This is a genomic window from Pseudomonas sp. S10E 269 (assembly GCF_002798465.1).
In the GTDB taxonomy this organism is placed as follows: Bacteria; Pseudomonadota; Gammaproteobacteria; order Pseudomonadales; family Pseudomonadaceae; genus Aquipseudomonas; species Aquipseudomonas pergaminensis.
In genome coordinates this window covers 202,758-258,658 of record NZ_PHIJ01000001.1, presented here as the reverse complement: position 1 = coordinate 258,658, position 55,901 = coordinate 202,758, and the positions used below count along the sequence as shown (strand labels likewise).

Sequence of the window (55,901 nt, the reverse complement as noted above, 5' to 3'; positions counted from 1 at the left end):
TTCGCGGGTGCTCTGGTCGATGTCACCGCACACGCTCTGGCTGGCACCGTCGCGCCATTGCTGCAGCACTTGGTTGGCCAGCGCTTGCTCGGCGGCGCTGCCGGGTGGTGCGCTGCCCTGGCTGTAGGTGTCCATATGCCGGGCGAGCAGTTCGGCGTAGTTGGGGTTCATCTGCCACAGCTGGGTCAACTCGGGGCTGAACGACACCTTGGCGTCACAGGCCTTCCAGATTTGCCGGCGGTCCCACTGTTGCGCCGAGCCTTGGATATACAGGCTGTGGTCTGGGTTGAAGTCGAAGTTCCAGCGCAGGGAGCCGGCGTAGTCCTTGGCCGTGACGTCGGAATTGTTGCCGCCTTCGGTAATCCCGGCAAATACCGGGCTGTAGGTATAAGGACGCTGGTTGGTGCCTTCCTTTGCATCCAGCTGCAAGTCGATGCTTTGTTGCGTGTTCAGCGTCTGGCTGATCGCCAGGCTGAAGCGGTTCAGACGCCGGCTGTCACGGCGGTCGGCGCCTGCGGCATCGCTGTCGAAGCCGTCGTCCTGTTGCCCGGAGAGGGACAGGCGCAAGTCACCGGTTTCCCAGCCCGCGCCCTGGCTGGCATAGAAGTCATTGATGCCGCGCTCGCCGCGCACCACCTTGACCCGCGTGCCGTGGCTGTTGGCCGGTGAGCGCGTAAGAATGTTGACCACTGCCATCAAGGCATTGGCGCCATAGCTGACGGTGTTGGGGCCGCGGAACACTTCGATGCGCTCGATATCTTCCATGGCCACCGGAATGTCACTCCAGTCCACAGTGGCCAGGCCGGCGCGGTACACCGAGCGGCCATCGATCAACACCTGCATGCGCCGCGCATCGCTGGCACTGGTGCCGTGGTAGTTCACTGCCGCCTGGTTGCCGGTGGTGTAGCCGACCATCATCCCCGGCACCAGGCGCAGCAGCTCACTGATGTCCCGTGCACCGCTGGCCTTGATCAGCTCGCTGTCGATCACGGTCATGCTGCCGGGCACGGCGGCGGCCGATTGCTTGAGGCGCGTGGCAGTCAGCACCTGGGGCAGCGGCTGGCTGTCGAGGAACAGGTCGTCGGCCAGCGCCGGTGCGCTGCACAACAACATCAACCAGAGGGATGAGCGAGGAGGAGGGCCCAAATACACGGCACGGCCTTGATAATTGCGGATAGCCGCCCATGTTAACTGAGGTGGGGCCTTTTGCCAGTCGCCGGACTTGCAATTACTTCATGTAAACCTGGCATTTTCCGACAAACGCACGAATTGATACGGGGGCTGGCCGCAAGCGGGTCGGCCCGTATAATGCCGGCATCGCCACTGGTATGGATTAACGGATTGCATATGACTGAACAGCGCCCTATCGCGGTCCTGGGAGGCGGAAGTTTTGGTACCGCCGTGGCAAACCTGCTGGCCGAGAACGGCCACGCTGTGCGCCAGTGGATGCGCGATCCCGAACAGGCCGAGGCCATCCGGGTGCACCGGGAAAATCCGCGTTACCTCAAAGGCATCAAGATTCATCCGGCCGTCGAGCCTGTTACCGACCTGCTGGAAACCCTCACCGCCTGCGACCTGTGCTTCGTCGCGCTGCCCTCCAGCGCCTTGCGCTCGGTGCTGGCGCCCCACGCCGAACGCCTGGCGGGCAAGCTGCTGGTCAGCCTGACCAAGGGCATCGAAGCGCAAACCTTCAAGCTGATGAGCGAGATCCTGGAAGAGATCGCGCCCCAGGCGCGCATTGGCGTACTGTCCGGGCCGAACCTGGCGCGGGAAGTCGCCGAGCACGCGCTGACCGCCACAGTGGTGGCCAGTGAAGACGAGGAACTGTGCGAGCGCGTCCAGGCGGTGCTGCATGGCCGTACCTTCCGGGTCTACGCCAGCAGCGACCGCTTTGGCGTCGAGCTGGGCGGTGCACTGAAAAACGTCTACGCGATCATCGCCGGCATGGCCGTGGCGCTGGGCATGGGCGAAAACACCAAAAGCATGCTGATCACCCGTGCCTTGGCCGAGATGACCCGCTTTGCAGTGAACCAGGGCGCCAACCCGATGACGTTCCTGGGGCTGGCCGGCGTCGGCGACCTGATCGTCACCTGCTCCTCGCCGAAAAGCCGCAACTACCAGGTGGGGTTCGCCCTCGGCCAGGGCTTGAGCCTGGAAGACGCGGTCACGCGCCTGGGCGAAGTGGCCGAAGGCGTCAACACCCTCAAGGTGCTCAAGGCCAAGGCCCAGGAAGTCGGTGTGTATATGCCGCTGGTCGCCGGGTTGCACGCGATCCTGTTTGAAGGGCGCACCTTGAACCAAGTCATCGAGTTGCTGATGCGCGCCGAGCCGAAAACCGATGTCGACTTTATTTCCACCAGTGGTTTCAACTGAGGAACGCGTCATGAACGATCCGAAAGCAGCCCCCAAGTACGAATCCATTGCCTTGCGCATCCTCTGGATGCTGGTGTTTGCCCTGGTGTGGCAGGTGGCGCAGTTCCTGCTCGGTGCACTGGTGGTGGTGCAGTTGATCTATCGCCTCGTCTACAGCGCGCCGAACCTGGGCCTGATGAACTTCGGCGACAGCCTCAGCCAGTTCCTTGCACAGATCGGCCGTTTCGGCAGCTTCCACACCGAACAGAAGCCCTGGCCGTTCGCCGACTGGCCCACCCCCCGCGCGCCCGAGGGCGAAACCGCCCACAGCGTGCCGCCCGCGCCACACCCGGTGCGTGACGAGGAGCCGAAGCTGTGAAGCTGTGGATACTGCGCCACGGTGAGGCCGAAGGGCATGCGCGCACCGATGCCGAGCGCAACCTCACCGAGCATGGCCGCGCCGAAGTGTTGCGCAGTGCTGCGCAACTGATCGGCCAGCCCCTCAGCGCGATCATCGCCAGCCCTTATGTGCGGGCGCAGCAGACCGCACACCTGGTGCGTGAGGCGTTGGGTTTTGAGCCGCAGATTCGCACGGTGCCGTGGCTGACACCGGAGGGCAACCCGCAGTTGGTGCTGCAAAACCTCGACAGCGATGACAACGTGCTGCTGGTCAGCCATCAACCGTTGGTGGGCAGCCTGATCAGCTTCCTGCAGCATGGCCATCAGCGCCAGCCGCAGCCGATGCACACCGCCAGCCTGGCGGAACTGGAGGGAGATTTCCCGCTGGCAGGGCTGATGAACCTGGTCAGTGTGAAGAATCCGTAGGCGTTATCGCTGCTTTGTGTGTGCTATATAGTCAACCGAGCAAGTGCTTGGTTGGCTATCATCGGACCACAAAGGAGCGCGTCCCATGCCCGTCGCTTTTCGTTTGCCGTTGCAGGTCTTCTTTGAACGTCAAGCGCGACATCCGCGCCAGACTTTTCTGGTCCAGCCCGTCGGCGGCGGCCAGGTCCAACGCCTCACCTGGAGCGAGGCCGGCCACCAGGCCCGCTGCGCCGCGCACTGGCTGCGCGCCCGGGAGTTGCCCCAGGGCTCGCACATTGCCCTGATCTCGAAAAACTGCGCCCACTGGATCATCGCCGACCTGGCGATCTGGATGGCCGGGCATGTCTCGGTGCCGCTGTACCCCAACCTCACCGCCGACTCCGTTGCCCATGTGCTCACCCATTCCGAGGCGGCGCTGGTGTTTATCGGCAAGCTTGACGACTGGCCAGCCATGGCGCCCGGCGTGCCGTCCGATGTCCCGACCATCAGCTTGCCGTTATGCCCGCCGGGCGCGTTCGATTTTACCTGGGCCGACCTGCAAGCCAGCTCGCCGATCCAGGACAATCCTCAGCCGGCCGCCGCAGAGCTGGCCACCATCATCTATACCTCCGGCACCACCGGCTTGCCCAAAGGCGTGATGCACAGCTTCGGCGCGCTGGGGTTTGCCGCCACCCGTGGCACCGAGTTGTTCGGGTTGGGGGAGGGCGACCGGCTGCTGTCGTACCTGCCGTTGTGTCACGTGGCAGAACGGATGTTTGTGGAAATGGCGGCGATCTACACCGGGCAGACGGTGTTTTTCGCCGAAAGCCTGGATACCTTTCTGACTGATCTGCGTAGGGCGCGTCCGACCGCACTGTTTGGTGTGCCGCGCATTTGGACCAAATTCCAGATGGGCGTCTACGCCAGGATCCCGGAAAAGCGCCTGGACTTCCTGCTGCGCCTGCCCTTTATCGGCAAGCGCGTGGGCCACAAGGTGCTCGCCGGCCTGGGCCTGGATGCGTTGCGCATCGCGCTGTCCGGGGCGGCGCCGGTGCCCGAGGCGCTGCTGCGCTGGTATCAGCGCCTGGGCCTGGATGTGCTGGAGGTGTATGGCATGACCGAGAGCTGTGGCTACTCCCACGTGTGTCGGCCCGGCCAGCAGACCCTCGGCTGGATCGGCCTGCCGTGCCCCGGTGTGGACGTGCGCATCGACCCCTCGGGCGAAGTCCAGGTGCGCAGCGGCGCGACCATGCTCGGCTATTACAAGGACCCGCAGAAAACCGCCGAGACGATCACCGCCGACGGCTTCCTGCGCACCGGTGACAAGGGCGAGCAGGATGCCGATGGCCGGCTGCGCCTGACCGGGCGGCTCAAGGAAATCTTCAAGACCAGCAAAGGCAAATACGTCGCTCCCGCGCCGATTGAAAACCGCCTGGCCGAACATGCGCGCATCGAGCAGGTGTGCGTGGTGGGCGATGGCCTCACCGCGCCGATTGGGCTGTGCGTGTTATCGGCGGTAAACGAAGACCCGCACGCACTGCGCAGCAGCCTTGAACGCTGGCTGGAACAGGTCAACCAGGCGCTGGATAAACATGAACGCCTGCGCCAGTTAGTGGTGGTGAAAGACAACTGGGCGGTGGAAAACGGCTTCCTGACCCCGACCCTGAAGATCAAGCGCAACGTGATCGAATCGACTTACGGTGCACATTTCCAAGCCTGGAGCGAGCGCTCCGAATCCGTTCTGTGGCAGGATTAGGCTCATCATAAAACCAAAAAGGACAACGGCATGAGCCTGTGGCGCACTCAACCGAATATCGATCAACTCAATGCGATCCAGAAAAACACCATCGGTGAACTGCTGGACATTCGCTTTGAAAGCTTTGACGACGACTCCCTGACAGCCAGCATGGTGGTTGATCATCGCACCCATCAGCCCTACGGCTTGTTGCATGGCGGTGCGTCGGTGGTGTTGGCCGAAAGCGTGGGTTCCATGGCCGCCTACCTGTGCATCGATGCCAGCAAGTTCTATTGCGTGGGGCTGGAGGTCAACGCCAACCACCTGCGCGGTGTGCGCAGCGGGCGCGTGACGGCGGTGGCCAAGGCGATCCACATCGGCCGCACCACCCAGGTCTGGGACATCCGCCTGACCAGCGACGATGGCAAGGCCAGTTGCGTCTCGCGGCTGACCATGGCTGTGGTGCCGCTGGGCGAGAACCCGCCGGCGCGATAGGCGTGGCGTGAGTGTCATCATTCCTGGCAGTTACAGTCATTGCTGTGCCGGCCGGGCATGGTGACAATCAATCTCTGTTTTTGTAGATGGATCTGGTATGTCGCAGCACGTGTTTTTTGCCCACGCCAATGGCTTTCCCTCGGCCACCTACGGCAAGTTGTTCGCCGCGCTGGCCCCGGAGTACGCGGTGGCTCATCTGCCACAGCACGGTCACGACCCCCGGTTTCCGGTGGACGATAACTGGCAGAACCTGGTGGACGAGTTGATCCATCACCTGGAGCAGCAACCTGAACCGGTGTGGGGCGTGGGCCATTCCCTTGGGGGCGTATTGCACCTGCACGCGGCCATGCGCTGCCCGCAGCTGTATCGCGGGGTGGTCATGCTCGATTCGCCGGTGCTGACCCGTGCTGACCGCTGGGTGATCCGCGCGGCCAAGCGCTTCGGCTTTATCGACCGCCTGACCCCTGCCGGGCGCACCCTGGGACGCCGCGAAGAGTTCAGCGACCTGGACGCCGCGCGCAGCTATTTCGCCGGCAAGACCTTGTTCCGTGGCTTTGACCCGGAATGCTTTGACGCTTACCTGCAACACGGCCTGCACCAGGTCGGTGACCGCCTGCGCCTGCGTTTCGACCCGGCCACCGAAATCAGCATCTACCGGGGCGTGCCCCACACCAGCCCCGGTCAGGTGCGCCAGTTGAAAGTGCCGCTGGCGGTGGTGCGCGGCCGGCAGAGCCGGGTGGTGATGCGTCACCACGCCAGCGGCGTCGGGCGCCTGCCCATGGGCGAAATGCTCACCATGCCCGGCGGCCACATGTTCCCCCTTGAACGCCCCCAGGACACCGCGGCCTTGATCAAAAACCTGTTTTCCCGCTGGCAAGCCCGCGAGCGCAGTTGCGCATGAGCACACCGGTCGAAGAAGTGCGCCTGAGCCTGCCGCATATCGAACTGGCGGCCCATCTGTTCGGTCCCGAGGACGGTTTGCCGGTGATCGCCCTGCATGGCTGGCTGGACAACGCCAACAGCTTTGCGCGACTGGCGCCGAAACTCCAAGGCTTGCGCATCGTTGCACTGGACATGGCCGGGCATGGGCATTCGGCGCATCGTCCTACGGGTGCCGGTTATGCCTTGTGGGATTACGTTTTCGATGTGCTGCAAGTCGCCGAGCAACTGGGCTGGAAACGTTTTGCATTACTTGGCCACTCCCTCGGCGCCATTGTGTCGCTGGTGCTGGCCGGTGCATTGCCGGAGCGCGTGACGCACCTGGGATTGATCGACGGTGTGATCCCACCGACGGCCAGCGGTGAGAACGCCGCCGAGCGCCTGGGCATGGCGTTGCAGGCGCAATTGAACCTGCAGGACAAGCGCAAGCCGGTCTATAACACCCTGGACCGAGCGGTGGAGGCGCGCATGAAAGGCGTGGTGGCGGTCAGCCGTGAAGCCGCAGAACTGCTGGCCCAGCGCGGTTTGATGCCGGTGCCGGGCGGCTACACTTGGCGTTCCGACAGCCGCTTGACCCTGGCGTCGCCGGTGCGTCTGACCGATGAGCAAGCGATGGCCTTCGTGCGGCGGGTAAGTTGCCCTACGCAGTTGGTGGTGGCCGCCGACGGCATGCTGGCGAAACATTCCGAATTGCTTTCTCAGCTACCTTTTACGGTAACCACGCTGCCGGGTGGCCATCATTTACACCTGAATGACGAACCCGGCGCGGTCCTTGTTGCAGACTGTTTCAATCGGTTCTTCTCCACGCCTTGACTTGGCGCGGTCAACTGCCGAGGCTGGGCGGATTGAAAGGGAGTCAACCATGAACCATCTCAACACCGCTGTGCGCTCCGATGGCCAGGGCACATTGATCCGATGAGCCTTCGTAAAGGATGTATCCGTGCCCTCGGGCTGTGCTGTTTCAGCCCCCTGGTGTTCGCCGCCGATGTGCCGGGAAGCCAGGATTTACCGGCAGTGTCCCGACAGGTCGACTCACAGATCGTCGACTACCGCCCGGCCGAAGAGAAGGAGCGCATCTACCCTATGGGCGCGATCCGCAAGATCAGCGGCCAACTGCGTTACGAAGGCCAGGCCACCGCCCGTGGGCAAGCCACGGCGATTACCTACGAATTGCCCGCCGAACACACCTCCAGTGCAGCCTTTACCGCAACGCGCGAAGCGTTGCAGGCGAAGGGCGCGCAGTTACTGTTCTGGTGCCAGGCCCGCGATTGCGGCGAAAGCAGCCTGTGGGCCAATGAAGTGTTCGGCAACGCCAAGCTGGTCGGCGCCGACGGCCAGCAGGAATACCTGCTGCTGCGCCTGGCAGCCCCCCAGGACAATTCCCTGGTGGCGCTGTACGGCATTACCCGCGGCAATCGCCGCGCCTACCTGCATGTGGAGCAACTGGATGCCAACGCGCCGCTGGGTGACCTGTTGCCCACGTCGGCCACGCTGTTGCGTGAGTTGAAAAGCACCGGCGAGCTGGACTTCCCCGCGCTCGGCGGCGACCCTGACGACACCTGGTTGACCCTGATTTCCCGTGGGTTGAACCTCGATACCACCTTGCGCGTCAGCCTTACCGGCCCGAACGCCGAAGCCTGGCGCCAAGCCCTGGTCGACAAAGGTGTGCGCGCTGCGCGCATGGAAACCGGCGCCGCTGAAACCAAAGGCCTGCACCTGCATCTGATACGCTGACCGTCACAAGGCGAGCGGACCCGCGCCGTTCGCCTAAGCTCTCTTCCTACAGCCTTCTTCTAGAGATACTCCATGCCCAATAACGATCGCCTACTGGTGCAAATCCTGCTGCTGGTGCTGTTCGGTGCCAGCTTCTGGGTGATGGCGCCGTTTTGGTCGGCGCTGTTCTGGGGCGCGGTGCTGGCATTTGCCAGTTGGCCGCTGATGGTCCTGCTCACGCGCTGGCTGGGCGGTCGCGAATCCTTGGCCGCCGGCATCCTCACGTTGTGCTGGATGTTGCTGGTGGCGCTGCCGCTGGTGTGGCTGGGTTTCAATCTCGCAGACCACGTGCGCGATGCGACGGCGTTGATCAAGGATATCCAGGTCGATGGCCTGCCGGAGGCGCCCACCTGGCTAGGCTCGATCCCCTTTGTCGGCGAACGGTTGGTGGCGATGTGGGACAGCATCGACCAGCAGGGCGCAGCCTTGATGGTCAGCATCAAGCCGTACCTGGGGCAAGTCGGCAATTGGCTGCTGGCGCGCAGTGCGCAGATCGGCGGTGGAATCCTGGAGCTGACCCTGAGCCTGGTCTTCGTATTCTTTTTCTACCGGGACGGGCCGCGCCTGGCAATGTTCGTCCACCGTCTGCTGGAGCGCTTGATCGGCGACCGTGCCGGCTACTACATCGAACTGGTGGCGGGGACGGTCCAGCGGGTGGTCAACGGCGTGATCGGCACCGCCGCCGCCCAGGCCGTGCTGGCGCTGATCGGTTTCCTGATCGCCGGCGTGCCGGGTGCGCTGGTGCTGGGTATCGTCACCTTCCTGCTCAGCCTGATCCCCATGGGCCCGCCGCTGGTGTGGATCCCGGCCACGGCCTGGCTGGCCTGGAAAGGCGACTACACCTACGCGGTGTTCCTCGGTGTGTGGGGCACGTTCATCATCAGCGGCGTGGACAACGTGCTCAAACCCTACCTCATCAGCCGTGGCGGCAACCTGCCGCTGGTGATTGTGCTGCTTGGGGTGTTCGGCGGCTTGATAGCCTTCGGTTTCATCGGCCTGTTTATCGGCCCGACCCTGCTGGCGGTGGCCTACAGCCTGTTGATGGATTGGAGTGCGACCCAGGCCCAGGGGCGCCGAGAAGACAAACCGCTGTGATCCATGGGAACCGGGGTCAGGTCCTGGGCAACCACATCACCGCAGTCAAGCCACCGCCTGGGGTTTCTTCGAGTTCCAGTCGACCGCCGAGGCGCTCCGCAGCCTCCTTGGAAATCGTCATGCCCAGGCCGACCCCGCCGGAGTTGCGGTTGCGTGAGCCCTCAAGCCGATAGAACGGCTCGAACACCGCCTCGCGCTTGTCCGCCGCGATGCCGGGGCCGTGGTCGATCACGCGGATGACCAGGGCTTCGCGGCTGTCCGTCAGTTCGATGCGCGCCGTGCCGGCATAGCGCAAAGCGTTGTCGATTAGGTTGTTGAGGCACGAACGCAAGGCCATCGGCTGCACCTGCAGCGGCGCGCAGGTGCCGGCGAATTGCACATCAGAGCCTTGGTCCTGGGCGTTTTCGCTCATCGACTCCACCAACGCCTGCACGTCCAGCCAATGCCGGGTTTCGCTGGTGCGTTGCTCGTGCAGGTAGCTCAACGTGGCGTCGAGCATGCCGATCATGTCGTCGAGGTCCTGGCGCATCTGGCCCTGCAGCTTGGTGTCTTCGATCTGTTCCAGGCGCAGCTTGAGGCGTGACAGCGGGGTGCGCAGGTCATGGGACACCGCGCCGAGCATGCGCGCACGCTGGCTGACCTGTTCGCGGATACGTCGTTGCATCAGGTTGAAGGTCGACGCTGCCTGCCGTGCCTCCCGTGGCCCCGACTCGTCGAGAGGTGGGCTGTCGAGGTCCAGGCTCAAGCGCTCGGCGGCTTCACTCAGGCGCTGGATCGGCCGGCTCAGCAGCTTGGCGCCGTACCAGGCAGCAATGATCAGCGAGATGAACTGGAACGTCAGCGGCACCACCGGGCCACCGAACCAGGGGCGGCGATGCTCCTTGTGCAGCGGCTTCATGGATCCGTCCGGCTGCTCCACGAAGACTTCCCGGGGCGGTGGCGGCGGGGGCGGGCCGTAGTAGCGAAACCAGGAGATTGCCAGCACGTGGGCCAGCACAATGGCCACCAACAACACGCCAAACAGCCGACCGAACAGCGTGTTGAAGGCGTTGCGCATCAGCCGATATCCCGGGCGTCGAACAGGTAGCCTTCGCCGCGTACGGTCTTGATCAGTTGCGGCGCCTTGGGGTCATCCCCGAGTTTCTGCCGCAGGCGCGACACCAGCAAGTCAATGCTGCGATCAAAGGCTTCGATCGAGCGGCCACGGGCGGCATCCAACAATTGCTCGCGGCTCAGCACCCGACGCGGACGCTCGATAAACACCCAGAGCAGGCGGAATTCGGCGTTGGACAGCGGCACCACCAGGCCATCGTCGGCCACCAGCTGGCGCAGCACACTATTAAGGCGCCAATTGTCGAAGCGGATATTGGCGCGCTGTTCGGTGCGGTCATCGCGCACGCGACGCAGGATGGTCTGGATGCGTGCCACCAGCTCACGCGGCTCGAAGGGCTTGGACATATAGTCGTCGGCGCCCAGCTCCAGGCCGATGATGCGGTCGGTGGGTTCACAGCGGGCGGTGAGCATCAGGATCGGGATGTCCGATTCCGCGCGCAGCCAGCGGCACAGCGACAAGCCGTCCTCGCCTGGCAGCATCAGGTCGAGCACGACCACGTCAAAGGTTTCGGCCTGCATGGCCTGGCGCATGGCGGTGCCGTCGGTGACACCGGTGGCCAGGATGCCGAAGCGGGCGAGGTAGTCGATCAGCAGTTCGCGGATCGGCACATCATCATCAACGATCAGCGCGCGGGTGTTCCACCGCTTGTCATCGGCGATCACCGCGCCTTTTTGCTCGTCGGTCATGGAGACGGAAGGGGTATGCATAATGCGATCATCTGCCCTGTTGTTGCGGTCAGCATAGGCGCCCAGCCCCATGGCTGGAAGTGCTGGTCGGTGGGTCGTGCGAGCGAGGCTAGCCGTGGGGCGTGTTGGGGGCATGTCGTGAATGTATCAGCTTTGAAATAATTGCCCTTAAATGCCTGCCCAATGGCGGTTGGTCAGTATTTACCGATCATCGGATCCCGCAACGGCGCTGCTTGCGCTACAATCCGCGCCGATTTCGACTTGCCTGAGAGCCCATTCCAATGTCCGTCTGCCAGACTCCTATCATCGTCGCCCTGGATTACCCCACTCGTGACGCCGCACTGAAGCTGGCTGACCAGTTGGACCCGAAGCTGTGTCGGGTCAAGGTCGGCAAGGAACTGTTCACCAGTTGCGCCGCAGAAATCGTCGGCACCCTGCGTGACAAAGGTTTCGAGGTGTTCCTCGACCTGAAATTCCACGATATCCCGAACACTACTGCCATGGCGGTCAAGGCTGCCGCCGAGATGGGCGTGTGGATGGTCAACGTGCATTGCTCCGGTGGCCTGCGCATGATGAGTGCCTGCCGTGAAGTGCTGGAACAGCGTAGCGGGCCTAAGCCGTTGCTGATCGGTGTGACTGTGCTGACCAGCATGGAGCGTGAGGACCTGGCCGGTATTGGCTTGGACATTGAGCCTCAGGAGCAGGTGTTGCGCCTGGCAGCGCTGGCACAGAAAGCTGGCCTTGATGGCCTGGTGTGTTCGGCGCTGGAAGCCCAGGCGTTGAAAACTGCGCACCCGTCGCTGCAACTGGTGACCCCGGGGATTCGTCCGGCGGGCAGTGCCCAGGATGATCAGCGGCGCATTTTGACGCCGCGGCAGGCGTTGGATGCGGGCTCCGATTACTTGGTGATCGGCCGGCCGATCAGCCAGGCGGCTGATCCGGCCAAGGCGTTGGCAGCGGTTGTTGCCGAAATCGCCTGACCGAGACGTCCTGTTGGAGGCGGCCTGACCGATGGCCGCTGTCTGACTGAAGCCCCGCGATCCAAGTGAGGGAGCGGGCTTGCCAGCGACGGTGGCCTAACTGCCGACCACTCTTCAACTGCTGCCCTGCGATCCAAATGTGGGAGCTGGCTTGCCTGCGAAGACGGCCCGACAGCCGACCACTCTCCAACTGTCACCCCGCGATCCAAAACTGTGGGAGCTGGCTTGCCTGCGAAAGCGGCCCGACAGCCGACCACGCTCTGACTGTTGCCCCGCAATCCAAATGTGGGAGCTGGCTTGCCTGCGAAGGCGGCCTGACAGCCGACCTGGATGTTGGATCTGATCGGGTACATATCCGTTATTTGGGTAACGGCTGGTATGGGTTCCGCCCTTACGGCGGCTCACTTTTGAAAAGCGCAAAAGTAAGCAAAACGCTCTTGCCCCAACACTCGGCACCTCGCCTAGGCTCGGTGTGCCCGTAATCCGACAGGTATTTGGGGGGCCGCCGCCACGCGCCATCCATGGCGCGGGGCGGCTAAACCGGCATCCCTGCCGGTTTACCCCCCAAATCCCTGTCGAATTCCGGCCAGCGTGTTTGACGGGGCGCCTTAGATCAAAAGCGGATCAAGGGCAGGATCAAGAGCAACATCAACAGCGGCTCGCTTCGCATCGTGGTTACGTTGGGGCAGCTTTTTCAGATGACTTTGAGTACGAGTTTCCCAAAGTTTTCGCCGTTGAATAGCTTCATCAGCGTCTCGGGGAAGGTTTCCAGCCCTTCTACGATGTCTTCTTTGCTCTTGAGTTTGCCCTGAGCCATCCAGCCGGCCATTTCTTGGCCGGCGGCAGCGAAGTGGGCGGCGTGATCCATGACGACAAAGCCTTCCATGCGTGCGCGGTTGACCAGCAGTGACAGGTAGTTGGCCGGGCCTTTCACGGCTTCCTTGTTGTTGTATTGGCTGATGGCACCGCAAATCACCACGCGGGCTTTTAATGCCAGGCGGCTGAGCACTGCGTCGAGAATGTCGCCGCCGACGTTATCGAAATACACGTCTACGCCTTTGGGGCACTCGCGCTTGAGTGCGGCGGGTACGTCTTCGCTTTTGTAGTCGATAGCCGCATCGAAGCCGAGTTCGTCCACCAGGAACTTGCATTTGTCTGCGCCGCCGGCGATACCCACCACGCGGCAGCCTTTGATTTTGGCGATTTGCCCGGCAATGCTGCCCACGGCACCGGCCGCACCGGAGATCACCACGGTTTCGCCGGCCTTGGGCGCACCGGTGTCCAGTAGGGCGAAGTAAGCCGTCATGCCGGTCATGCCCAGGGCCGACAGGTAACGGGGCAGCGGGGCCAGTGTCGGGTCAACCTTGTAGAAACCCCGAGGCTCGCCCAGGAAGTAGTCCTGTACGCCCAAGGCGCCGTTGACGTAGTCGCCGACCGCAAACTTTGGGTTGTTCGAGGCAATCACTTTGCCCACGCCGAGGGCGCGCATTACTTCACCGATGCCGACCGGCGGGATGTAGGACTTGCCTTCATTCATCCACCCACGCATGGCGGGGTCGAGGGACAGGTATTCATTGCGCACCAGCACCTGGCCGTCCTGGGGCGTGCCCACGGGCACTTCCTGGTAGGTGAAGGTTTCCCGGGTGGCCGCGCCGACCGGGCGCTTGGCGAGCAGGAATTGGCGATTGGTCTGGGCGGTCATGGCAGCGACTCTTCTGGAAATGAACCTGAAGTGATAGACCTTGAACGGTCTGGGAGCAAGGTTCACCGAGGGCGCGAATGCCGCTCGATAGGCACTGCTGATAGTCGGGCGGTGGCTCTTATCACTGCGATTCATGCAGCCTCAACTGGCCTTCTGATAGTGCTGACGCGCTCGGCGCGGCGTTGGCTAGACTCGACCCACAGTTATTTTTCCCACGGGACATCTTCCATGAGCATGACGTTTTCCGGCCAGGTTGCCCTGGTGACTGGCGCCGCCGCCGGTATTGGCCGCGCTACCGCGCTGGCGTTCGCCGCCGAAGGCTTGAAGGTAGTGGTTGCCGACCTGGATGCAGCGGGCGGTGAAGGCACCGTCGCCCTGATCCACCAGGCCGGTGGCGAAGCGCTGTTTGTGCGCTGCAACGTCACGCAGGAAGCCGAAGTACAGCAATTGATGGCCCAGACCCTCGCCGCCTATGGCCGCCTGGACTACGCCTTCAATAATGCCGGCATCGAGATTGAGAAAGGCAAGCTGGCTGACGGCAGCCTGGATGAGTTCGACGCGATCATGGGGGTCAACGTCAAGGGCGTGTGGCTGTGCATGAAGCACCAATTGCCGCTGCTGCTGGCCCAGGGCGGCGGGGCGATCGTCAACACTGCATCGGTCGCGGGGCTGGGCGCGGCGCCTAAGATGAGCATTTATGCCGCGTCCAAGCATGCCGTGATCGGCCTGACCAAATCGGCGGCCATCGAGTATGCGAAGAAGAAAATCCGCGTCAATGCGGTGTGCCCGGCCGTGATCGATACCGATATGTTCCGGCGTGCCTACGAAGCCGACCCACGCAAGGCCGAATTTGCCGCCGCCATGCACCCGGTGGGACGCATTGGCAAGGTCGAGGAAATCGCCAGCGCGGTGCTGTACCTGTGCAGCGACGGTGCGGCCTTTACCACCGGCCAAGCCTTGGCGGTGGACGGTGGCGCGACGGCTATCTAGGACCTCGGGTCGCCCTTCATTCGAAAACGGTGTGGGGGGCGTGAGGTATTTCCATAGCTGGCACCGTGCCTTGTCAGATTGTGTATCAACAGGTAAATAACTCAATAAAATCAATACTTTAATAAAACTTGGCGAGCGGCCGGGGTGGGCTTCTGTGCTTAACTGTCCTGGGTTGAATAACAGACAGTGAAGTGAGTGGCGCATGGATTTAGGGATCGATCGACAAGCCCTTGTACCGGTGGTGCAGCAAATCATCAGCGCGGTGGCGCAATGGATTCGCACGAGTGGGGCGAGCCCTGGCACACGCTTACCGTCCGTTCGCCAGGTGGCCCTTGATAACCTGCTCAGCCAGTCCAGCGTGATCGAGGCGTTTGATCGATTGGTCGCGCAGGGAGTGCTGGTTTCAAAACAGGGTTCGGGTTTCAGCGTTGCCCAACCGCCGACGTCGCACGAAGGCCAGTGGTACGAAGGGGCCGAGCAAGACTGGGGAGCCTTCGCCGATAACCCGTTGGGTGAGCTGAAACTGGGCTGCGGCTGGTTGCCGGATACCTGGCGTGAAAGCGATGACATCAGTTACGCGGTCCGCGAAGTGACCCGTACCGACACCGCTGGCCTGTTCAACTACAGCACGCCCTTGGGGCTGCCCGCATTGCGCGAGCAATTGCTCAAGCGCCTGGGCCAGGTCCACATCGCTACCCATCTCGACCACATCCTCACCACGGCCGGCGCCAGCCATGCCCAGGACCTGCTGATCCGCACGTTGCTCAAGGCCGGCGATTGCGTGGTGGTCGAAACGCCGGGGTACGGCAACCTTTATCGGCAATTGGCGTTCCACGGCGTGCAACTGCTGCAGGTGCCACGCACTCGCGGTGGCCCGGACATCCCGGCGCTGGAAACGCTGTTGCAGCAGCATCGGCCCAAGTGCCTGTTCATCAACAGCCTGTACCACAACCCCACCGGCTCCAGCCTGAGCCGCACGGTGGCCGAGCGTTTGCTGGAGCTGGCGCGCCGCGAAGATTTCCTGATCATCGAAGAAGATGTCTTCGGCGACCTGCAGCACGCCAGTTGCACACGGCTTTCGGCGTTGCCCCATGATGACCGGGTGATCTACGTATCGAGTTTTTCCAAGACCCTGAGCAGCGCCTTGCGCGTGGGTTACCTGAGTGCCAGCGCGGCGATCATCGGGCAATTGGCCAGCCTCAAGACCTTGACCGGCTTCGGTACCTCGCGATTTGCCGAGGCGGTGGTGGCCACGCTGCTGGCCAACGGCACCTACCGCAAGTGGGTGCAGCGTTTGCGCAAGCGCCTGAATGCGCAAATGGCTGCCACGTTGCAGGTGCTGGAAGACGAGGAGTGGGAGGTGTTTACTGCTCCGGCCGGCGGGATGTTTGTGTGGGCGCGGCCGGGGGCGGGGGATCGGTCGCGGTTGCAGGCTTGTGCGCGGCGGCTCGGGGTTTTGTTATCACCGGGGGCGCTGTTCAGTCCAACCCATGAGCCCTGCGACTGGCTGCGCATTAATGTGGCCTATGCGGCGGATCAACGCGCCTTGGCGTTGTTCCGGGCCATGGGCCCCGCCAGATCGACCTCGACCATTCTGAAAACGACGAGCGTGTAGCTTTTTGCCATTATTGTGGCGCCAACGACTTGTGCTCAGTGCCTTGTGGTTGCGAATCTCGCCTGTGTAAACCGGGCTCGATGGCAATTGCCATTGCAAGAGGATTCAAGTGCAATGATTTCGGCCGTGCAACGACAATTCGCCAACCTCGGTATGGCAAAAAAACTGGGCTTGGGCTTCACCCTGGTGCTGCTATTGACGGCGGTGGTCGCGGCGATCGGCGTGTGGTCCCTGCAAACCGTTGGCCAGCGTTTCGAAGGCCTCAAGGCCATGTCCTCGCTCAACAGCGGCTTGCTCAAAGTGCGCCTGATCGAGCAGGACTACGCGCTGCATGCCGACCCCAAGGCCGTCGACGCGCTGCATGAAAGTGTCGACGCGTTGGCGGCCCTTGCCGCGAACCTCAAGGCCCAGTCGGCGACCAATGTGCCGGTCATGACCGACGTCGAGCAGGCCCTGGCCGCGTACCGCAAGGCGTTCGATGAGTTTGTCGAACTGACCCAGACCAAGGACCTGGCGTTGGAAATGGCCAGTTGGTCGGTGTCCAGCGTGGCCAATAACCTCGATGTGCTGCAAGCCGGGCTGGCAGATGACGGTGCCTATGGCCTCAAGGAAAGCCAGGGCAAGGAGGGTGCCGAATTCATCGAGCAGGCCGGGCAAGTCAGCCAGGTGTCGCGCCTGATGCTGCAAGCCATGAACGAAGCGCGGGTGCGCCTGGACCAGAGCCGCAAGGTGAGCGAGGAAGAAACCGAACAGGGCAAGATCGAGCAGGCCGACCAGGCTTTGGCCCAGGTCGAGCAACTGAAGACCTCGGTCAAGGACCCCGGCTACCAGACTGTGCTCAACGAAGTGTCCGGGCATATTGCCGCCTTCAGTGAAAAACTCGGTGAGTACACCGGCTTGCTGGCCCAGGAGAAGGTGGTTTACAAACAGCTGCATGACCGGGCGGGTGAGGTAGTCAGCCGGGTCAACCAGGCGTATGACGCTGAAGACCAGTCCATGCAGGGGCAGTTGAAGAAAAGCGCGATGCTGATCATCGGCTCGTCGGCCCTGGCCTTGCTGGTGGGGTTGATTGCGGCGTGGGTGATTACCCGGTTGATCGTCGCCCCGCTGCGCAGTGTGATCGCGGTAGCCCAACAGATTGCCGCCGGCGACTTGAGCGGGCGCATGGAGGTCAGCCGTCGCGATGAAATCGGCCAACTGATGCAGGCCATGCAACAGATGGGCAACGGCCTCAGCCAGATGGTCAGCGGCCTGCAAGCCGGTATAGAGCAACTGGCGAGCTCGGCGCATTCGCTGTCCAGCGTCACCGAGCAGACCAACGTCGAGGTCAGCAGCCAGAAAGAAGAAACCGAGCAGGTCGCCACGGCGATGAACCAGATGACCGCCACGGTACACGACGTGGCACGCAACGCTGAAGAGGCCGCGCAAGCTGCACAGACCGCAGACGACAAAGTCGACAGTGGCCAGCAGGTGGTGCGCCAAAGTCTGCAGCGCATTGAATTGCTCGCCACCTCCAGCACCAGTGCCAGCGCCAGCATCGAGAGCCTGAGCGTCGAGATCCAGAATATCGGCACGGTGTTGAGTGTGATCAAGAGCGTGGCCGAACAGACCAACCTGCTGGCCCTCAACGCCGCCATCGAAGCCGCCCGTGCCGGCGAGCAAGGGCGTGGCTTTGCGGTGGTGGCGGATGAAGTACGGGCCCTGGCCAAGCGTACCCAGCAATCCACCGAAGAAATCGAGCGCCTGATCAGTAGCTTGCGCAGCGCGGCCCAGTCGTCGGTGCAGCAGATCCAGCAAAGCGGGGAGCTAGTAAAGCTGGCGGTGAGCGACGCCCTGGAAGCCGAGAGTGCCCTGGGCAGCATCGCCGTGGCGGTGTCGTTGATCCAGCAGATGAACCAGCAGATCGCCGCGGCCGCCGAGGAGCAAAGCTCAGTGGCCGAAGAGATCAACCGCAGTGTCACCAGTATCCGCGCCAGTGCCGATCAGTCGGCGCTGAGCATGCAGGGCAACGCCGCGTCGAGCATCCAGCTGGCGCAGTTGGGGGCGGAGCTCAAAGGGATGGTGGGGCATTTCCGCCTGTGATCGCCGCGTTGGCGCAGCGATCACAGGGAAGGGGGGTCAGGCGTTGTTGGCGAGGAAGGTCAGCAGCGCTTCGTTGACGAAGTCCGGATTTTCCCGGGCGCTGATATGGCCCGCCTCTGGAATCAGGATCAGGCTGCAGCCAATCAGGCCGGCCATTTCCTCGGACTCGGCGGGTGGGCGTGGTTTGTCCTGCTCGCCACACATCACCAGGGTGGTGTCGGCGTCCAGGCGTGGCAACTGCTCCAGCACAGCCTCGCGACTGAAGATCAAGCGGCCCAGGGGCACGATGCTCTGCAGCAGGCGCTCTTTGGAGTAGCCCTGCAATTGCCTGCGAAAATCCTGGTACAGCGCTGATTCGCGGTCGATACCCGGGCGGAAAAAGATCGGCGCGACCACGTCCAGCAAGGGCTCAGGGATGGCACCGGCATCTTCGATCATCTTGAACAGCGAGAAATAGTACTGGCGCGTGGCTTCGGGCTCGGCGCCCAGGTACGTGTCCATCAGCACCAGACTGTTGATGCGCTGCGGCGCCAGCAACGCCAGGCGTGCGCCCCACATGCCTCCGACGGAGAGCCCCACGAGGTTGATCTGGGGGATATCCAGTTGGTCCAGCAAGGCCAGGGCCTGGCGCGCGAGGTCATCAAGAGAGCGGGTGTGCGCCGGCAGTGGGCCGGATTCGCCATGGCCCCACAGCTCGGGCACGATCACGCGGTATTGTTGCGACAGGGCTTCGATCTGCGGCGCCCACATGTCGGCGCCCCATAGGTAGCTTGAGCCCAGCAGGACGACGGGGCCTGAGCCCTGGTCGACGTAGTGCAGTGGTTGTCCATCAATGACGGCGACAGGCATAGCAGGCCTCTGACTTCGTGGAGTAAGGGGCACTTTTGTACGCTAGTCGGAGGCGGGGGGATAGATGCAAAGTGATGGCATGTGGCGAACTGGGTTTGCCACAGGGGGCGTCTGGGGATGGTGCTGGACCACAAGCCACAGCTATCTAACTGTCACCCCGAGATCCAAACTGTAGGAGCTGGCTTGCCTGCGAAGGCGGCCCGACAGCCGACCACAATCTAACTGTCACCCCGCGATTCAAAAATGTGGGAGCTGGCTTGCCTGCGAAGGCGGCCCGACAGCCGACCACAATCTAACTGTCACCCCGCGATTCAAAAATGTGGGAGCTGGCTTGCCTGCGAAGGCGGCCTGACAGCCGACCACAATCTAACTGTCACCCCGCGATTCAAAAATGTGGGAGCTGGCTTGCCTGCGCAGGCGGCCCGACAGCCGACCACAATCTAACTGTCACCCCGCGATTCAAAAATGTGGGAGCTGGCTTGCCTGCGAAGACGGCCTGACAGCCGACCACAATCTAACTGTCACCCCGCGATTCAAAAATGTGGGAGCTGGCTTGCCTGCGATGGCGGCCTGACAGCCGGCCTGGATGTTGGATCAGATTGAGTACATATCCGTTATTTGGGTAACGGCTGCTATGGGTTCCGCCCTTACGGCGGCTCACTTTTGAACAGCGCAAAAGTAAGCAAAACGCTCTTGCCCCAACACTCGGCACCTCGCCTAGGCTCGGTGTGCCCGTAATCCGACAGGTATTTGGGGGGCCGCCGCCACGCGCCATCCATGGCGCGGGGCGGCTAAACCGGCATCCCTGCCGGTTTCCCCCCCAAATCCCTGTCGAATTTCGGCCAGCGTGTTTGACGGGGCGCCTAAGATCAAAAGCGAGATCAAGATCAAGATCAAGATCAAGATCACGATCAAGATCACGATCAAGATCACGATCAACAGCGACTCGCTTCGCATCGTGGTTTGGGGGGGGTGGTTACAGCGTTGTTAGGCACCTATGCACTGAGAGGGCATCATTAGTCGTAAATAACTTTTTTCTTCCACTCGGCGTCGGCGTCGACCACCTTGAGGCCTTCGGTCAGTTCGTTGACTTCGTCTTCGGCCGGTTTGCTGTTGGTCAGCACGGTGGAGTTGGCGCGGGCCAGTTGGGCTTCCAGTTGTTGCAGTTGTGCGCTGTAGATCACCGGCTCCGGCTGTTTGCGCAGGTACTGCACGCCACGTTCGAAGGCCAGGCGTGCCTGACCCGGTTGGCCTTGTTGCAGGGCGTGCTGGCCGAGGTTGTTGAAGAATTCGATGTGCAGCAACACCAGGATATGGCGGATTTCCCTGATCCAGTGCTTGGCTTCGTTGGCCGGCAGGAAACCGTCCTGGGCCGCGCGGGTGACTTGGCCATGCAGGGCTTCGAGCAGGAAGCGCACGTCCTTGGCCTTGGCTTCGGTCTGGATCGGCGCGGGTGGGTTGTTCACCGGGATGGATTCACCCTGGGCCACCAGCGTATTCAGCTCGGCAATGCGGGCCTTGATCGGTGCGCTGCCTTTGTTGAGGTTCAACAGGCGCTGGTTGACGTTGAGTTCCAGACGAGTCAGCAACAGCTTGAGCGCCGGGGTCATCAACTGGCCGGGGAAGGTCTCGGTGATTTCACCGCAGCGGCGCAGGCGATCGTTGAGTTCGATCTCGGTGCGCTTCTTTTCCAGCTTGTTGTTTTCCACCACGTGGTTCATGTAGCCAATGGCGATCAGTATTGCGATCCCGGCTATTACCAGCAGGGTGATCATGAGTGGTGTCACCGGTGTGACCTCTTTATAGGGTTTACAGTGGAGTGTAGTGACTGGGCCATCCGGCGGATAGGACTGATCGACCAGTTGCCCGGGTACTTTGCTTCTATATAGAAAGGCGTTCCCTGCATGGATGCACATTGCCATCATTTGCTGGAACGAACTATAGCGTCTTGTCGGGCGCCAGAATATAGGCGTCAAGGGCCGGACGGGCAGAATGCCCGCCAGGGCCCGGAAAGCAGGGCGAAGTCATTGATTTAAATAAATTTATCCTTGGGGGTTGACGACCTTTCAATCCATCCATAGAATGCGCGCCACTTACAGCGTAAAGCACACAGCGAAACGCGGTAGGGAGTGAATGTTGTACGTGTGTCCCCTTCGTCTAGTGGCCTAGGACACCGCCCTTTCACGGCGGTAACAGGGGTTCGAGTCCCCTAGGGGACGCCAATATGCGGGAATAGCTCAGTTGGTAGAGCACGACCTTGCCAAGGTCGGGGTCGCGAGTTCGAGTCTCGTTTCCCGCTCCAAATTTAAGCAGTATTGCCTTCGGGCGGTACTGAGTGAAACCAGGGCATAATCTTCGGATTTAATCTCTGGACACTGAAATACACACCATGTGTTTCAGTTGTGTGTCCCCTTCGTCTAGTGGCCTAGGACACCGCCCTTTCACGGCGGTAACAGGGGTTCGAGTCCCCTAGGGGACGCCATTTGCGGGAATAGCTCAGTTGGTAGAGCACGACCTTGCCAAGGTCGGGGTCGCGAGTTCGAGTCTCGTTTCCCGCTCCATATTCAATGAAAACGCCGATCAGCGATGATCGGCGTTTTTGTGTGTGCGTGATTTGTGCGCAAACGCCGCAGGCCTGCTGCGGCGCCGTTCAGTGCGCGGTGAGGGCTTCCTGCCCGGGCATGAAAAAACGCGCAAACAGCTCGGATTGAGACTTGATGTTCAGTTTGTTGTAGAGGTTGCGACGGTGGACTTTGATGGTCTCCGTCGACAGGTTCAGCTTGCCGGCGATTTCTTTGTTGGAAAAACCACTCAACAGCAACCTGAGCACATCTTTTTCCCGCACAGTGATTTGTGCGCCCAATTGCACGATGGCCTCTGACCAGGGCGGCGGCTCGGCCTGGCTTTTTTCTGCATCGCTCTCAAAGCACATGCGTTGATGCATCAATGCCATCACCCAGGGCTTGATGATGTCCAGCGTGGTGATCTGCTGTGGGCTGTAGCGCACGTTGCTGCCCAATGAAATGCACAACGTTCTGTCGGCATCAAGCTGGACGTTGTATTGCACCTCATCCACGCTGACGTACTGGGCAAAATATTGGTGGTAGTACTCGGTGGTCAGGAAGTGCTCCGGCGCAATGTCGGACAGGTGAAAAAAACCACTCTGCGGCTGCTCTCGGTTGGCGATGTAAAACGGGTCCAGTAGGTACAGCCCCTTTACATAGCGCTGGGTCAGCGCGTCCACTTCATCCGCATCGGCGACTTCGGTCATGCTGATGACCCGCACGTGTTGGTCGCTGAAGATCAGCACCACCCAGTTGTCGATCTGCACGTATTCCTTTAACACGCGAACCAGCGAGCTCCAGAAGGCCGGGCGGTTGAGCTGCATGATCAGCGTCCCGGCCGACCGATGCCAGGCCAGGTTGTGAAGGTCGAGCGACATTTACTACCCCTTTAGGGTTAGTGATGCGTTGAACGGGGCTAAGTACTTATAGGTATTTACTAATCGGACGTGCCGAGTATATTCACCCCCCAATGGATGAAGGCCATGATGGCCTGTCGTTTTTGACAAGGATAGCTATATGAGTCAACCCCATTTGCGCGGCATTTTTATGTCTGTGTTGGTCTGCCTATGTGTCAGTGCGCCGGTTTCGGCGGCCGAATCACGGGTCAACCTGTATAACTGGTTCGGGCTGATCGCGCCGGAAACGCCGAAGGAATTCGAGCAGAAAACCGGTACCCGGATGCACCTGGATGCCTTCGACAGCGCCGAGATCATGCAGAGCAAGGTCATGGCCGGACGCACCGGGTATGACGTCGTCGTCGCCACCTCGAATGTCTTGCCCAGCCTGATCCAGGCCGGCGTGCTTGCACCGTTGGACCGCTCCCAACTGAGTAATTTCTCGCACATCGATCCCGAAATGCTGGCGCTGCTGTCCGCCAACGATCCGGGTAACCGGTATGCCGTGCCGTATTTGTGGGGCACCACCGGCATTGGTTATGACGTGGACAAGGTCAAGGCCGCCCTGGGCGACGATGCCCCGGTGGACAGCTGGGACCTGATCTTCAAGGAAGAGAACATCAGCAAGCTCAAGTCGTGTGGCGTGGCGATGCTCGACTCCCCGAGTGAAATCATTTCGATCGCCTTGCATTACCTCGGGCTGCCGAGCAACAGCCAGAACCCTGAGGACTACCAGAAAGCCCAGGCGTTGTTGCTGAAGATCCGCCCTTACGTGCTCTATTTCGATTCATCCAGAACGGATGCTGACTTTGCCGACGGCAATATTTGTGTGGTGGTGGGCTGGGCGAGCGGGGCGCTGACGGCGCAGGCCATCAATGAGAAAAACAAAACCGGCCGCAAGATCGCCTACAGCCTGCCGCGTGAAGGTGGGCTGGTGTGGTCGGAAAACTTCGTGCTGCTCAAGGATGCGCCCCATGCCCGGCAAGGCCTGGCGTTTATCAACTACATGCTCGACCCGCACGTCATAGCCAAGAGCTCCAACCACACGCTGTACCCCAACGCCAACAAGGATGCCACCGAGTTGGTCGAGCAGAGGTTGCGCGACAACCCCTGGATCTATCCGTCCAAAGAGACCATCGCCACCTTGGTGCCCCTTGAGCCGCTGCCCTTGAAGTTGGAGCGGATCCGCACGCGTGTGTGGACCAAGGTGAAGAGTGGGACGTGATCGAGTGAATGAATAGGCATGTCCAGCGGTTGGCTATGCAGCTGTCGCAGACGTTCCAGTCAAGGAGATCCATCATGGGCCAAGGCTATTATCAGCGTGACGTGAAGTCGAACGATGACAGTGCGTACAAGGAAATCGAAGAGCAGATCGGCCACTGTACGCCCGAACAAGCCTGGGCCATGTATTACGTCTCGACGGGCATGGTGCGTGAGTACATCACGCGGGCGGTGATGGAGCATATTGGCCGGGGCAACCGGGCGTTGCTGCTGGAATTCCCGGAGCTTGCCCGGGCCGAAGAGAAATCCCGCTTCCTGCTGCCGCTTTGACCGAATGCCGATCAGTGATGATCGGCATTTTTTTGCGCGTGTGCGTGCGCGTTCGCCGCGTTGGTCAGGCGTAACGTAGCCTCGCGGATCTCGTCCTGGTTGAGTGAGGCGAAGCCCAGGCGCAGCGCATTTTCTGGCTGGTCCAGCGGCGAAAATTGCCGGCCACTGCGCACGACCAGCCCATGGTCCACGGCGGTTGCCACCATCTGGTCGACGTTTATCTGATCGTCGAACCGCACCCACAGCGCCAGCCCGCCTTCGGGCTCCCGCACGCTGATCCGCTCCCCAAACGCCGCATGCAGGCATGTCTGCAAGGTTTCGCGGCGTGCACGGTATTCCTTCGATACCCGGCGCAGGTGCTTCTTGAGTTCGCCGTTGTTGATCAGGTCCGCGAGCATCTTCTGCGCCACTGCATCGGCGTCCCCCAGCATCAATGCAGCGTTGCTGTGCAGGGCTTCAACCACCGGCGCGGGGGCGACCACATAACTGCAGCGAAACGTTGAGCCGAGCGCCTTGGATAACGACCCGACATAGATCACATGGCGTTGCGAGCGGTCGCTGGCCAAGGGCAGGTAGGGCCGTCCGTTAAAGTGATATTCGTGGTCGTAGTCTTCTTCGATGATGCAGAAGTCGTGCTGCGCCGCCAATGCCAGCAGCTGTTGCCGCCGTGCTGCGTGCAGGCTCACGGTGGTAGGGAATTGGTGATGCGGCGTGAGATAGATCATCCGCACGTTATGTTCGCGACACAGGCGGTCGATCTGGTCCGTTCGACAGCCTTCGTCGTCTACGTCCACCGTGACCAGTTGCGCGCCCAGCTTGCGAAAAATCTCCCATGCCGGCGGGTAGCTCAGGCGCTCCACCAGTACCACATCGCCCGGCTTGAGCAGCAGGCTGGCGGTCAGGTACAGCGATATCTGGGTGCCTTGGGTCAGGCAGATATTCTCGGCGCTGACCGAGAGCCCACGGTTGTTGCGCAGCATCTCGGCCAGGGCGCAGCGCAGCTCATAGCCGGTGCCTTCACTGCCATAGCGCACGGTGTTGGAGGCAAAGCTGTTGCGCAGGGCATTGCGGTAATAGCGGTGCAGGACGGCTTGGGGCAGCAAACGGTGGTCGCTGGTGCCGTTATCGAAAAACAGCGCCCCCTGCCGATGCTGCAGGGCCGTCACCTGGGCGTTCTGGGTGAAATACGGGGCGTTCGCCTGCGCCAGGATGGGCGGTGCGAAGGACTGCTGCGCGCGACTCGGCAATGGCTTGGGCGTCAACTGCGCATTGACGAAGGTCCCGCGTCGCGGCTCGCTGACCAGCCAGCCTTTGGTCAGGGCTTCTTCGTAGGCCAGGATCACGGTCTTGCGATTGACGTCGAGCAACTGCGCCATTTCCCGCGTGCCGGGCAGCAAGGTGCCGGGCGGCAGACGGCCTTCCACGATTGCAGTCACCAGGCCTTCGGCAATCTTGCGGTAGGACGCCTGGCTGCCACTTTCGTCCAGCTTGAGCAGCGGGCGCCATTTTCGCATCTGGACCATCTGAAGTATCCAAAACTGGAGGTTTTAATGGGCCTAGTCTAGCGCAACAATCAAGCCTCACTCACCCCGAGGTTGTTATGAATACACGTCATGTCATCGAACTGTCCCCCTCGGGGAAAACCTTTGAGGCCGGTGACGAGCTGTTGCTCGATGCGATGCTCGCCAATGGCCTGTCCGTGCCGTTTTCCTGCCGGCGCGGTGCCTGTGGATCATGCAAGGTGGTGGTCGCAGAAGGCGAGTACCGGGCCAAGCAGCTGGCGCAAGGTGCCCCCGCGCCGTGCTATCCGTTGGCGGCGAATGAAATGCTGTTGTGCCAGAGCCATGCCTGCGGCGACATGCGCCTGGAAATCCCCGGCTGGTCGCTGGACACGCCGGTGCTGATGGTCGAGGCACAGGTCGTGAGCAAGCGCGCGCTGGCCCCCGACATTGTTGAGCTGGTGGTGATGCCGGATAGGCCATTGGCGGTGCGGGCGGGCCAGTACCTCAAGTTCCGACTGGTTGACGGTGACTCGCGGTGTTTCTCGATCGCCAACCTGCCGGCCGAAGACGATGGGCGCCTGGTCTTCCAGATTCGCCGGGTCAGCGGCGGGCTGTTTTCCGAGGCCATCCTGGGCGACCTGGAAGCCGGCGATCTGGTGCAACTGGAAGGACCTTTTGGTGCCTGCACCTGGCAGGACACGGACGACAGTCCTGTCGTCCTGTTCGCCACCGGCACCGGTTATGCGGGCATCAAGCCGATACTGCTGACTGCATTGGCACGCAACATCGAGGTCACGCTGTACTGGGGCGGGGCGCAACCGACGGACTTTTATGACCGTGCCTTCCTGGCTGACGCGAGCGCCGAGCATCCGGGATTTTGCTGGCATCCGGTGCTGGCGTCGCAGGGCCGGGTGCAGGAGGTTGCGTTGAGTCACGGGCATGCCTGGGAGCACGCCCAGGTGTACGCGTGTGGTAACGGCGCAATGATCCGCCAGGCCCGCGAGCAGTGCCTCGACGCAGGTTTGCCGGCTCACCGGTTTGTCGCCGAGGCCTTTGTGCCGAGTGGGCGCTCCGGCGCGCAAACGCCGTCACCCGCGTTTGACCCGATCTGGGAAAAAGTCGGCCCGCGCTACTCGTTTGACGGCATGCTGGCGGCCCGTGACCAATCCATCCGCGCCCTGGCGGCGATCGCCAGTCGCCTGAAGGTTGGCATGACCACCGGCGAAGCCCTCGACATGGCCGCCGAACAACTGCAGGCCATGGGCGCGTCCCACACGTGGCACCCGACGTATATCCGCTTTGGCGACGACACCGTACGCCCACCGCGCGAAGGCATTGACCGCCAGCGCAGGCTGCGCGCAACCGATATCGTCGTGGTTGATTTGGGCCCGGTGTGGGACGGTTACGAAGGCGACTACGGCGATACCTTTGTGTTCGGTGACGCGCCGCTGCACCTGGCGTGCAGGACCGCACTGCATGAGGTGTTCGACGAAACTCGCGAAGCCTGGTTGCGCGGCCTCACCGGTCGCGAACTGTATGACTTTGCCGAACAGAGCGCCGTGGCAAAAGGCTGGAGGCTGGCGCGTAACCTTGCAGGGCACCGCCTTGCGGATTTCCCCCACGCGTTGTTCGAGAGCAAGGTGCTGGCGGACCTGGAGATCCCGCCGAGCGAAATGGCCTGGGTCCTGGAAATCCAGCTGTGCCATCCCACGGAACCGGTCGGTGGTTTTTTCGAGGATATGTTGATGCTGCAGGCCTGAAGAGCCCGCCGTTGCGGCGGGCTCGCTTGCGTCAGCGCTTGAGGGTCAGAGCTTCGGCAACTGGCCGATACGGCCCATCATCTCGGTGACGATCTGCAGGTCCAGCAGGAACTGGTCGACGGTCTTGAACTCGTTGTCGGTGTGCCCGGTGTACTTCACTTCCGGACGCGCCAGGCCGAATTGCACGCCGTTGGGCAGTTCATGCACGGAGGTCGCGCCGGCCGAGGTGCCGAACTTGTGCTCCATACCCAGGTTTTCGGTGGACACTGCGAGCAGGGCCTTGACCCATTCGCCTTCAGGGTTACGGTACATCGGCTCTGCGACCGAGTAGGTGAAGTCCACCTTGACCTTGGATTGCTTGTCCCAGGCGCTCAGTTTGTCGGCAATCTCGGCCTTGAGTTTCTCCGGCGACTTGCCCTTTGGCACCCGCAGGTTCACCGCCAGCTTGAAGGCTTTGTCATCCAGGCCGACAAAGGTCAGCGAGGTGGTCAGCGGCCCCATGAACTCATCGGAGAAGCCCACGCCCAACTTGCCGCCCAGGTAATCCAGGCCCCAGTTGTCGGACGCATAACGCGCGGCGTCAGTGATGTGGTTGTGCTTGAGGGCGATTTTGCCGTCGACGCTGTGGATCAGCTCCAGCATGCGCGCGACCGGGTTGACCCCAGACTCCGGCTCGGACGAGTGAGCGGACACGCCGGTGACCGTCAGCTTGACGTTTTTGCCGTCGACCTTGGCGGCCACTTCAAAATCGCCACCGTTGTTCTTGGCGTATTCAGTGCCGGCTTTTTGCAGGCTGGCGGCCAATTCGGCTGGCTTGTCGGTGACAAACGTCGCCACCGACGCCGACGGAATCTGGTTGGTGGCCATGCCGCCGGTCATCGAGATGATTTCCGCGCCTTTGCCTTCACCCTTGCGACGCGGGAACGTCGCCATCACCGTGCCGTAGCCTTTTTCGGCAATCACCACCGGGTAGCCACCGTCCAGTGCCAGGTTGTATTGCGGTGTCGGATTCTTTTCGAAGTAGTAGGGGATCGCGTCGCCGGAAGTTTCTTCGGTGGTGTCCACCAGCAGCTTGAAGTTGCGCGCCAGCGGCAGCTTCTCTTCCTTGATCACTTTCATGGCGTACATGGCGACCACGATGCCGTTCTTGTCATCCTCGGTGCCACGGCCATACATGCGGTCGCCGATCAGCGTGACTTTGAACGGGTCGAGCTTGGTGCCGTCTTTCAGCACCCAATTCTCCGGCGTCACCGGCACCACATCGGCGTGGGCGTGGATGCCGACGACTTCATCGCCGCTGCCTTCCAGGGAAATTTCGTACACACGGTTATCAATGTTGCGGAAGTTCAGGTTAAAGGCCTTGGCCAGGTCCTGGATCTTGCCGGCGATCTTGATGAATTCCGGGTTCTTGTACTGCGGCACACCATCGACGTTAAAGGTCGGGATTTCCACCAGCTCGCGCAGGGTTTCGGTGGCGGCCTTGCCGTATTTCACACGGGTGTAGAGGCCGAGCAGGCGATTGATCTCGTTCTGCTGATCCGCGCTCAAGGTTTTGTTATCAAGAAACGCACTGATCGCCGGGCCCACGTCACTGGTCTTGCCCAGGTCGCCCTTGGCCAGGGTGCCGAGGAAACCATGGAAATCGGTGACGGAGGTTTCGTTGAAATGCTTCAGAATCGCTGTGCTTTGGTCTGGAGTGATGTTGGCGAAAGCGGGGCTGGTGATGGCCGAAAGGCTCGCCGCGAACAGGGTGGCAGCGGCCAGTTGCTTGAGTGGAAAGTGCATGGAAAGACGCATTCCTTTGCAGGTAGTGAGTAGGACGTTTCTGATCGAACTGTCAGAAACATTTCCACACACTACCACTACTCAGGTGCCTCTGGTCAATGCTGGCCAGGGTGGGGTTCGGGGTACTCCTCGGTAACGTTCAAGGCTCTAGCGTAGGGCCCATCCCACAACTGCTCATGCAATGCCCCGACACGCTTGGCCATCGCTTCGCTGCGCATCACCACTTCCAGATTGCGCGAATTATCCAGATACCCGCCCAGCCAGTTGCTGGTGCCGATCCAGGCAACCTGTCCGTCGATCTCCATGGTCTTGCTGTGGATTACTCGCGCATACGGGATAAAACCTTGCTTGGCCTCGGGGAGGGTGACGATTTTGATCTGGACGTTAGGCAGTACCGCCAAGCTTTTGAGGTAGGGCAGTTCCAGCGTGTCGGTATTCCAGTTGGACACCATCAGCTTGATCGACACCCCACGTGCCGCCGCCGCACGGACGGCATTGTCGATCACCGCGTAGTACGGGCGGGTCTTGTCCGGTCCGTAGGACAGGGGGGCGTAGTCCAGCAGTTGCACGCGCACTTCGTGTTTTGCTTCGCTCAGTAAACGCGGCAGTTCCAGCTGTGAATCGCCTACGCCCGGTGGGTTGTAGCGTTGCGGGCTAGCGACCAGGTAGTTGCCGGTGCGCGGTGGTTCGTTGCTCGTGGCAGGCAGCGGCACCGGTTGGTTGTCGGTCAAGGCCTGCTGGGCTTTCCAATCCTGCTCGAAGATCGCCTGCACCTGGCTCACCACGGTCGAGTTGGTGATGAGCAGCCCGGTTTCGTGGATGTGTTCCAGGGAGCGCCAGTCGAAATTCTGGCTGCCGACAAAGGCCTGCTTGCCATCCACCACCAGGTATTTGGCGTGGATGATTCCACCGCTCACGCGCGCGTAGGGCAGCACACGAAAGGTCAGGTTGGGGATCGCCCGCAGGCGTTCAAGGGTGGACGCTTCCGACAACTTGATGCCTTTTTCTTCCAGCAAAAAGCGAATTTTCACACCGCGCTTACCGGCGGCTTCCAGGCGTTCGATCACGCCGTCCATCACCGAGCCTGGGTGATCGGCAGCGTAGAACTGGCCGATATCGATACGGCTTTTTGCGCCGTCAAACAGCTCGCTCCACACTGGGCCGGGCTGGCGCAAGTCGTCGGTGCCGAGGGCGGTGTCCACTGGCACGGTGTGCACCAATTCAAACCCCGGAATCGAAAAGTCCGCCTGGGCCAGCGGACTTATCAGCAAGCCGGCCAAGCCTGCGATGCGCAATTTCAAGGAAACAGACATAGGGATTCCCATCACAAAAGAAAGCGGGCGCATTGCGCGCCCGCTTGAACGTTTACGCCGTGCGGCTATGCAGCGGCGTTGGCACCAGGTGCGGCAGTTCACTCTGCACGCGGGCACCGGTGGCGGCGCGGATCAGCAGGATTTTCAGCTGATCGTTGATGCGCTCCAGGCTGTCCTGGAAGAAGTTATGGAACACCACGCAGAACAGCGCGATGGCGATCCCCAGGCCGGTGGCGAACAACGCCGTGCCGATGCCACCAGAAATCTGCCCTGGGTCGGACACACCGGCCGTGGCCAGCGCCTTGAAGGTGTCGATGATGCCGAGGATGGTGCCCAGCAAGCCCAACAGCGGCGCGGCGGTGGTGATCGTTTCGATGATCCACAGGCTGCGGGCCAGCGGTGCGCGGGTGGTCAGGTACTGGGTTTCGATGACGTCATCCAGGTCCTTGCGCGACCCTTGCGACGCTTTCTGTGCCAGGACCGGCAGCACCATGTTCAGCGGCAGGCTGTCACGGCGCGTCAAGCTTTCGGGCAGGTCGCGCTCGCTGTGTACGTGGGCGCCGAGCACCTCGGTCAGCGCGCGGGCCTGGCGGCGTACGTAAGCGAAGTAGATACCGCGCTCGATGGTGATAAAGATCGCGATGGCCATCGCGGCATACATCACATAAAAGGTGATGTCGTGGAGCAGGTTCATGTCCATGTTCAATTACCTCGCAATTAGAAGTTGGCTTCCAGAGAGACCGTCACGGTGCGTTCCAGGCCCACGATGTAGGCCGGGTCGCCGTCGCGGAACCCGCCGTAGGTGGCCGCGTTGGTCTTGGTGGTGTACACGCCGTCCAGGTACTTCTTGTCGAACAGGTTGTCGACGTTCAGGCGCAGGGTCGCGTCCTTGACCACCTTCTTGTCCACCGGCAGGTAGATACCGGCGCCGGCGTTGAACACGGTGCGCCCGGAAATGGCTTCGTCGTTGGTCAGGTCGCCGTAGAGCTTGCTGGTGTACTTGCCGCCGAAGGTGCCGTAGAAGCGGCCGTCGTCGTAGCCGATGTTGGCGGCCAGCATGTTCTTCGGCACGTTGGCGAACTGCTTGCCGCTGGTGGGCAAGAGGATGGCTTGGCCGGCGTTGTAGACGGTCAGGTCGTCCTGCTGTTCGGCCTTGGTGTAGGTGTAGGAGGTGTAGTAGTTGAAGTGGTTGGGCAGCAGGCCGCTCCACTCCAGTTCCAGGCCGCTGTTGTTGACGGACCCGGCGTTGATGTCGGCGAAGTCACCGTTGATGTCGCGCGACGACACCTGGCGGTCCTTGAACTGCATGTAGAACAAGGTGGCGGCTACGGTCATGTCGTCATCGGTGTAGCGCCAGCCCAGTTCGTGGTTCCAGCTGGTTTCCGGCTTGGCGTCGATAGAGCCGGCGCCCTTGTCGTACAGCACGTAGTTCTGCGGGATGCGCATGTTGCGCGACAGGCTGTAGAACAACTGGTCGCGCTCATCCAACTGGTATTTGAGGCCGACGTTGGGCAGCAGTTTGTTGTAGGTCTGGTTACGTTTTTCCGCCTGCTCGGTGAGGCTGCCGTGGTTGGTGCCGTCACGCTTGACGTTCATGTAGGCCAGGCCCGCCACCAGGGTCCAGTCCGGGTTGATGTACCAAGTGTCCTGGGCCCAGACCTTTTGCGCTGGGGTGACGGTAAAGCGGTCGCGGCCCTGGATGGTGTTGCCATTGGCATCGACCACGGCGTCGTTGGAGTCCGGCCAGGTGTCGACCGGTTTGCCGCTGGCCTTGAGCGGAATGAACGGTTGGGTCTGGCTTTGGCGTGCGCGCTCGTACCAGTAGCCCACTTGCACGCTGTGATCGCCCAGGTCCCAGTTCAACTTGGTGGTGATGCCCGGACGCCAGGTCTGTGTGCGCGAAGGGCGGTAGTACACGCCGCTGTTCGGGGTGCCATCGGCATTGTACTGGGCGCCGGTAGGCAGGTTGCCCAGGTCAAATACACCGCCCTGGTTCGAGCCACGGTTCAGTGCATAGCTGGACGAACCGACACCGCTGCCGTTACCCCAGTAGTAATACGGGATCACCGACAGTGCGAGGTTGTCTGCCAGCTTGAACTGGGTGTTGAGCACGGCGGTGAAGGTCTGGAAGGGGTTCTGCGCCAGGGCGTAATAGCTGTTGTACTTGCCGTTGCTGCCCACCGTAGGCGTGGCCGGGTAGGGGTCGTACTTGCGGCCGTTCTGCTGGTACTGGGCCTTGGTCAATTGGCTGTAACTGTTGTTGTCCTGCTCGTGGTACTTGAGGATCAGGTTGGCGGTGTTGCCATCGCCAGCGTCGAAGAAGCTGTTCCACTCGACTTTGTCCGCGCGCACGGCGCCCGAACCGCGCCACATCTGGCCTTCGGTATGGGACGCCGACAACCAGTTGCTCAGGCCATTGATCTCGCCGGTGTTGAGGCGGGCAAAGGTTTTGCGCGTGGCGTTGCTGCCCATGATCTGTTTGACGAACGCGCCGGTTTCCTTGGTCGGGCGAATGGTCACGATGCCGATGTTGCCGCCGCTGGAACCGATGTGCGGGCCGTCGGCTTCCGCCGAGCCCTGGGTGACGAAGATCTGCTCGATATTTTCCGGGTCGCCCAGCAGGTTGGAGTACAGCGCGTAATTGCCGGAGTCGTTGATCGGCATGCCGTCAACCGACATGCCCACCTGGTCGGAGTTGAGGCCGCGCATGGTGAAGCGAAAGCCCGACAGGCCGGTGGCGTCTTCGCTGGAGATGTTCAAGCCCGGGGTGTATTTGAGCTTGTCCACGGCGTTACCGGTGGCGGTCTGTTTATCCAGCGCCTCCTTGGTCACGGTGGAGCGGCCCTTGATGCTTTCTTCCTGCACCATGTAGCCGCCACCTGCCGTGGCCTTGCCCTGGACCCCAATGGTCCCGACGTCGCTGTCGCTGGTGTCGGCCATAACCATGCCATGGCCCATGCTTGCGGCAACGAGTGCCAGATGAATCCGTGTGAACCTCATCACTGTCGTCCTGGTGTCGGGTGCTTATTGCACGCTGTAGTTGAAGGTGGCGGTGAAGCGCTGCTCATTGCGCCCCCCGAAGGCTTGCTCGGGGAACGGCTTGACCTGCTTGATACGGCGCAAGCTGTTGGTGGCGGCCCGGTTGAGCAACATGCTCGAGGCCTGGGTCTGCAAGCCGGAGTCGAGAACCCGACCCTGGCGGTCTACCAGCAACCAGATCACCACTTCGCCGGTCGGGCGTTCGAGGGAGGCCTGGCGGCCGGTGGGGTATTGCTTGTAGGTGTCCAACTCATTGCGCAAACCCTTGAGGTAACCGCCTTCCAACGCTTGGCCGTCGACTTTGGGGGGGGCCGGCGGCGCCGGCGTTGGCGCCGCCTGGGCAACGGGCGCGGGTGCCGGTTTGGCGGCGACCGGTGGTGGTGTCGGGGCGGGCGTTGGCTTGGCGACCACTGGCTTGGGCACAGGTTTTGGCTTGGGCTCAGGCTTGGGTTTCGGCAAGGGTTTAGGTGGCGGCGGTGGCGGGGCCGGCTCGGCCTCTTCATCCTCGATCACCGGCGGTGGCGGCTCTTGTTCCACCACCGGCTCCGGGATCACTTGCGGCTCTGGCTCGACCAGCGCCAACTCGACCGCCGACTCGTCATACACCGGCTCGACCTTCAACGTCTGGGACTGGATACCCAGTGCAATCAGCACCAGGGCGATCAGGGCCGGCACACTGCCGAGCAGCTGACGCGCACGAAACAGGACGTACATGATCAGGACTTACGCGTGGCGATGGACACGGAGGTAAAGCCACCCAGGCGCAGGGTGTCCATCACCTCGACCAGGCGCGAAACCTCTACGCCTTTGTCGCTGTTAACGATGATGGTCGACTTGGTGTCGGGCTTCTCGGCAGCCTTCAACGCCGGTACCAGCGCATCGACTGTCAGGTCCTTGCCATCCAACTGCAGTTGGCCTTCGAGACCCAAGGTGAGGATGAATTTGTTCTGTGGCTTGAGCTGCTGCGAACTGCTGGCACTCGGCAGTTGGGTCTTCATGCCGAGGGCCGGAATCACGTTCAGGCTCACGAGTACGAAAAACACCAGGAGGAACATCATCACGTCGATCATCGGGATCAGTTCGATGTGCGCCTTGCGTTTTTTCGGTTCGTCCCAGGTTCTCATTCCGTTACCCCGTTATTGAATTAGGGGCGACACGCTAACAACCAAAAATGACCGATTGGTTAACTTTAATTGACGTTTTGAGGGCTCTAGGACGCGTCTTACAGGTGAATCGCAAGTCATTTTTGTGACGTAACAGAATTGACATGCGGCAGGGGCATTCTCAAAAACTTTACATCGAGGGCCCCCGGAAATGAGTAGTGAACTGCCACAGTTGTCCACCCCGCGACTGTTAATGCGCGCCCTGGAAAAACACCAGGCCGACAGGTTGTGCGCCCTCGCCAACGGCCCGAAGATCGCCGACAACACCGCCAGTATTCCATCGCCCTACACCCTGGAAACGGCGCAGGATTTTATCGACGGCATGCAGGAGAAATATCGCTCGACGGGGCTGTTGAGCCTTGGCGTGCATGTGCGTGACACCGGCGAGTTGATCGGTGTTGCCAGCTTGCGCATCCATGCAGATCATCACTATGGGCACCTAGGCGGCTGGGCGGCGGCGGACGCGCGCAACCTGGGGTATGCCACCGAAGCCGCGACCGCGTTGATGGACTACGGCTTTGCCGAACTCGGCCTGCATCGCGTGGGCAGCCAGTGCTTCAGCCGCAACAAGGAATCGGCGCGGGTCATGGAGAAAATCGGCCTGCAATACGAAGGCTGCAGGCGCGGGGCGTTCTTCAAGAACGGCGTGCATGAAGACCTGCTGGTGTTCGCCACCCTGCGTGAGGATTGGGAGTACCGGCTGTGAGGGGCGAGGTGGATCATGGCCGGCGCCGGGTACTTGCCGGGCTGGCGGTCGCTACCACCTTTTCGATCCTCAGCCCGTTTGCCCGCAGTGCCGGGGTGGAGTATCCGTTCACCCTGGGCGTGGCCTCCGGGGATCCGCTGCCGGATGGGTTTGTGATCTGGACGCGCCTGGCGCCGCTGTTCAATGCCGCGGACGGTCGTGGTGGCTTGAGCCGTTCAGTGCCGGTGCGTTGGCGGGTTGCCAGCGATGCGGCGATGACTCGCGTGGTGCGCCAGGGCGAGGTGATGGCCAGCGAGCGCTGGGCGCACTCGGTGCATGTGGAGGTGGCGGGACTGGAGCCGGGCAGGCCGTATTGGTATCAGTTCGAAGGGCTCGGCGCGCAAAGCCCGGTGGGGCAATCGCGCACGGCGCCGGCGTTGCATGCCATGACGTCGGCCCGCTTGGGGTTTGTCTCGTGCTCGCATTGGGAACGTGGCTATTTCAGTGCCTATCGCCACTTGGCGCAAGAACAGCCCGACCTGGTGTTCTTTCTCGGCGACTACATCTACGACAGTTCCTACGCGGCGGACTCGGGCAAAATCATTCGCCCCCATGGCAGCGGCAATGCGGTGAGCTTGAGTGACTACCGCAACCGCTATGCCTTGTACAGAACCGACCCGGATCTACAGGCCCTGCACGCCGCAGCGCCCAGCGTCGTGACCTGGGACGATCACGAAGTGCAGAATGACTACGCCAACCGCTGGTCCCAGGACCCGAAGATCCCGGTCGGGCAATTCTTGCAGCAGCGGGCGGCGGCCTACCAGGCTTACTACGAACACATGCCGCTGCGTGCCAGCAGCCTGCCCAAAGGCGCGGACATGCGCATTTATCGGCGCCTGGACTACGGGCGGTTGGCCCGTTTCCATGTGCTGGACGGCCGACAGTATCGCTCCGAACAACCCTGCATCTTGGCCACTGGCAGTCACCAAGGGCATATCGCCGACAACCTTTGCCACGATTTGCGCGACCCCGGTCGTACGATGCTCGGTTGGCAACAGGAAGCCTGGCTGGATCAGGGCTTTGCCCAGTCGAAGGCGCAGTGGAACATCATCGCTCAGGACCTGCTGGTCGCGCCGCTGACCCAGCGCGACCTGACCAATCACAAGCCGGGACGCTGGACCGATGGCTGGGATGGCTACATGGCCAACCGCTCACGGATGCTGGCGTCCATCGAGCGCCATCGTGTCCAGAACCCGGTGTTCTGGGGTGGCGATATCCATTCGTTCTGGGTGACGGACTTGCATGCGGATGCCAGCAACCCGGACTCGCCGGTGGTTGCCACCGAGTTCGTCGGCACGTCGGTGACGTCTGATGGGCCGCCCTTTGAGGCGTTCAGCAAGATTCTGCCGCTCAATCCCCATGTGAAGTTCTTCGACAGTCGCCAGCGCGGGTATGTGTCGGTGGAAGTGGAGGCGCAGAAGATGCTGACGCACTTTCGTGTGATTACCGATCCGCGCGACCCTGCGGCGACCGTTTCGACCTTGAAATCATTTGTGAACGAGTCCGGCCGACCCGGCGCAATCCTGTAGGCGCCGGCAAGCCGGCTCCTGCTGGGGTTGTGGTGATTACAGCGGCGCGGTTTCGTTGAGGCTGTAGCGCACGGACAGCGCACCCTTTTTTTCGGAAAGGGCCAGGATGGTCACCTGGCCCAGTTCACCCAAGGTTTGCACGTGGGTACCGCCGCAGGCATACGCGGGCAACTCGCCAAAGCCGACTTCGCGGGTGCCGTCTTCCAGGTTCATATGGCGCGGGTAGTCTGCCGCGATCCATCGGTTGACCTGTTGCTGGATCGTCTCGGCTTCCATGGCTTGCGCGGTTTCGCCACGGATGAAGGTGATCTTGCCTTCGCCCGGCCAGTGATGGGCCTTGATCGGCATCCAACCCAGGGTCTCGCCCACGTTGCCGATCAAGTGCCCCGCGGAATGCAGCCGAGTGTGCAGTGCGCGACGCTGTTCATCCACCCGCGCAGTGATCGGGCCAGGTGCCAGCGGGCGGTCGACGTAGTGCACCACGCGATCGCCTTCCTGGATCACGCGCAGCACGCTGCTCTCACCGAGCCAACCGGTATCGAAGGGTTGCCCACCGCCCTGTGGGTGAAAAATCGTCGATTGCAGGATCACCGCAAACTGGTCTTCATGAGGTGTACAACTCAACACCTCCAGCTCGGCAGTCAGGTGGTCGTGGGTGAAAAACAGGCGCTCGGTCATGATCTACATCCGCATCAGGGTTCTACCGGCAGTATAAATAGTGCGTAGATGGGTGATAATCCGCTCAATTATCAATGGACCTGTGCACCATGAGCATCAATCTACCGTTGCCATTGCTGGGCGAAATGGCGATTTTCGTCAAAGTAGTGGAAACCGGCAGCTTCTCCGAAGCCGCCCGGCAAATGGGCGCCTCGCCTTCATCGGTGAGCCGCAGCATCTCGCGCCTGGAGAAGGCCCTGGCCACACGGTTGCTGCAACGCACCACGCGCAAGTTGCGTTTGAGCGAGGGTGGTGAAGAGGTGTTCAAGCGGTGCCAGGAGATGGTCAACGCGGCGCGTTCGGTCATGGAGATCAGCGGCCAGTTCACCCATGAGGCCGAAGGGCTGGTGCGGGTCAGCGTGCCCAAGGCAGTGGGGCGCTTTGTGGTGCACCCGCATATGCCGGAGTTCCTGCGGCGTTATCCCAAGGTGGATGTGCAACTGATCCTTGAGGACCGGCAGGTGGACATGATTGATGACAACGTCGACCTGAGCATCCGCATCACCGACAGCCCGCCACCGGGATTGGTCGGCCGGCAGTTGCTGCCGATCGAGCATCTGTTGTGCGCGACCCCGCAGTACCTGGCCGAGCATGGAACACCGGGCCACCCCCAGGACTTGCTGGCACACAGTTGCATCTACCTGGGAGAGACGCCGGGGGATTCACGCTGGAAGTTTCGCCAGGCCGGCAAGGCGGTGACGGTCGCAGTGCGCGGGCGTTACGCGGCAAACCACACAGGGGTGCGGCTGGATGCGGTGTTGCAACATGTGGGCATTGGCAGCTTGCCGTACTTTACGGCGCGGCATGCATTGGAGGAGGGACGATTGGTGCAGGTGTTGCCAGGGTGGGACTTTATTGCGTCGTACCATGGCGAGGCATGGTTGCTGCATTCGCCCACGCGGTATCTGCCGCCGAAGTTGCGGGTGTTTATTGATTATCTGGTGGCGTGCATGGCGAAGGAGCCGACGTTGCGCAAACGGTAGGAATGCGGTCGAAACTGTAGGACCCGGCTTGCAAGCGATTGGCCCTTGAACCCAGTGCAGGACTCAAGGCCGCCATCGCCGGCAAGCCGGCTCCTACAAGGGAATCAGTGCTTGCTTTGGTCGTCCGGCATGGCCAGCAGCTGTTTTTCCTGGTTCCAGTCGAACGGTTCGTCGTTCTGTTCGGCTTCGAAGCGACGTTCTTCCAGGGCCTGGTACAGGTCCAGTTCTTCGTCGGGCATGAAGTGCAGGCAGTCACCGCCAAAGAACCACAGCAGGTCGCGCGGCACCAGGTGGGCGATTTGCGGGTAGCGCAGGATGACCTGGCTCATCAGGTCCTGGCCCAGGTATTGGCTTTCGATCGGGTCGATCGGCAGCAGGGCGCGCAATTCGTCGAAACGCTCCAGGAACAATGTGTGGCTTTCCTCGGGCACCTGTTCGGCTTCGCCGACGGCAACCAGGATGCTGCGCAAGTGGTCGAGCAAGACGAGATGATCGGCAACGACGTTGGACACGAGATAAGTCCTCTAAAGCAAAAACGGGCGCGAGAGTATATAGCTCTCGCGCCCGTATTTATATGACCGCTCGACTCAGCGGACCTTGCCCTCAGCCTGGGTCAGGTCTTCCTTGCTGAAGTCATCCACGTCGATCACCTTGCGCCGCGCTGCTTCAGCGTCACGCAGGGTTTGCGCTTCGGCGGGTTGCAGCACGCCGGCGTGCAGCGCCGCATCGATGGAGTGTTCCCCGGCAGTCGGCTTGACCTGGCCGCTTTTGAGCGCGGTGTGCAGTTTCTTCTGCAGCGGATGGCTGGCGCCGAGCAGGTCGTAGGCATGTTGCAGGGCGCCCACCGGGTCCTCCGCCGATTGCGGGCGGTAGCAGCCGGCCAGCAACTCTTCCAGGGTCGGATCGCCTTTGGCACGGCCGATCACCGCGGCCACTTCGGCATCCAGTGCATCGGACGGCCCGGTATGGCGACGCCCGAACGGGAACACGATGACCCGCAGCAGGCAACCCAGCACCTTGTTCGGGAAGTTGCTCAGCAGTTCATCCAACGCACGCTCGGATTCACCAAGGCTTTCTTCCATGGCCCAGGCGAACAGCGGTTCCAGGTGGTCCGGCGAATCCAGGTCGTGGTACCGCTTGAGTGCAGCCGACGCCAGGTACATATGGCTCAGCACATCACCCAAGCGTGCCGACAGGCGTTCGCGCCGCTTCAGCTCGCCACCCAGCAGCATCATGCTCAGGTCGGCCAACAGCGCGAAGGCGGCAGCCTGACGGTTGAGCGCGCGGAAGTAACCCTGGCTCAAACGATTGCCCGGAGCCTTCTCGAAATGGCCCACGCCGAGGTTCAGCACCAGGGTGCTGGCGGCGTTGCTCACGGCGAAGCCGATGTGTTGCATCAGCAGGCCGTCGAATTCCTTCAGCGCCTGGTCGTGGTCTTCGCGGCCGGCCAGGGCCATTTCCTTGAGCACGAATGGATGGCAACGGATCGCGCCCTGGCCGAAGATCATCAGGTTGCGCGAGAGGATATTCGCGCCTTCCACGGTGATGAAGATCGGCGCGCCTTGCCAACTGCGACCCAGGTAGTTGTTCGGGCCCATGATGATGCCTTTGCCGCCGTGCACGTCCATGGCGTGGCTGATGCACTCGCGACCGCGTTCGGTCAGGTGGTACTTGAGGATCGCCGAGAGGACCGACGGTTTTTCCCCCAGGTCCACGGCATTGGCCGTGAGCATGCGTGCGCTGTCCATCAGCCAGGCGTTGCCGCCGATGCGCGCCAGGGCTTCCTGGATACCTTCAAAGGCGGAAAGCGGCACGTTGAATTGCTCGCGCACCTGGGCGTATTGGCCGGTCACCAGGCTGGTGAACTTGGCCGCGCCGGTGCCCACCGCAGGCAGGGAGATCGAACGGCCCACGGACAGGCAGTTCATCAGCATCATCCAGCCCTTGCCGAGCATTTCCTGGCCGCCGATCAGGAACTCCAGGGGGATGAACACATCCTTGCCGGAGTTGGGACCGTTCATGAACGCGGCGCCCAGGGGCAGGTGACGACGGCCAATTTCCACGCCGGGCGTATCGGTCGGGATCAGCGCCAGGCTGATGCCCAGGTCTTCCTCTTCGCCCAGCAGGTGGTCCGGGTCATGGGCCTTGAAGGCCAGGCCCAGCAGGGTCGCGACGGGGCCGAGGGTGATGTAGCGTTTTTCCCAGTTCAGGCGCAGGCCGAGGGTTTCCTTGCCTTCCCATTCACCTTTGCAGATCACGCCAGTGTCGGGCATGGCGCCGGCATCGGAGCCGGCCAGCGGGCCGGTCAGGGCAAAGCACGGGATGTCATCGCCACGGGCCAGGCGGGGCAGGTAGTGGTTGCGTTGTTCGTCGGTGCCGTAGTGCAGCAACAGCTCGGCCGGGCCGAGGGAGTTGGGCACCATCACGGTCGAGGCCAGGTCGCCGCTGCGGGTGGCGAGTTTCATCGCGACCTGGGAGTGGGCATAGGCAGAGAAGCCCTTGCCGCCATATTCCTTAGGAATGATCAGGGCGAAGAAGCCGTGGGTCTTGATGTGTTCCCAGGCCGCCGGCGGCAGGTCCATGGCCTGGCCGATTTCCCAGTCGCTGACCATGGCGCAGAGTTCTTCGGTAGGGCCGTCGATGAACGCTTGTTCTTCTTCGGTCAGTTGGACCTTGGGGTAGGCCAGCAACTTGTCCCAATCGGGGCGACCGCTGAACAGCTCGCCGTCCCACCACACGGTGCCGGCGTCGATAGCGTCGCGCTCGGTCTCGGACATCGGCGGCAAGACTTTCTGGAACCAGCTGAACAGCGGTTTGGTGAAGTATTGGCGACGCAGGTCGGGCAGCAGCAGGGGAGCGGCCACGACGGCGATCAACACCCAGAAGATCAGCAGCAGCCAACCCGGTGCGTGGCTCCAGGCACCCATCGCCAGCAGGTAGACGGCGACCACACCCAGTGCGGGCAGCGGGGCGACGCGGCGGTGTGCGAGGTAGGCAATGCCGATTACCAGCACCAGTATCCACAACAACAGCATATTCAATCCTCCGTGAAACCAGGGGCGAAACCACCAGGGAGCTTAGTCGGCATCCGAGCAAGCGGGGTGATCAGGGTGTTACAAGTTGTACTGGGAGCACCTGGCAACAGGCGCCGACATTTGGCCGATTCGTCGTTATCGCTGTGGCAGACCTGTCGTTAAACTCCAGGCTTACCCCGGAGATCACGCTCATGGATATGTACCTGAGTCCCAGCCGCTTCATCGATAGTGACCACCCTGCGGTGGTGGAGTTCGCCGAAAAACATCGCGGAACCCGCGCGGCTTCTAGTGACCAGGCAGTCAGCCTTTACTACGCCGTGCGTGAGGCGATTCGCTACAACCCCTACACCTTCAGCCGTGACCCAGGCACCTTGAACGCCAGCTTCGCCCTGGCCAGCGGCGAAAGCTATTGCGTGCCCAAAGCCACCTTGCTGGCGGCCTGCGCCCGCCACTGCGGCATCCCGGCGCGCATCGGCCTGGCGGACGTGCGCAATCACTTGTCGACGCCGCGCCTGCTCGCCTTGCTCAAGAGTGATGTGTTTGCCATGCACGGTTATACCGAGCTTTACCTGCAGGGTCGCTGGGTCAAGGCTACGCCCGCGTTCAACCAGCAACTGTGCGATGTGTTCGACGTTCCGCCGCTGGACTTCGACGGCGTCAACGACAGTGTCTTCCACGCGTTCAACCGCCAGGGCCAGCGTTCGATGGAATACGTGGTCGACCACGGGCAATTTCCTGACGTGCCCGAGGCGTTTTTCTTCGCGCATATTCAGCAGTGTTACCCCCACTTGTTCAGCGAGGACATGCCGACCCTGCTGGGCGATATGCAGAGCGATTTAAGCCGCGCGTGAACCGGCGTATGCTGCTGCGTTCATCAAGCCATGTTCATCAACAATAAGGCGCGGTCATGCTGAAAATCTGGGGTCGTAAAAATTCATCAAACGTCAGGAAGGCACTGTGGTGCGCCGAAGAACTCGGCCTGGACTATGAGGCAATTGATGCGGGCGGGGCTTTTGGTGTGGTCGACACGCCGCACTACCGCGCGTTGAACCCCAATGGCCGGGTGCCGATGATCGAGGACGGCGACTATGTGCTGTGGGAGTCCAACACCATCGTGCGCTACCTCTGCGCCAAGCAGGCCTCCAACTGGTACCCGAGTGACCTGAAGGCCCGCGCCAACGCCGAAAAATGGATGGACTGGACCACCTCCACCTTTGCCGAACCGTTCAAGATCGTGTTCTGGGGCGTACTGCGCACCCCGGCGGAAAAACAGAACTGGGACACCATCCACGCCGGGCGCCAGGCCTGCATCGATGTGCTCAAGACCGTCGACCAGGCGCTCGCTACACAGCCGTATCTGTCGGGTAAGGAGATCGGCATGGGCGATATCCCCCTGGGCAGCTTCATCTACGCCTGGTTTGAAATGCCCATCGAACGGCCGGCAATGCCCCATCTAGAGGCCTGGTACCAGCGCCTGCAACAGCGCCCGGCCTACCGCAAGGCGGTCATGACTGCGTTGACTTAATACCCACTATTAATACGGGTGACTGTACTTGTGCGGCGCAGGCAAGCACCATGCTTGTCATGCGCCGCCGTTGAACTACCTGGGCTGCGCCCCCATCTACTCTTTCTATTCTCTTCTTTGGTGCGTATTCCGATATGAGTTCCGCTCTGTCCATCCGGCAGCTAACCAAAACCTACGGCAACGGTTTCCAGGCCCTGAGTGGTATCGATCTGGACGTCGCCGAAGGTGACTTCTTCGCCTTGCTCGGCCCTAACGGCGCCGGCAAATCCACCACCATCGGTATCCTCTCCACCCTGGTCAACAAGACCAGCGGCTCGGTGAATGTCTTCGGCCACGACCTGGACAAATCCCCGGCGGCGCTCAAGCGCTCCATCGGCGTGGTGCCCCAGGAATTCAACTTCAACCAGTTTGAAAAGACCTTCGACATCGTCGTGACCCAGGCGGGCTACTACGGCATCCCGGCGAAAGTCGCCAAGGAACGCGCCGAGCAGTACCTGACCCAACTGGGCCTGTGGGACAAGCGCGATGTGCCTTCGCGTTCGTTGTCCGGCGGCATGAAGCGCCGCCTGATGATCGCCCGCGCACTGGTGCACGAACCGCGCCTGCTGATCCTCGATGAACCAACCGCTGGCGTGGACATCGAGCTGCGTCGTTCGATGTGGACCTTCCTCACCGAGCTGAACGAGAAGGGCATCACCATCATCCTCACCACCCATTACCTGGAAGAGGCTGAGCAGCTGTGCCGCAACATCGGCATCATCGACCACGGCACCATCGTCGAGAACACCAGCATGCGTAACCTGCTGGGTCAGTTGCATGTGGAAACCTTTTTGCTCGACTTGAAGAACAACCTGTCGGTGCCGCCGCAATTGCTGGGCTACCCGAGCCGGCTTGTCGACAGCCACACCCTGGAAGTGCAGGTGGACAAGGCCATGGGCATCACCGCGCTGTTCACCCAGTTGGCGGCCCAGCAAATTGAAGTGCTGAGCCTGCGTAACAAAACCAATCGCCTTGAGGAGTTGTTCGTGTCCCTGGTGGAGAAAAATCTGGCGAAGGTGGCGGTATGAGTTCCGAACTGCAACCCAACCTTGTCGCGCTGCAAACCATCGTTTATCGCGAAGTGAAACGCTTTACCCGGATCTGGCCGCAGACCCTGCTGCCGCCGGCGATCACCATGGTCTTGTACTTTGTGATCTTCGGTAACCTGATTGGCCGGCAGATCGGCGACATGGGTGGCTTCACCTACATGGAGTACATCGTGCCGGGCCTGATCATGATGTCGGTGATCACCAACTCCTACGGCAACGTGGTCTCGAGTTTCTTCGGCAGCAAGTTCCAACGCTCGATCGAAGAACTGATGGTGTCGCCGGTGTCGCCGCACACCATCCTGATTGGCTACACCCTGGGTGGCGTGCTGCGCGGGCTGATGGTGGGCGTGATCGTGACCCTGCTGTCGTTGTTCTTCACGCATTTGCAGGTGCATCACCTTGGCGTCACCATTCTGGTGGTGGTGCTGACGGCGACGATCTTCTCGCTGCTGGGCTTCATCAACGCTGTGTTTGCGCGCAACTTCGATGATATTTCGATCATCCCGACCTTTGTGCTGACGCCGCTGACCTACCTGGGCGGGGTGTTCTACTCCATCACGCTGCTGCCGCCGTTCTGGCAGACTGTGTCGCTGGCCAACCCGGTATTGCACATGGTCAACGCCTTTCGCTACGGCATCCTGGGGGTGTCGGATATCAAGATCAGCGTGGCGATCACCTTTATGATCGTCGCCACGGTGGTGTTGTATATCGGCTGTGCGCGGTTGTTGGTGAGCGGGCGTGGGATGCGTACCTGAGCAGCGATCCGCATTGAAAAAACGGCCTCGGATGAGGCCGTTTTTTTTTGCACCGCTGTGGGAGTTGGCTTGCCTGCGAAGGCGGCCTGACAGCCGATCTGGATGTTGGATCTGATCGGGTACATATCCGTTATTTGGGTAACGGCTGGTATGGGTTCCGTCCTTACGGCGGGTCACTTTGGAAAAGAGCCCCAAAGTAACCAAAGGGCTCTTGCCCCAACACTCGGCACCTCGCCTAGGCTCGGTGTGCCCGTAATCCGACAGTGATTTGGGGGGCCGCCGCCACGCGCCATCCATGGCGCGGGGCGGCTAAACCGGCATCCCTGCCGGTTTACCCCCCAAATCCCTGTCGAATTCCGGCCAGCGTGTTTGATGGGGCGCCTAAGATCAAAATCAAAAGCAAGGCGGCCTGACAGCCGGCCTGAGTGGTTGGATCAAAGGCAGATACGTGTAGGAGCTGGCTTGCCGACGATTCGGTACATCAGGTATACCCAGATGATGCCATCGCCGGCAAGCCGGCTCCTACAGAGGAGGTTCAGGCGTTGAGTGCGAGTTCGATCAGGGCGTGCAGTTCTTGCACTGTCAGCGGGGCGTTCGAAAATAGAATGCGAAACACCGTTGGTGCTGCGATCAGGTTGATCAGGTGGTCCACGCTCGGCGGTGTGCTTTGCGGATAGCGATCGACAATCGCCTGCAACTGCCCACTCAGGATGCTCACGCAGTATCCCGGCGTGATCGTGCACTGCAGGTCGCGCATCATGTTGCGGCCCGGCTCCGAACTCATTTCATCCAGGTATTGCTCGGCCCAGGCCTGCAGGTCGCCGCGCAGGCTGCCGGTGTTGGCGGGTTCGCTGTCGGGGCGCATGCGCGCCAGGGCCACGTCCGCGAGCAGCACGGAGAGGTCGCCCCAGCGCCGGTAGATAGTCGAGGGCGTGACGCCTGCGCGTGTGGCAATCATGGGCACGGTGACGCTGGAGCGCTCGTGGGCTTCCAGCAGTTCACGCACCGCCGAATGGACGGATTCTTGTACCCGGGCACTGCGGCCCCCCGGGCGAAGGCCTTCTTTTATCGCCATGTTTGTGACCTTAACACAAAGAATTTGCTTTAAGCGCTGGCGGGTAGCACACTCTGCAAAAGCAAAATATTAGCTTTAGCGGAGCGTGTGCATGTCCAGTCCTGTTTCCCATCGTTCCAGCCTGGTGTTTCTCGCGATCACCTTGCTGACCTTCCTGGCCGCTTCGAGTGCGCCGACGCCGTTGTACCACCTGTATCAGGAAGGCCTGCATTTTTCGGCAGGCATGCTGACGCTGATCTTCGGTGTCTACGCCCTCAGCCTGCTGGCGGCGCTGTTGACCGTCGGCTCTTTGTCGGACCACCTGGGGCGCAAGCCGGTGATTTTTGCTGCGCTGCTTCTGGATATGCTGGCGATGCTGCTGTTTATCAATGAAGGCAGCGTGGCCTGGCTGATTGCCGCCCGCACGTTGCAAGGGTTTGCCACTGGCATGGCCACCGCCGTATTGGGCGCGGCACTGCTCGACACCGACCGCCAACAGGGCCCGCTGGTCAACAGCGTAGCGCCGCTCTTGGGCATGGCTTGCGGGGCGATGGGCAGCAGTCTGCTGGTGGAATTCGCGCCCCTTCCGACCCAGTTGATCTACTGGACGTTGCTGGCCTTGATGCTGTTGCAGGCCCTCTACGTATGGCGCCTGCCGGAAACGGTGAGCCGCATCCCCGGCGCACTGGCGTCGCTGCGCCCAACATTGCATGTACCGCCCCAGGCGCGCCGGGCGTTGTGGCTTTCATTGCCGGTGGATGTGGCGGTGTGGGCGATGGGTGGCTTCTACTTGTCACTGGCCCCGTCGCTGGTGCGGGCCGCCACCGGGTCTACCTCCAACCTGATCGGTGGCGGCCTGGTGGCCGTGCTGACCCTGAGCGGCGCGTTGATGATCTTTACCTTGCGTAATCGTCCGGCCGACAAGGTGCTGCGTCTCGGCGCCGGCTTGCTGGCCATCGGTGTAACGCTGATCCTCACGGCGGTGCACAGCGCCAGCCTGCCCCTGTTCTTCATCGCCACGCTGATCGCCGGCAGTGGCTTTGGCGCGGGCTTTCTTGGCGCCTTGCGCAGTGTGGTGCCGTTGGCCTTGCCCCACGAGCGCGCGGGGCTGATGTCGGCGTTCTATGTGCTGAGCTACCTGGCGTTCTGCTTGCCTTCGTTACTGGCGGGCAACCTTATTCGCAGCTTTGGCCTGATCGCCACCACCGACGGCTACGGCGCGGTCCTCATCCTGCTGGCTGTCGGTGCGCTCATTGCCTTGCTGTTGCAGGATTCGGCGCGCGTGCGGGCGACGACAGGCGGCTGATGGGTAATAATCAGTGCCCGTATCCGCCTGATCGAGATTCGCGCATGAAGATCATCCGCAGCAAGGACTTCACCGGCAGCCGTGCCTGGGAGGCGCTGGACATCGCCAACATGAATGGCATCACCACGCGCCTGCACTGGACCGACCAGCCCTATCGCTGGCATATCAACGACGGCGAAGAAGTGTTTGTGGTGCTCGATGGCCGGGTGCAGATGCACTACCGCGACAATGGTTTCGAACAGGTGGCGGAGCTGGGCGTCGGGGACATCTTTTACGCCAGCGTGGGCACCGAGCACGTGGCCCACCCGCAAGGGCCGGCGCGGATTCTGGTGATCGAGTCCGAAGGCAGCGTCTGACGATATATAGGTAAAGTAGATAACAGATAGAGATATTACCCGTTATATAGATATTCGATTCGGTTCTACCATGGTCTCACCCTCATGCGAGGAAGAGGATTGCCATCATGACCTGCTCGAATAGCATCAGTTACAAACCCTTCAGTCACCTGACCCATCCACGGGAAGTGATCCGCCAGTTCACGCCGAACTGGTTTGCCGCCACCATGGGCACTGGTGTGCTGGCACTGGCCCTGGCGCAGTTGCCAGTCAACCTGCCTGGCCTGCACGCCATCGCCGAGGCGTTGTGGTTGTTCACTGTTGGCCTATTTGTGTTGTTCAGCGTGTTGTACGCGGCCCGCTGGGTGATGTTTTTCCACGAGGCGCGGCGTATTTTCGGTCACTCCACCGTCTCGATGTTTTTCGGCACCATCCCCATGGGGCTCGCGACGATTCTCAACGGCTTGCTGTTATTTGGCCTGCCGCGCTGGGGCGCCGGTGTGATACCGCTGGCTGAAACCCTGTGGTGGTTGGACGTGGGCATGGCCCTGGCCTGCGGCGTGCTTATCCCCTTCATGATGTTCACCCGCCAGGAACACAGCATCGACCAGATGACCGCCGTCTGGCTGCTGCCTGTGGTTGCCGCTGAAGTTGCCGCGGCCAGTGGTGGGCTGCTCGCACCGCACCTGGCAGACGCGCATTCGCAACTGGTGATGCTGGTGACCAGCTATGTGCTGTGGGCGTTTTCGTTGCCGGTGGCGTTCAGCATCCTGACCATCCTGATGCTGCGCATGGCCCTGCACAAACTGCCCCACGCCAATATGGCCGCGTCGAGTTGGCTGGCCCTGGGTCCCATCGGCACCGGTGCGCTGGGCATGTTGCTGCTGGGGGGCGATGCGCCGGCGATCTTTGCGGCCAATGGCTTGCCGGGTGTCGGTGAGATCGCCAACGGCCTCGGCCTGGTAGCGGGCATTACGCTGTGGGGCTTCGGCTTGTGGTGGATGCTGATTGCGGTGCTGATCACCCTGCGTTACCTGCGCGCCGGTATCCCCTTCAACCTCGGTTGGTGGGGTTTCACCTTCCCGCTGGGCGTGTATGCCCTGGCGACGCTGAAGCTGGCGAGCCTGCTGCACCTGGGGTTCTTCAGCGTTTTTGGCAGCGTGCTGGTGGTGGCATTGGCGCTGATGTGGCTGATCGTCGCCAAGCGCACCGTGCAGGGTGCCTATAAAGGTGAGCTTTTTGTTTCGCCGTGCATTGCGGGACTAGCGAATAAGTAAGCAGGATTAGGTAAAGTCGTGGCCTGAACGCTTTTACAAAAAACAGGCCACGCAGGAACACGGACGATGAGCCACCCCTCGCAATTCACCTTGCTGCGCACACGGCGTTTCCTGCCGTTTTTCATCACCCAGTTGCTGGGCGCTTTCAACGACAACATCTTCAAGCAATCGCTGATCCTGGCCATTCTCTACAAGCTCACTATCGACGGTGACCGCTCGATCTGGGTCAACCTCTGCGCATTGCTGTTTATCCTGCCGTTCTTCCTGTTCTCGGCCCTGGCCGGGCAGTTTGGCGAGAAATTCAACAAGGACGCGTTGATCCGCGCGATCAAGATCGGTGAGATCGTGATCATGGCCGTGGGCGCGACGGGCTTCCTCACCAACCACCTGGAGCTGATGCTGCTCGCGCTGTTTGCCATGGGCACTCACTCGGCGCTGTTCGGCCCGGTGAAGTACTCGATCATGCCCCAGGCATTGCATGACGATGAGCTGGTCGGCGGCAACGGCCTGGTGGAAATGGGCACGTTCCTGGCGATCCTGGCCGGCACCATCGGCGCCGGGATCATGATGTCGTCCACCCATTACGCCCCCGTGGTGTCCGTGGCGATTGTCGGCGTAGCGGTGCTGGGTTACCTGGCCAGCCGCAGCATTCCGCGCGCGGCCGCGTCGACCCCGGAACTGCGCTTGAACTGGAATATCTTCAGCGAATCCTGGGCCACCCTGTGCTTGGGCCTGGGGCAAACACCGGCCGTTTCGCGCTCCATTGTCGGCAACTCGTGGTTCTGGTTTGTCGGTGCGATCTACCTGACGCAGATCCCGGCCTACGCCAAGGAGTGGTTGTACGGCGACGAGACCGTGGTGACACTGATCCTCACGGTGTTCTCGGTGGGTATCGCACTGGGTTCGATGCTCTGCGAAAAGCTCTCCGGGCGTAAGGTCGAAATCGGCCTGGTGCCATTCGGTTCATTCGGCCTGACGGTGTTCGGCCTGCTGCTGTGGTGGCACTCCGGCGGCTTCCCGCAGAACGTCCAGGCCAACGATTGGCTTGCCGTGCTCAGCTACGGCCAGGCGTGGTGGGTGCTGTTCGATATCCTCGGCCTGGGTGTATTCGGCGGCTTCTACATCGTGCCGCTGTATGCATTGATCCAGTCGCGTACCGCCGAGAACGAACGCGCGCGCGTGATCGCCGCGAACAACATTCTCAACGCGCTGTTCATGGTGGTCTCGGCCATCGTGTCGATCCTGCTGCTGAGCGTGGCCAAGCTGTCGATCCCGGAACTGTTCCTGGTGGTGTCGCTGCTCAACATCGCGGTCAACACCTACATCTTCAAGATCGTCCCCGAGTTCACCATGCGTTTCATGATCTGGCTGCTCAGCCATTCCATGTACCGCGTGGAGCATCGCAACCTGCAGGCGATCCCGGATGAAGGCGCGGCGTTGTTGGTGTGCAACCATGTGTCGTTTGTGGATGCACTGTTGATTGGCGGCGCGGTGCGTCGGCCGATTCGCTTCGTCATGTACTACAAGATCTACCGCTTGCCGGTGCTCAACTTCATCTTCCGCACCGCCGGGGCGATTCCGATTGCGGGGCGCAACGAAGATATCCAGATCTACGAAAAGGCCTTCACGCGCATTGCGCAGTATTTGAAGGAAGGGGAGTTGGTGTGCATCTTCCCGGAGGGCAAGCTGACTGCCAATGGCGAGATGAACGAGTTTCGCGGGGGCGTGACGCGCATCCTTGAAGAAACCGCGGTTCCGGTGATTCCGATGGCGTTGCAGGGGTTGTGGGGGAGTTTCTTCAGCCGCGATCCGAACAAAGGCTTCTTTCATCGCATCTGGTCGCGGGTGGTATTGGTGGCGGGTGAGCCGGTGGCGGTCGAGTCGGCGACCCCAGCGCAGTTGCAGGAGAAAGTTACTCAGCTGCGCGGCACGGTCCTGTAGGAGCGCGGCTTGCCGGCGATGGCTATCTTCAGGCCGCCATCGCCCGCAAGCGGGCTCCTACAAGGGTTATGTGGAGATTTTCAGGCCAATAAGCCCACAAATGATCAACGCCACGCTGGCCAACCGAAACAACGCCATGGATTCCCCAAACAGGATAATCCCAGCGATCACGGTGCCCACTGCACCCACGCCGGTCCAGATGGCATAGGCGGTGCCCAGCGGCAGTTCCTTCATGGCGAGCCCCAGCAGGCCAAGGCTGATGGCCATGGCGGCAATCGTCAGGGCGGTGGGGAGTGGCTTGCTGAAACCGTCGGTGTACTTCAGGCCGACGGCCCAGCCGACTTCAAACAGACCCGCGAAAAACAGAATGATCCAGGACATGATGACCTCCTAACACTAGGTGGGGTCGTCCCCGGAGTAGTCGCTTGAGCGCGTCGCGGGGTCGTCCCCACGAAGCGCGTTAGAGTGCCGAAAAGTGCTCGGCTGATCAAGTTTGCGGGGTGTTCTCCAGGGCGCGACGGTCTTCCTTTTCGCTCATGCGGCGGAAGTAAGTCGACAGCAATGCACCGGAGATATTGTGCCAGACACTGAACAAGGCACTCGGCACCGCCGCCAGCGGCGAAAAATGCGCACTGGCCAGTGCGGCGCCCAGCCCGGAGTTCTGCATGCCCACCTCCAGCGCCAGCGACTTGCGCTGCGCCAACGGCAACTTGAACACGCGGCCAGTGAAGTAACCCAGCAGGTAGCCAAAGCTGTTGTGCAGCATCACCACGGCCATGATCAACAAGCCCGACTCGGCGATCTTCGCCTGGCTGGCGGCAACCACCGCCGCGACGATGATCACGATGCTCACCACCGACACCAGTGGCAGCACATCGACCGCATGCCGAACCCGATCGCCGAGCACGCGTTGCGCCAGCACGCCGAGCACGATCGGCAGCAACACCACTTGCAGGATCGACCAGAACAGCTCCATGAACGACACCGGCAGCCAGGCCGAGGCCAGCAGCCAGATCAATGCTGGCGTGAGCAGCGGGGCGAGGAGGGTGGTGACGGCGGCGATGGCCACCGACAACGCCAGGTCGCCACGGGCCAGCCAAGTCATCACGTTGGACGAGGTGCCGCTTGGGCAGCAACCGACCAGGATCACGCCGACGGCGATTTCCGGGGGGAGATGGAAGGCCTGGCACAGCAACCACGCCACGCCCGGCATGATCACGAAATGCGCAACCACGCCCAATGCCACACGCCAGGGGTGGCGGGCGACTTCGGCGAAGTCATCGAGTTTGAGGGTCAGCCCCATGCCGAACATCACCAGGCCCAGCAGCGGGACAATGGCACTTTTAAGGCCAATGAACCAGCCGGGTTCGAGGAAGGCGACGACGGCGAAAATCAACACCCAGTAGGCGAAGGTATTGCCGACGAAGCGGCTCAAGGCGGCGAGTGCGCGCATGGGGATGTCCTTTTTGTTGGTTTCGATCAAATGTGGGAGGGGGCTTGCCCCCGATTGCAGTCTGTCAGTCATAGGTGTTTTAACTGACAGAATGCTATCGGGGGCAAGCCCCCTCCCACATTTTGAATTTCACACGGTTTAGATACCCTGCGGAGTCTCTTCACCGCCCAATGCTTCAACCAGCGCCGGCAAGAAGTCGCCAAACGTCAGCATCATCAGGGTAAAGCTCGCATCCAGTTGGCCCAGGGCTTCTTCACCGCCGTCCTGTTCGGCCTGGTCTTGCAGCAGGTCTTCGAACTTCAGGCGCTTGACGGTCATTTTATCGTCGAGCATGAAGGACAGCTTGTCCTGCCAGGCCAGGGCCAGTTGGGTCACGACTTTGCCGGTGGTCAGGTGCAGCTGGATCTCTTCGCCGGTCAGGTCCTGGCGCTTGCAGCGCACGATGCCGCCGTCTTCGTGGGTGTCGCGCAGTTCGCACTCGTCGAGGACGAAGAAGTCATCGGCCGGCTTCTGGGTGGTGACCCAGTCGGTCATGACCGCCGTCGGTGCGGTTTTTACCGTCAGTGGGCGAACGGGCAGGGTGCCGATCACTTCACGCAGGGTCGACAGCAAGTCTTCGGCGCGTTTCGGGCTGGCGGAGTTGACCAGGATCAGGCCTTGTTTCGGCGCGATGGCCGCGAAGGTCGACGAGCGACGGATAAAGGCGCGGGGCAGGAAAGCCTGGATGATTTCATCCTTGATCTGGTCGCGTTCCTTCTTATAGACCTTGCGCATTTGCTCGGCCTCGATCTCTTCGACTTTCTCTTTCAGTGCGTCACGCACCACGCTGCCCGGCAGGATACGTTCTTCCTTGCGCGCGGCGATCAGCAGGAAGTCACCGCTGACGTGAACCAGGGGAGCGTCTTCACCTTTACCAAAAGGCGCGACGAAACCGTAAGTGGTCAACTCCTGGCTTGCACACGGGCGCGCCAGTTTGGTGGCCATGGCCGCTTCCAACGCCTCGGCATCAACAGGCAGATCTTGGGTCAGGCGATAGATAAGCAGGTTCTTGAACCACATGGGGTGAGTCTCTCCTTTATACAAAGGGGGGCATTATTGTCTTGATAACGCCCCAGGCCAACCCTGCCTAAGCCATTGGAAGCTATCAAAAAAAAGATTTAAGAAAGTGCTTGCCAGACCCAGGGTCGCTCCGTAGAATGCGCGCCACACCGAAACGAAGGGTGATTAGCTCAGCTGGGAGAGCATCTGCCTTACAAGCAGAGGGTCGGCGGTTCGATCCCGTCATCACCCACCATTCGCTTCATGTGTTACGCGCAGCGGTAGTTCAGTCGGTTAGAATACCGGCCTGTCACGCCGGGGGTCGCGGGTTCGAGTCCCGTCCGCTGCGCCATATTCGGTTACCTGGAACGCTGAACGCCAGGTCACCACAGGAAGCCCGCTCATTGAGCGGGCTTTTTGCTGTCTGGGCTTTGCAAAAGCCGATAAAAACGCCGCCGATCATTTTCAATGATCGGCGGCGTTTTTTATTGGGGGGCTAGAAATCCCAGCGGGTGGTCACCATGAAGTTGCGCGGCTCGCCGTAAGCGGCGGAGTTATAGAAGCCGATGTTGGTGTAGTAGTGCTTGTCGAACAGGTTGTTGACGTTCAGCGTGGCCGACAGGTTTTTGCTGACCTGATATTTGGTCATCAGGTCCACCAGCCAATAGGCGTCCTGGGAGAACTCTTCGTATTGGCTGTGCGGGTTGTTGTAGATGTCCTGCCAGCCCACGCTTTGCCAGCGCACGCCACCGCCGACGGTCAGCTTGTCCAGGTTGCCCTTGAGCTTGTAGGTGGTGAACAGCTTGACCTGATCTTCAGGTTCGAAGGTGGAGATCTTCTCGTCCTTGTCGTCGCGCACCACCTTGTGGGTGTAGCCGGCCTGGAGTTGCCAGCCAGGGGCAATCTCGCCGGACATTTCCAGCTCATAACCTTTGGTGACGGCCTTGCTGCTCTTGTAGGCGTAGTTGTTCGGGATGGGCGTCTGGTTGTTGTACTCGTCATCCGACAGTGCGCGATTGGATTCGTGGATTTCAAAGTAAGCCGCGCTGGCGTTCAAGCGACCGTCGAAAAAGTCGGCTTTCATGCCCAGTTCCCAGTTCTGGCCTTCGTCCGGCTCAAGCAGCTTGTTGTCTCGATCGCGGTTGTAATTCTCCTGCGGCATGAAGATATCGGTGTAGCTGGCGTAGACCGAATAGGTGTCGTTGAGGTCGTACACCGCACCGATGTAAGGGACGAAACGCCCGGACTCGCGGTAGTTGGGGTTGTAGCCCGTGACTTGATAGTTGACCACACGCCCGCCCAGCAGCAGCTTGAGGTCGTCGGCGAGGTTCAGGCGGGTAGTCACATAAGCGCCTGTCTGGCGCACGGTGTCGTCGGTCAGTGATTGCGCGCGGCCCCAGTCCGGTATCGTGGCGTGGCCGTGCCAGTTGTTGAAGTCGACGATATTGGGGGAGAGGTTCCAGTAGCCCTTGCCTTTCCATTCCGAGGCGCTGATAGAGCCGCCCAGCACCAGTTCATGTTCGCGACCGCCCAGGCTGAAGGGACCGCTCACGTACAGGTCGGCGGAATCGCTGACGGTTTCCCCGGTGTACTTGCCCGAGGTGAGTTGCGCGGTGCCGTCTGGCTGCGGCTGGTCACCCTGGATCGAGCCCATCAGGGCGTGGTAGCCGTTGATCTTGTGATCCAGTTGCAGCTTGGTCACCCAGCCATTGCCCAGGTCGTGTTCGAGCATGGCAAATACGGTGCGGGTGTATTGCTCCCAACTGCTCCAGTCGGCAGCGTTGTTGAACGAGCGCTTGACGCTATTGCTGTCGCCTCTGGAGTTGATCAACGGGAAACTGCCCGACCACGAAGAGCCCTTTGGCAGCGTGTCTTGATAGTCACCGCCTACCGTGAGCAGGGTATCGGGTGACAGGTCGAACTCCATGATGCCGTAGTACGTCGGGCTCTGGCGCGAGTAGTGGTCCATGAACGAATGTTTGTCCTGGTAGGCCGCTACGGCCCTGCCACGCACGTTGCCGCTTTCGGTCATGGGGCCGCTGACATCCAGCTCGCTACGGTAATTGTCCCAGGAACCGGCACCGAGGGTCGCATGCCCCTTGAAGTCGGCGGTGGGCTTCTTGCGCACCAGGTTGATCGTCGCGCCCAGCGAACCTGCGCCAGTCAGCAGGCCAGTGGCGCCCTTGAGCACTTCGACACGGTCATAGATCGCCATGTCGCTCAGGGTGTTGCCTGCCGAGTAAGCGACGTTGCGCGCCGTGGACGGAATGCCGTCGTATTGGAAGTTATTGATCGAGAAGCCCCGGGCGTAGTAGTTGGTACGCTCGGTGTCGAAG

49 protein-coding genes, 6 tRNA genes and 1 pseudogene (2 of these 56 cut by a window edge) are annotated in these 55,901 nt (G+C 61.4%); 34 read left to right on the top strand and 22 right to left on the bottom strand.

The window, feature by feature from the left end; all coding sequences use genetic code 11:
- Positions 1–1,152: the 5' portion of a TonB-dependent receptor domain-containing protein gene (locus CWC48_RS01250; protein ID WP_346356393.1), read on the bottom strand. 969 nt of this gene lie to the left of the window's left edge; the window shows 1,152 of its 2,121 coding nt (coding positions 1–1,152); it begins with the start codon at positions 1,150–1,152; the stop codon falls past the left edge of the window.
- Between the two features lie 195 nt (positions 1,153–1,347).
- Between CWC48_RS01250 and CWC48_RS01245 the strand changes: the two genes are divergently transcribed.
- From CWC48_RS01245 to CWC48_RS01205, 9 genes are all read left to right on the top strand, one after another.
- On the top strand, positions 1,348–2,373 hold the full coding sequence (locus tag CWC48_RS01245; protein WP_012723107.1) for an NAD(P)H-dependent glycerol-3-phosphate dehydrogenase: 1,026 nt from the start codon (positions 1,348–1,350) through the stop codon (positions 2,371–2,373).
- Positions 2,374–2,383: 10 nt separating this feature from the next.
- Entirely contained in the window at positions 2,384–2,731 is a 348-nt protein-coding gene (locus CWC48_RS01240; RefSeq protein ID WP_100491178.1) for a DUF4389 domain-containing protein, read from the top strand.
- Positions 2,728–3,177, top strand: a complete 450-nt coding sequence (gene sixA, locus CWC48_RS01235) for a phosphohistidine phosphatase SixA (RefSeq protein ID WP_099493394.1) — start codon at positions 2,728–2,730, stop codon at positions 3,175–3,177. Before CWC48_RS01240 ends, sixA begins: the two co-directional genes overlap by 4 nt.
- An 85-nt stretch (positions 3,178–3,262) precedes the next feature.
- Entirely contained in the window at positions 3,263–4,912 is a 1,650-nt protein-coding gene (locus CWC48_RS01230; protein WP_100491177.1) for an AMP-binding protein, read from the top strand.
- Between the two features lie 30 nt (positions 4,913–4,942).
- Entirely contained in the window at positions 4,943–5,386 is a 444-nt protein-coding gene (locus CWC48_RS01225) for a hotdog fold thioesterase (protein WP_034102975.1), read from the top strand.
- Between the two features lie 97 nt (positions 5,387–5,483).
- Positions 5,484–6,287, top strand: a complete 804-nt coding sequence (locus tag CWC48_RS01220) for an alpha/beta fold hydrolase (RefSeq protein WP_078047648.1) — start codon at positions 5,484–5,486, stop codon at positions 6,285–6,287.
- Positions 6,284–7,138 (top strand): alpha/beta hydrolase, encoded by an 855-nt coding sequence (locus tag CWC48_RS01215; protein WP_099493396.1) that lies wholly within the window; start codon positions 6,284–6,286, stop codon positions 7,136–7,138. Before CWC48_RS01220 ends, CWC48_RS01215 begins: the two co-directional genes overlap by 4 nt.
- Positions 7,139–7,240: 102 nt before the next feature.
- Positions 7,241–8,059 (top strand): DUF4892 domain-containing protein, encoded by an 819-nt coding sequence (locus CWC48_RS01210; protein WP_078047650.1) that lies wholly within the window; start codon positions 7,241–7,243, stop codon positions 8,057–8,059.
- 72 nt (positions 8,060–8,131) lie between these two features.
- The gene (locus CWC48_RS01205) at positions 8,132–9,193 is read left to right on the top strand and encodes an AI-2E family transporter (protein WP_078047651.1); all 1,062 of its coding nucleotides are present in this window, start codon (positions 8,132–8,134) and stop codon (positions 9,191–9,193) included.
- A gap of 16 nt (positions 9,194–9,209) precedes the next feature.
- On the opposite strand, the gene CWC48_RS01200 is transcribed toward CWC48_RS01205, so the two are convergent.
- Together CWC48_RS01200 and CWC48_RS01195 are read right to left on the bottom strand one after the other, a co-directional pair.
- On the bottom strand, positions 9,210–10,250 hold the full coding sequence (locus CWC48_RS01200) for a HAMP domain-containing sensor histidine kinase (protein ID WP_078047652.1): 1,041 nt from the start codon (positions 10,248–10,250) through the stop codon (positions 9,210–9,212).
- A complete protein-coding gene (locus tag CWC48_RS01195) occupies positions 10,250–11,014 on the bottom strand; it encodes a response regulator (protein WP_078047653.1) in 765 nt (254 codons plus the stop codon). The genes CWC48_RS01200 and CWC48_RS01195 overlap by 1 nt, the downstream gene beginning before the upstream one ends.
- Before the next feature lie 260 nt (positions 11,015–11,274).
- On the opposite strand from CWC48_RS01195, the gene pyrF reads away from it, so the two are divergent.
- Positions 11,275–11,973: an orotidine-5'-phosphate decarboxylase gene (gene pyrF, locus CWC48_RS01190; protein WP_010211681.1), complete on the top strand. Its 699-nt coding sequence runs from the start codon at positions 11,275–11,277 to the stop codon at positions 11,971–11,973.
- Positions 11,974–12,667: 694 nt separating this feature from the next.
- Here pyrF and CWC48_RS01185 read toward each other — a convergent pair.
- Positions 12,668–13,675 (bottom strand): NADP-dependent oxidoreductase, encoded by a 1,008-nt coding sequence (locus tag CWC48_RS01185; RefSeq protein ID WP_078047654.1) that lies wholly within the window; start codon positions 13,673–13,675, stop codon positions 12,668–12,670.
- 228 nt (positions 13,676–13,903) lie between these two features.
- Between CWC48_RS01185 and CWC48_RS01180 the strand changes: the two genes are divergently transcribed.
- The 4 genes and pseudogenes from CWC48_RS01180 (at position 13,904) to CWC48_RS30745 (ending at position 18,362) form a co-directional block, all read left to right on the top strand.
- Positions 13,904–14,665, top strand: a complete 762-nt coding sequence (locus tag CWC48_RS01180; RefSeq protein ID WP_078047655.1) for an SDR family oxidoreductase — start codon at positions 13,904–13,906, stop codon at positions 14,663–14,665.
- 202 nt (positions 14,666–14,867) lie between these two features.
- Positions 14,868–16,280 (top strand): PLP-dependent aminotransferase family protein, encoded by a 1,413-nt coding sequence (locus tag CWC48_RS01175; protein WP_100491176.1) that lies wholly within the window; start codon positions 14,868–14,870, stop codon positions 16,278–16,280.
- 114 nt (positions 16,281–16,394) lie between these two features.
- Positions 16,395–17,504: pseudogene (locus tag CWC48_RS30750) on the top strand (HAMP domain-containing protein); the annotation flags it as partial.
- Positions 17,481–18,362 carry a methyl-accepting chemotaxis protein gene (locus tag CWC48_RS30745; protein ID WP_371857062.1) on the top strand — a complete coding sequence of 294 codons (882 nt, stop codon included), beginning with the start codon at positions 17,481–17,483 and terminating at the stop codon, positions 18,360–18,362. The pseudogene CWC48_RS30750 and the gene CWC48_RS30745, both read left to right, overlap by 24 nt.
- A gap of 36 nt (positions 18,363–18,398) precedes the next feature.
- On the opposite strand, the gene CWC48_RS01165 is transcribed toward CWC48_RS30745, so the two are convergent.
- Complete coding sequence (locus CWC48_RS01165; protein ID WP_078047658.1) at positions 18,399–19,211, bottom strand: alpha/beta fold hydrolase; 813 nt, start codon at positions 19,209–19,211, stop codon at positions 18,399–18,401.
- Between the two features lie 1,016 nt (positions 19,212–20,227).
- Positions 20,228–20,998, bottom strand: a complete 771-nt coding sequence (locus CWC48_RS01160; RefSeq protein WP_099493402.1) for a hypothetical protein — start codon at positions 20,996–20,998, stop codon at positions 20,228–20,230.
- Between the two features lie 359 nt (positions 20,999–21,357).
- Between CWC48_RS01160 and CWC48_RS01155 the strand changes: the two genes are divergently transcribed.
- From CWC48_RS01155 to CWC48_RS01140, 4 genes are all read left to right on the top strand, one after another.
- Positions 21,358–21,433: transfer RNA gene (locus CWC48_RS01155), tRNA-Glu, on the top strand.
- A gap of 4 nt (positions 21,434–21,437) precedes the next feature.
- Positions 21,438–21,513 (top strand) — tRNA-Gly (locus CWC48_RS01150).
- A 104-nt stretch (positions 21,514–21,617) separates the two neighbouring features.
- A tRNA-Glu gene (locus CWC48_RS01145) sits at positions 21,618–21,693 on the top strand.
- A gap of 3 nt (positions 21,694–21,696) precedes the next feature.
- Positions 21,697–21,772, top strand: a tRNA-Gly gene (locus CWC48_RS01140).
- An 89-nt stretch (positions 21,773–21,861) separates the two neighbouring features.
- On the opposite strand, the gene CWC48_RS01135 is transcribed toward CWC48_RS01140, so the two are convergent.
- Complete coding sequence (locus tag CWC48_RS01135; protein WP_078047660.1) at positions 21,862–22,653, bottom strand: response regulator transcription factor; 792 nt, start codon at positions 22,651–22,653, stop codon at positions 21,862–21,864.
- Between the two features lie 169 nt (positions 22,654–22,822).
- Here CWC48_RS01135 and CWC48_RS01130 point away from each other — a divergent pair, with 169 nt between their 5' ends.
- Both CWC48_RS01130 and CWC48_RS01125 read left to right on the top strand, forming a co-directional pair.
- Positions 22,823–23,896 (top strand): polyamine ABC transporter substrate-binding protein, encoded by a 1,074-nt coding sequence (locus CWC48_RS01130; RefSeq protein ID WP_371857060.1) that lies wholly within the window; start codon positions 22,823–22,825, stop codon positions 23,894–23,896.
- 74 nt (positions 23,897–23,970) lie between these two features.
- Positions 23,971–24,222 (top strand): hypothetical protein, encoded by a 252-nt coding sequence (locus CWC48_RS01125; RefSeq protein WP_078047662.1) that lies wholly within the window; start codon positions 23,971–23,973, stop codon positions 24,220–24,222.
- Positions 24,223–24,233: 11 nt separating this feature from the next.
- On the opposite strand, the gene CWC48_RS01120 is transcribed toward CWC48_RS01125, so the two are convergent.
- Entirely contained in the window at positions 24,234–25,745 is a 1,512-nt protein-coding gene (locus CWC48_RS01120) for a PLP-dependent aminotransferase family protein (RefSeq protein WP_100491173.1), read from the bottom strand.
- 77 nt (positions 25,746–25,822) lie between these two features.
- Between CWC48_RS01120 and CWC48_RS01115 the strand changes: the two genes are divergently transcribed.
- Positions 25,823–27,484: a M24 family metallopeptidase gene (locus CWC48_RS01115; RefSeq protein ID WP_100491172.1), complete on the top strand. Its 1,662-nt coding sequence runs from the start codon at positions 25,823–25,825 to the stop codon at positions 27,482–27,484.
- 45 nt (positions 27,485–27,529) lie between these two features.
- On the opposite strand, the gene CWC48_RS01110 is transcribed toward CWC48_RS01115, so the two are convergent.
- The 6 genes from CWC48_RS01110 to CWC48_RS01085 all read right to left on the bottom strand — a co-directional run bounded on the left by CWC48_RS01110 (position 27,530) and on the right by CWC48_RS01085 (position 34,745).
- The gene (locus CWC48_RS01110) at positions 27,530–29,269 is read right to left on the bottom strand and encodes a dipeptidase (protein ID WP_100491171.1); all 1,740 of its coding nucleotides are present in this window, start codon (positions 29,267–29,269) and stop codon (positions 27,530–27,532) included.
- Between the two features lie 95 nt (positions 29,270–29,364).
- A complete protein-coding gene (locus CWC48_RS01105) occupies positions 29,365–30,582 on the bottom strand; it encodes a phospholipase D-like domain-containing protein (RefSeq protein ID WP_099490955.1) in 1,218 nt (405 codons plus the stop codon).
- 52 nt (positions 30,583–30,634) lie between these two features.
- Positions 30,635–31,282, bottom strand: a complete 648-nt coding sequence (locus CWC48_RS01100; RefSeq protein ID WP_100491170.1) for a MotA/TolQ/ExbB proton channel family protein — start codon at positions 31,280–31,282, stop codon at positions 30,635–30,637.
- 17 nt (positions 31,283–31,299) lie between these two features.
- Complete coding sequence (locus CWC48_RS01095; RefSeq protein WP_078047668.1) at positions 31,300–33,582, bottom strand: TonB-dependent receptor; 2,283 nt, start codon at positions 33,580–33,582, stop codon at positions 31,300–31,302.
- Positions 33,583–33,606: 24 nt separating this feature from the next.
- The gene (locus CWC48_RS01090) at positions 33,607–34,335 is read right to left on the bottom strand and encodes an energy transducer TonB (RefSeq protein WP_100491169.1); all 729 of its coding nucleotides are present in this window, start codon (positions 34,333–34,335) and stop codon (positions 33,607–33,609) included.
- A gap of 2 nt (positions 34,336–34,337) precedes the next feature.
- Complete coding sequence (locus CWC48_RS01085; protein WP_005786670.1) at positions 34,338–34,745, bottom strand: biopolymer transporter ExbD; 408 nt, start codon at positions 34,743–34,745, stop codon at positions 34,338–34,340.
- A gap of 190 nt (positions 34,746–34,935) precedes the next feature.
- On the opposite strand from CWC48_RS01085, the gene CWC48_RS01080 reads away from it, so the two are divergent.
- Both CWC48_RS01080 and CWC48_RS01075 read left to right on the top strand, forming a co-directional pair.
- Positions 34,936–35,490, top strand: coding sequence for a GNAT family N-acetyltransferase (locus tag CWC48_RS01080; RefSeq protein WP_078047670.1), 555 nt, complete (start codon positions 34,936–34,938; stop codon positions 35,488–35,490).
- Positions 35,487–37,058 (top strand): alkaline phosphatase, encoded by a 1,572-nt coding sequence (locus tag CWC48_RS01075; protein WP_100491168.1) that lies wholly within the window; start codon positions 35,487–35,489, stop codon positions 37,056–37,058. The genes CWC48_RS01080 and CWC48_RS01075 overlap by 4 nt, the downstream gene beginning before the upstream one ends.
- A 36-nt stretch (positions 37,059–37,094) precedes the next feature.
- Here the strand turns inward: CWC48_RS01075 and CWC48_RS01070 are convergent, their stop codons facing one another.
- The gene (locus tag CWC48_RS01070) at positions 37,095–37,736 is read right to left on the bottom strand and encodes a hypothetical protein (RefSeq protein WP_099490959.1); all 642 of its coding nucleotides are present in this window, start codon (positions 37,734–37,736) and stop codon (positions 37,095–37,097) included.
- An 89-nt stretch (positions 37,737–37,825) separates the two neighbouring features.
- Here CWC48_RS01070 and CWC48_RS01065 point away from each other — a divergent pair, with 89 nt between their 5' ends.
- A complete protein-coding gene (locus CWC48_RS01065; RefSeq protein WP_078047673.1) occupies positions 37,826–38,758 on the top strand; it encodes a LysR family transcriptional regulator in 933 nt (310 codons plus the stop codon).
- 104 nt (positions 38,759–38,862) lie between these two features.
- Here the strand turns inward: CWC48_RS01065 and CWC48_RS01060 are convergent, their stop codons facing one another.
- Positions 38,863–39,270, bottom strand: a complete 408-nt coding sequence (locus tag CWC48_RS01060) for a PA2817 family protein (RefSeq protein ID WP_025858812.1) — start codon at positions 39,268–39,270, stop codon at positions 38,863–38,865.
- A 75-nt stretch (positions 39,271–39,345) separates the two neighbouring features.
- Positions 39,346–41,793 carry an acyl-CoA dehydrogenase gene (locus CWC48_RS01055; RefSeq protein ID WP_100491167.1) on the bottom strand — a complete coding sequence of 816 codons (2,448 nt, stop codon included), beginning with the start codon at positions 41,791–41,793 and terminating at the stop codon, positions 39,346–39,348.
- 191 nt (positions 41,794–41,984) lie between these two features.
- On the opposite strand from CWC48_RS01055, the gene CWC48_RS01050 reads away from it, so the two are divergent.
- The 4 genes from CWC48_RS01050 to CWC48_RS01035 all read left to right on the top strand — a co-directional run bounded on the left by CWC48_RS01050 (position 41,985) and on the right by CWC48_RS01035 (position 45,161).
- Positions 41,985–42,644 (top strand): transglutaminase family protein, encoded by a 660-nt coding sequence (locus tag CWC48_RS01050; RefSeq protein ID WP_099490961.1) that lies wholly within the window; start codon positions 41,985–41,987, stop codon positions 42,642–42,644.
- A 56-nt stretch (positions 42,645–42,700) separates the two neighbouring features.
- On the top strand, positions 42,701–43,318 hold the full coding sequence (locus CWC48_RS01045; RefSeq protein ID WP_100491166.1) for a glutathione S-transferase family protein: 618 nt from the start codon (positions 42,701–42,703) through the stop codon (positions 43,316–43,318).
- A 134-nt stretch (positions 43,319–43,452) separates the two neighbouring features.
- Positions 43,453–44,385: an ABC transporter ATP-binding protein gene (locus CWC48_RS01040; protein WP_100491165.1), complete on the top strand. Its 933-nt coding sequence runs from the start codon at positions 43,453–43,455 to the stop codon at positions 44,383–44,385.
- A complete protein-coding gene (locus CWC48_RS01035) occupies positions 44,382–45,161 on the top strand; it encodes an ABC transporter permease (RefSeq protein WP_005786689.1) in 780 nt (259 codons plus the stop codon). Before CWC48_RS01040 ends, CWC48_RS01035 begins: the two co-directional genes overlap by 4 nt.
- Before the next feature lie 535 nt (positions 45,162–45,696).
- Here the strand turns inward: CWC48_RS01035 and CWC48_RS01030 are convergent.
- Entirely contained in the window at positions 45,697–46,236 is a 540-nt protein-coding gene (locus CWC48_RS01030) for a TetR/AcrR family transcriptional regulator (RefSeq protein WP_028615763.1), read from the bottom strand.
- Between the two features lie 91 nt (positions 46,237–46,327).
- Between CWC48_RS01030 and CWC48_RS01025 the strand changes: the two genes are divergently transcribed.
- From CWC48_RS01025 to CWC48_RS01010, 4 genes are all read left to right on the top strand, one after another.
- A complete protein-coding gene (locus CWC48_RS01025) occupies positions 46,328–47,521 on the top strand; it encodes an MFS transporter (RefSeq protein WP_028615764.1) in 1,194 nt (397 codons plus the stop codon).
- Positions 47,522–47,565: 44 nt separating this feature from the next.
- Positions 47,566–47,877 carry a cupin domain-containing protein gene (locus tag CWC48_RS01020; RefSeq protein WP_033897679.1) on the top strand — a complete coding sequence of 104 codons (312 nt, stop codon included), beginning with the start codon at positions 47,566–47,568 and terminating at the stop codon, positions 47,875–47,877.
- A gap of 107 nt (positions 47,878–47,984) precedes the next feature.
- Positions 47,985–49,133, top strand: a complete 1,149-nt coding sequence (locus tag CWC48_RS01015) for a TDT family transporter (RefSeq protein ID WP_028615766.1) — start codon at positions 47,985–47,987, stop codon at positions 49,131–49,133.
- Positions 49,134–49,199: 66 nt separating this feature from the next.
- Positions 49,200–51,074: an MFS transporter gene (locus CWC48_RS01010; RefSeq protein WP_100491164.1), complete on the top strand. Its 1,875-nt coding sequence runs from the start codon at positions 49,200–49,202 to the stop codon at positions 51,072–51,074.
- A gap of 66 nt (positions 51,075–51,140) precedes the next feature.
- Here CWC48_RS01010 and sugE read toward each other — a convergent pair whose 3' ends face one another.
- The 3 genes from sugE to rdgC all read right to left on the bottom strand — a co-directional run bounded on the left by sugE (position 51,141) and on the right by rdgC (position 53,586).
- Entirely contained in the window at positions 51,141–51,455 is a 315-nt protein-coding gene (gene sugE / locus CWC48_RS01005) for a quaternary ammonium compound efflux SMR transporter SugE (protein WP_003237114.1), read from the bottom strand.
- Positions 51,456–51,561: 106 nt separating this feature from the next.
- On the bottom strand, positions 51,562–52,527 hold the full coding sequence (locus tag CWC48_RS01000; RefSeq protein WP_012723140.1) for a bile acid:sodium symporter family protein: 966 nt from the start codon (positions 52,525–52,527) through the stop codon (positions 51,562–51,564).
- A gap of 138 nt (positions 52,528–52,665) precedes the next feature.
- Positions 52,666–53,586 carry a recombination-associated protein RdgC gene (gene rdgC, locus CWC48_RS00995; RefSeq protein WP_078047682.1) on the bottom strand — a complete coding sequence of 307 codons (921 nt, stop codon included), beginning with the start codon at positions 53,584–53,586 and terminating at the stop codon, positions 52,666–52,668.
- A 159-nt stretch (positions 53,587–53,745) separates the two neighbouring features.
- Between rdgC and CWC48_RS00990 the strand changes: the two genes are divergently transcribed.
- Positions 53,746–53,821, top strand: a tRNA-Val gene (locus CWC48_RS00990).
- Between the two features lie 19 nt (positions 53,822–53,840).
- Positions 53,841–53,917: transfer RNA gene (locus CWC48_RS00985), tRNA-Asp, on the top strand.
- Between the two features lie 144 nt (positions 53,918–54,061).
- Here the strand turns inward: CWC48_RS00985 and CWC48_RS00980 are convergent.
- On the bottom strand, positions 54,062–55,901 hold the 3' portion of the coding sequence (locus CWC48_RS00980; protein WP_100491163.1) for a TonB-dependent siderophore receptor. Its footprint extends 593 nt past the window's final position; 1,840 of the gene's 2,433 nt are visible here — the last part of the coding sequence; the start codon falls outside the window, past its right edge — the gene reads right to left on this strand; it ends in the stop codon at positions 54,062–54,064.

What these genes read in the sequence shown, in the direction of transcription:
- CWC48_RS01245 (WP_012723107.1), top strand. Translation starts at nt 1,348, where the DNA reads ATGACTGAACAGCGCCCTATCGCGGTCCTGGGAGGCGGAAGTTTTGGT.
- CWC48_RS01240 (WP_100491178.1), top strand. Translation starts at nt 2,384, where the DNA reads ATGAACGATCCGAAAGCAGCCCCCAAGTACGAATCCATTGCCTTGCGC.
- CWC48_RS01230 (WP_100491177.1), top strand. Translation starts at nt 3,263, where the DNA reads ATGCCCGTCGCTTTTCGTTTGCCGTTGCAGGTCTTCTTTGAACGTCAA.
- CWC48_RS01225 (WP_034102975.1), top strand. Translation starts at nt 4,943, where the DNA reads ATGAGCCTGTGGCGCACTCAACCGAATATCGATCAACTCAATGCGATC.
- CWC48_RS01220 (WP_078047648.1), top strand. Translation starts at nt 5,484, where the DNA reads ATGTCGCAGCACGTGTTTTTTGCCCACGCCAATGGCTTTCCCTCGGCC.
- CWC48_RS01215 (WP_099493396.1), top strand. Translation starts at nt 6,284, where the DNA reads ATGAGCACACCGGTCGAAGAAGTGCGCCTGAGCCTGCCGCATATCGAA.
- CWC48_RS01210 (WP_078047650.1), top strand. Translation starts at nt 7,241, where the DNA reads ATGAGCCTTCGTAAAGGATGTATCCGTGCCCTCGGGCTGTGCTGTTTC.
- CWC48_RS01205 (WP_078047651.1), top strand. Translation starts at nt 8,132, where the DNA reads ATGCCCAATAACGATCGCCTACTGGTGCAAATCCTGCTGCTGGTGCTG.
- CWC48_RS01200 (WP_078047652.1), bottom strand. Translation starts at nt 10,250, where the DNA reads ATGCGCAACGCCTTCAACACGCTGTTCGGTCGGCTGTTTGGCGTGTTG.
- CWC48_RS01195 (WP_078047653.1), bottom strand. Translation starts at nt 11,014, where the DNA reads ATGCATACCCCTTCCGTCTCCATGACCGACGAGCAAAAAGGCGCGGTG.
- pyrF (WP_010211681.1), top strand. Translation starts at nt 11,275, where the DNA reads ATGTCCGTCTGCCAGACTCCTATCATCGTCGCCCTGGATTACCCCACT.
- CWC48_RS01185 (WP_078047654.1), bottom strand. Translation starts at nt 13,675, where the DNA reads ATGACCGCCCAGACCAATCGCCAATTCCTGCTCGCCAAGCGCCCGGTC.
- CWC48_RS01180 (WP_078047655.1), top strand. Translation starts at nt 13,904, where the DNA reads ATGAGCATGACGTTTTCCGGCCAGGTTGCCCTGGTGACTGGCGCCGCC.
- CWC48_RS01175 (WP_100491176.1), top strand. Translation starts at nt 14,868, where the DNA reads ATGGATTTAGGGATCGATCGACAAGCCCTTGTACCGGTGGTGCAGCAA.
- CWC48_RS30745 (WP_371857062.1), top strand. Translation starts at nt 17,481, where the DNA reads ATGCAGGCCATGCAACAGATGGGCAACGGCCTCAGCCAGATGGTCAGC.
- CWC48_RS01165 (WP_078047658.1), bottom strand. Translation starts at nt 19,211, where the DNA reads ATGCCTGTCGCCGTCATTGATGGACAACCACTGCACTACGTCGACCAG.
- CWC48_RS01135 (WP_078047660.1), bottom strand. Translation starts at nt 22,653, where the DNA reads ATGTCGCTCGACCTTCACAACCTGGCCTGGCATCGGTCGGCCGGGACG.
- CWC48_RS01130 (WP_371857060.1), top strand. Translation starts at nt 22,823, where the DNA reads ATGTCTGTGTTGGTCTGCCTATGTGTCAGTGCGCCGGTTTCGGCGGCC.
- CWC48_RS01125 (WP_078047662.1), top strand. Translation starts at nt 23,971, where the DNA reads ATGGGCCAAGGCTATTATCAGCGTGACGTGAAGTCGAACGATGACAGT.
- CWC48_RS01120 (WP_100491173.1), bottom strand. Translation starts at nt 25,745, where the DNA reads ATGGTCCAGATGCGAAAATGGCGCCCGCTGCTCAAGCTGGACGAAAGT.
- CWC48_RS01115 (WP_100491172.1), top strand. Translation starts at nt 25,823, where the DNA reads ATGAATACACGTCATGTCATCGAACTGTCCCCCTCGGGGAAAACCTTT.
- CWC48_RS01110 (WP_100491171.1), bottom strand. Translation starts at nt 29,269, where the DNA reads ATGCACTTTCCACTCAAGCAACTGGCCGCTGCCACCCTGTTCGCGGCG.
- CWC48_RS01105 (WP_099490955.1), bottom strand. Translation starts at nt 30,582, where the DNA reads ATGTCTGTTTCCTTGAAATTGCGCATCGCAGGCTTGGCCGGCTTGCTG.
- CWC48_RS01100 (WP_100491170.1), bottom strand. Translation starts at nt 31,282, where the DNA reads ATGGACATGAACCTGCTCCACGACATCACCTTTTATGTGATGTATGCC.
- CWC48_RS01095 (WP_078047668.1), bottom strand. Translation starts at nt 33,582, where the DNA reads ATGAGGTTCACACGGATTCATCTGGCACTCGTTGCCGCAAGCATGGGC.
- CWC48_RS01090 (WP_100491169.1), bottom strand. Translation starts at nt 34,335, where the DNA reads ATGTACGTCCTGTTTCGTGCGCGTCAGCTGCTCGGCAGTGTGCCGGCC.
- CWC48_RS01085 (WP_005786670.1), bottom strand. Translation starts at nt 34,745, where the DNA reads ATGAGAACCTGGGACGAACCGAAAAAACGCAAGGCGCACATCGAACTG.
- CWC48_RS01080 (WP_078047670.1), top strand. Translation starts at nt 34,936, where the DNA reads ATGAGTAGTGAACTGCCACAGTTGTCCACCCCGCGACTGTTAATGCGC.
- CWC48_RS01070 (WP_099490959.1), bottom strand. Translation starts at nt 37,736, where the DNA reads ATGACCGAGCGCCTGTTTTTCACCCACGACCACCTGACTGCCGAGCTG.
- CWC48_RS01065 (WP_078047673.1), top strand. Translation starts at nt 37,826, where the DNA reads ATGAGCATCAATCTACCGTTGCCATTGCTGGGCGAAATGGCGATTTTC.
- CWC48_RS01055 (WP_100491167.1), bottom strand. Translation starts at nt 41,793, where the DNA reads ATGCTGTTGTTGTGGATACTGGTGCTGGTAATCGGCATTGCCTACCTC.
- CWC48_RS01050 (WP_099490961.1), top strand. Translation starts at nt 41,985, where the DNA reads ATGGATATGTACCTGAGTCCCAGCCGCTTCATCGATAGTGACCACCCT.
- CWC48_RS01045 (WP_100491166.1), top strand. Translation starts at nt 42,701, where the DNA reads ATGCTGAAAATCTGGGGTCGTAAAAATTCATCAAACGTCAGGAAGGCA.
- CWC48_RS01040 (WP_100491165.1), top strand. Translation starts at nt 43,453, where the DNA reads ATGAGTTCCGCTCTGTCCATCCGGCAGCTAACCAAAACCTACGGCAAC.
- CWC48_RS01035 (WP_005786689.1), top strand. Translation starts at nt 44,382, where the DNA reads ATGAGTTCCGAACTGCAACCCAACCTTGTCGCGCTGCAAACCATCGTT.
- CWC48_RS01030 (WP_028615763.1), bottom strand. Translation starts at nt 46,236, where the DNA reads ATGGCGATAAAAGAAGGCCTTCGCCCGGGGGGCCGCAGTGCCCGGGTA.
- CWC48_RS01025 (WP_028615764.1), top strand. Translation starts at nt 46,328, where the DNA reads ATGTCCAGTCCTGTTTCCCATCGTTCCAGCCTGGTGTTTCTCGCGATC.
- CWC48_RS01020 (WP_033897679.1), top strand. Translation starts at nt 47,566, where the DNA reads ATGAAGATCATCCGCAGCAAGGACTTCACCGGCAGCCGTGCCTGGGAG.
- CWC48_RS01015 (WP_028615766.1), top strand. Translation starts at nt 47,985, where the DNA reads ATGACCTGCTCGAATAGCATCAGTTACAAACCCTTCAGTCACCTGACC.
- CWC48_RS01010 (WP_100491164.1), top strand. Translation starts at nt 49,200, where the DNA reads ATGAGCCACCCCTCGCAATTCACCTTGCTGCGCACACGGCGTTTCCTG.
- sugE (WP_003237114.1), bottom strand. Translation starts at nt 51,455, where the DNA reads ATGTCCTGGATCATTCTGTTTTTCGCGGGTCTGTTTGAAGTCGGCTGG.
- CWC48_RS01000 (WP_012723140.1), bottom strand. Translation starts at nt 52,527, where the DNA reads ATGCGCGCACTCGCCGCCTTGAGCCGCTTCGTCGGCAATACCTTCGCC.
- rdgC (WP_078047682.1), bottom strand. Translation starts at nt 53,586, where the DNA reads ATGTGGTTCAAGAACCTGCTTATCTATCGCCTGACCCAAGATCTGCCT.